At 59.8% G+C, this 55,510-nt stretch carries 59 protein-coding genes (2 of these 59 only partly in view); 31 read left to right on the forward strand and 28 right to left on the reverse strand.

Features of this window, described 5'->3' with window-relative positions; all coding sequences use genetic code 11:
* Both AGR1_RS09605 and AGR1_RS09610 read right to left on the reverse strand, forming a co-directional pair.
* Positions 1-214: the beginning of a GyrI-like domain-containing protein gene (locus tag AGR1_RS09605; protein ID WP_149146783.1), read on the reverse strand. 245 nt of this gene lie to the left of the window's left edge; only the first 214 of its 459 coding nucleotides appear in the window; the start codon lies at positions 212-214; its stop codon lies beyond the left edge, outside the window.
* A gap of 112 nt (positions 215-326) precedes the next feature.
* Positions 327-857, reverse strand: a complete 531-nt coding sequence (locus AGR1_RS09610; protein ID WP_149146784.1) for a DUF721 domain-containing protein — start codon at positions 855-857, stop codon at positions 327-329.
* 98 nt (positions 858-955) lie between these two features.
* On the opposite strand from AGR1_RS09610, the gene mutY reads away from it, so the two are divergent.
* Both mutY and AGR1_RS09620 read left to right on the forward strand, forming a co-directional pair.
* The gene (gene mutY, locus AGR1_RS09615; protein WP_149146785.1) at positions 956-2,059 is read left to right on the forward strand and encodes an A/G-specific adenine glycosylase; all 1,104 of its coding nucleotides are present in this window, start codon (positions 956-958) and stop codon (positions 2,057-2,059) included.
* Positions 2,056-2,667 carry an HAD family phosphatase gene (locus AGR1_RS09620; protein WP_149146786.1) on the forward strand — a complete coding sequence of 204 codons (612 nt, stop codon included), beginning with the start codon at positions 2,056-2,058 and terminating at the stop codon, positions 2,665-2,667. The genes mutY and AGR1_RS09620 overlap by 4 nt, the downstream gene beginning before the upstream one ends.
* 304 nt (positions 2,668-2,971) lie before the next feature.
* Here the strand turns inward: AGR1_RS09620 and AGR1_RS09630 are convergent, their stop codons facing one another.
* Positions 2,972-4,117 (reverse strand): site-specific DNA-methyltransferase, encoded by a 1,146-nt coding sequence (locus AGR1_RS09630; protein WP_077982790.1) that lies wholly within the window; start codon positions 4,115-4,117, stop codon positions 2,972-2,974.
* Between the two features lie 237 nt (positions 4,118-4,354).
* On the opposite strand from AGR1_RS09630, the gene AGR1_RS09640 reads away from it, so the two are divergent.
* Positions 4,355-5,455 (forward strand): hypothetical protein, encoded by a 1,101-nt coding sequence (locus tag AGR1_RS09640; protein WP_149146787.1) that lies wholly within the window; start codon positions 4,355-4,357, stop codon positions 5,453-5,455.
* Between the two features lie 103 nt (positions 5,456-5,558).
* Here the strand turns inward: AGR1_RS09640 and AGR1_RS09645 are convergent, their stop codons facing one another.
* Together AGR1_RS09645 and AGR1_RS09650 are read right to left on the reverse strand one after the other, a co-directional pair.
* Positions 5,559-6,032, reverse strand: coding sequence for a DUF1284 domain-containing protein (locus AGR1_RS09645; RefSeq protein WP_149147323.1), 474 nt, complete (start codon positions 6,030-6,032; stop codon positions 5,559-5,561).
* Between the two features lie 45 nt (positions 6,033-6,077).
* Positions 6,078-6,758, reverse strand: a complete 681-nt coding sequence (locus tag AGR1_RS09650) for a GntR family transcriptional regulator (RefSeq protein ID WP_149146788.1) — start codon at positions 6,756-6,758, stop codon at positions 6,078-6,080.
* Between the two features lie 221 nt (positions 6,759-6,979).
* Here AGR1_RS09650 and AGR1_RS09655 point away from each other — a divergent pair, with 221 nt between their 5' ends.
* Complete coding sequence (locus AGR1_RS09655; protein WP_080791207.1) at positions 6,980-7,669, forward strand: HAD family hydrolase; 690 nt, start codon at positions 6,980-6,982, stop codon at positions 7,667-7,669.
* Between the two features lie 196 nt (positions 7,670-7,865).
* On the opposite strand, the gene AGR1_RS09660 is transcribed toward AGR1_RS09655, so the two are convergent.
* Entirely contained in the window at positions 7,866-8,405 is a 540-nt protein-coding gene (locus tag AGR1_RS09660) for a PilZ domain-containing protein (RefSeq protein WP_187772178.1), read from the reverse strand.
* Between the two features lie 265 nt (positions 8,406-8,670).
* Between AGR1_RS09660 and thrC the strand changes: the two genes are divergently transcribed.
* The 4 genes from thrC (at position 8,671) to AGR1_RS09680 (ending at position 14,993) form a co-directional block, all read left to right on the forward strand.
* Positions 8,671-10,068, forward strand: a complete 1,398-nt coding sequence (thrC, locus tag AGR1_RS09665; RefSeq protein WP_149146790.1) for a threonine synthase — start codon at positions 8,671-8,673, stop codon at positions 10,066-10,068.
* 21 nt (positions 10,069-10,089) lie between these two features.
* The gene (locus AGR1_RS09670) at positions 10,090-11,388 is read left to right on the forward strand and encodes a pitrilysin family protein (RefSeq protein WP_080791210.1); all 1,299 of its coding nucleotides are present in this window, start codon (positions 10,090-10,092) and stop codon (positions 11,386-11,388) included.
* A 93-nt stretch (positions 11,389-11,481) separates the two neighbouring features.
* Positions 11,482-12,081, forward strand: coding sequence for a GNAT family protein (locus AGR1_RS09675; protein ID WP_077982798.1), 600 nt, complete (start codon positions 11,482-11,484; stop codon positions 12,079-12,081).
* On the forward strand, positions 12,078-14,993 hold the full coding sequence (locus tag AGR1_RS09680) for an EAL domain-containing protein (RefSeq protein WP_080791211.1): 2,916 nt from the start codon (positions 12,078-12,080) through the stop codon (positions 14,991-14,993). The genes AGR1_RS09675 and AGR1_RS09680 overlap by 4 nt, the downstream gene beginning before the upstream one ends.
* Before the next feature lie 140 nt (positions 14,994-15,133).
* Here AGR1_RS09680 and AGR1_RS09685 read toward each other — a convergent pair whose 3' ends face one another.
* The 3 genes from AGR1_RS09685 to AGR1_RS09695 form a co-directional block, all read right to left on the reverse strand.
* Positions 15,134-16,228, reverse strand: coding sequence for a putative zinc-binding metallopeptidase (locus AGR1_RS09685; protein WP_149146791.1), 1,095 nt, complete (start codon positions 16,226-16,228; stop codon positions 15,134-15,136).
* Positions 16,229-16,386: 158 nt separating this feature from the next.
* The gene (locus AGR1_RS09690) at positions 16,387-16,578 is read right to left on the reverse strand and encodes a CsbD family protein (protein ID WP_149146792.1); all 192 of its coding nucleotides are present in this window, start codon (positions 16,576-16,578) and stop codon (positions 16,387-16,389) included.
* A gap of 106 nt (positions 16,579-16,684) precedes the next feature.
* Entirely contained in the window at positions 16,685-17,290 is a 606-nt protein-coding gene (locus tag AGR1_RS09695; protein ID WP_080791214.1) for a YqgE/AlgH family protein, read from the reverse strand.
* A gap of 161 nt (positions 17,291-17,451) precedes the next feature.
* Between AGR1_RS09695 and AGR1_RS09700 the strand changes: the two genes are divergently transcribed.
* The gene (locus AGR1_RS09700) at positions 17,452-18,300 is read left to right on the forward strand and encodes a protein-disulfide reductase DsbD domain-containing protein (RefSeq protein WP_149146793.1); all 849 of its coding nucleotides are present in this window, start codon (positions 17,452-17,454) and stop codon (positions 18,298-18,300) included.
* Between the two features lie 99 nt (positions 18,301-18,399).
* Positions 18,400-18,885: a peroxiredoxin gene (locus AGR1_RS09705; RefSeq protein ID WP_149146794.1), complete on the forward strand. Its 486-nt coding sequence runs from the start codon at positions 18,400-18,402 to the stop codon at positions 18,883-18,885.
* A gap of 147 nt (positions 18,886-19,032) precedes the next feature.
* Here the strand turns inward: AGR1_RS09705 and AGR1_RS09710 are convergent, their stop codons facing one another.
* From AGR1_RS09710 to coxB, 12 genes are all read right to left on the reverse strand, one after another.
* The gene (locus tag AGR1_RS09710) at positions 19,033-19,341 is read right to left on the reverse strand and encodes a Dabb family protein (RefSeq protein WP_080791217.1); all 309 of its coding nucleotides are present in this window, start codon (positions 19,339-19,341) and stop codon (positions 19,033-19,035) included.
* Between the two features lie 135 nt (positions 19,342-19,476).
* A complete protein-coding gene (gene rnhA / locus AGR1_RS09715; RefSeq protein ID WP_060723001.1) occupies positions 19,477-19,917 on the reverse strand; it encodes a ribonuclease HI in 441 nt (146 codons plus the stop codon).
* Positions 19,914-20,882 (reverse strand): homoserine kinase, encoded by a 969-nt coding sequence (locus AGR1_RS09720; protein ID WP_149146795.1) that lies wholly within the window; start codon positions 20,880-20,882, stop codon positions 19,914-19,916. Before AGR1_RS09720 ends, rnhA begins: the two co-directional genes overlap by 4 nt.
* Before the next feature lie 92 nt (positions 20,883-20,974).
* Entirely contained in the window at positions 20,975-22,021 is a 1,047-nt protein-coding gene (gene ispH / locus AGR1_RS09725) for a 4-hydroxy-3-methylbut-2-enyl diphosphate reductase (protein WP_149146796.1), read from the reverse strand.
* 89 nt (positions 22,022-22,110) lie between these two features.
* The gene (locus tag AGR1_RS09730; protein WP_080793151.1) at positions 22,111-22,845 is read right to left on the reverse strand and encodes an SURF1 family protein; all 735 of its coding nucleotides are present in this window, start codon (positions 22,843-22,845) and stop codon (positions 22,111-22,113) included.
* A gap of 10 nt (positions 22,846-22,855) precedes the next feature.
* The gene (locus AGR1_RS09735; protein ID WP_077982807.1) at positions 22,856-23,242 is read right to left on the reverse strand and encodes a DUF983 domain-containing protein; all 387 of its coding nucleotides are present in this window, start codon (positions 23,240-23,242) and stop codon (positions 22,856-22,858) included.
* 293 nt (positions 23,243-23,535) lie between these two features.
* Entirely contained in the window at positions 23,536-24,411 is an 876-nt protein-coding gene (locus AGR1_RS09740) for a cytochrome c oxidase subunit 3 (protein ID WP_149146797.1), read from the reverse strand.
* A 61-nt stretch (positions 24,412-24,472) separates the two neighbouring features.
* Positions 24,473-25,090, reverse strand: a complete 618-nt coding sequence (locus AGR1_RS09745; protein ID WP_149146798.1) for a cytochrome c oxidase assembly protein — start codon at positions 25,088-25,090, stop codon at positions 24,473-24,475.
* A 32-nt stretch (positions 25,091-25,122) separates the two neighbouring features.
* A complete protein-coding gene (locus AGR1_RS30100; protein ID WP_077982810.1) occupies positions 25,123-25,254 on the reverse strand; it encodes a hypothetical protein in 132 nt (43 codons plus the stop codon).
* Positions 25,254-26,207, reverse strand: coding sequence for a heme o synthase (gene cyoE / locus AGR1_RS09755; protein ID WP_149146799.1), 954 nt, complete (start codon positions 26,205-26,207; stop codon positions 25,254-25,256). Before cyoE ends, AGR1_RS30100 begins: the two co-directional genes overlap by 1 nt.
* A gap of 498 nt (positions 26,208-26,705) precedes the next feature.
* Complete coding sequence (ctaD, locus tag AGR1_RS09760) at positions 26,706-28,412, reverse strand: cytochrome c oxidase subunit I (protein ID WP_080791222.1); 1,707 nt, start codon at positions 28,410-28,412, stop codon at positions 26,706-26,708.
* 16 nt (positions 28,413-28,428) lie between these two features.
* Positions 28,429-29,325, reverse strand: a complete 897-nt coding sequence (coxB, locus tag AGR1_RS09765; RefSeq protein ID WP_121459726.1) for a cytochrome c oxidase subunit II — start codon at positions 29,323-29,325, stop codon at positions 28,429-28,431.
* Positions 29,326-29,735: 410 nt separating this feature from the next.
* Between coxB and AGR1_RS09770 the strand changes: the two genes are divergently transcribed.
* The 4 genes from AGR1_RS09770 to AGR1_RS09785 all read left to right on the forward strand — a co-directional run bounded on the left by AGR1_RS09770 (position 29,736) and on the right by AGR1_RS09785 (position 33,009).
* Complete coding sequence (locus AGR1_RS09770) at positions 29,736-30,260, forward strand: invasion associated locus B family protein (protein WP_003521101.1); 525 nt, start codon at positions 29,736-29,738, stop codon at positions 30,258-30,260.
* Positions 30,261-30,342: 82 nt separating this feature from the next.
* Positions 30,343-31,758: a metalloprotease TldD gene (tldD, locus tag AGR1_RS09775; protein WP_149146800.1), complete on the forward strand. Its 1,416-nt coding sequence runs from the start codon at positions 30,343-30,345 to the stop codon at positions 31,756-31,758.
* 135 nt (positions 31,759-31,893) lie between these two features.
* A complete protein-coding gene (locus tag AGR1_RS09780; RefSeq protein WP_149146801.1) occupies positions 31,894-32,331 on the forward strand; it encodes a VOC family protein in 438 nt (145 codons plus the stop codon).
* Positions 32,332-32,334: 3 nt separating this feature from the next.
* Complete coding sequence (locus AGR1_RS09785; protein ID WP_149146802.1) at positions 32,335-33,009, forward strand: HAD family phosphatase; 675 nt, start codon at positions 32,335-32,337, stop codon at positions 33,007-33,009.
* On the opposite strand, the gene AGR1_RS09790 is transcribed toward AGR1_RS09785, so the two are convergent.
* On the reverse strand, positions 32,998-33,306 hold the full coding sequence (locus AGR1_RS09790) for a MazG nucleotide pyrophosphohydrolase domain-containing protein (RefSeq protein WP_149146803.1): 309 nt from the start codon (positions 33,304-33,306) through the stop codon (positions 32,998-33,000). The genes AGR1_RS09785 and AGR1_RS09790 overlap by 12 nt on opposite strands.
* Positions 33,307-33,460: 154 nt before the next feature.
* On the opposite strand from AGR1_RS09790, the gene AGR1_RS09795 reads away from it, so the two are divergent.
* Positions 33,461-34,240, forward strand: coding sequence for a sulfite exporter TauE/SafE family protein (locus tag AGR1_RS09795; protein WP_187772103.1), 780 nt, complete (start codon positions 33,461-33,463; stop codon positions 34,238-34,240).
* A gap of 29 nt (positions 34,241-34,269) precedes the next feature.
* Here AGR1_RS09795 and pdxH read toward each other — a convergent pair whose 3' ends face one another.
* Positions 34,270-34,890: a pyridoxamine 5'-phosphate oxidase gene (gene pdxH / locus AGR1_RS09800; RefSeq protein ID WP_149146804.1), complete on the reverse strand. Its 621-nt coding sequence runs from the start codon at positions 34,888-34,890 to the stop codon at positions 34,270-34,272.
* 137 nt (positions 34,891-35,027) lie between these two features.
* On the opposite strand from pdxH, the gene AGR1_RS09805 reads away from it, so the two are divergent.
* The 4 genes from AGR1_RS09805 (at position 35,028) to AGR1_RS09820 (ending at position 38,283) form a co-directional block, all read left to right on the forward strand.
* Positions 35,028-35,396, forward strand: a complete 369-nt coding sequence (locus AGR1_RS09805) for an RT0821/Lpp0805 family surface protein (RefSeq protein ID WP_169538608.1) — start codon at positions 35,028-35,030, stop codon at positions 35,394-35,396.
* Between the two features lie 212 nt (positions 35,397-35,608).
* Positions 35,609-36,709 (forward strand): DnaJ C-terminal domain-containing protein, encoded by a 1,101-nt coding sequence (locus tag AGR1_RS09810; protein ID WP_149146805.1) that lies wholly within the window; start codon positions 35,609-35,611, stop codon positions 36,707-36,709.
* Positions 36,710-36,840: 131 nt separating this feature from the next.
* A complete protein-coding gene (fabI, locus tag AGR1_RS09815) occupies positions 36,841-37,659 on the forward strand; it encodes an enoyl-ACP reductase FabI (protein ID WP_080791231.1) in 819 nt (272 codons plus the stop codon).
* A gap of 30 nt (positions 37,660-37,689) precedes the next feature.
* Complete coding sequence (locus tag AGR1_RS09820) at positions 37,690-38,283, forward strand: histidine phosphatase family protein (RefSeq protein ID WP_149146806.1); 594 nt, start codon at positions 37,690-37,692, stop codon at positions 38,281-38,283.
* A 229-nt stretch (positions 38,284-38,512) separates the two neighbouring features.
* Here AGR1_RS09820 and AGR1_RS09825 read toward each other — a convergent pair whose 3' ends face one another.
* Entirely contained in the window at positions 38,513-38,773 is a 261-nt protein-coding gene (locus AGR1_RS09825; protein ID WP_162520615.1) for a DUF1344 domain-containing protein, read from the reverse strand.
* A gap of 522 nt (positions 38,774-39,295) precedes the next feature.
* Between AGR1_RS09825 and aroC the strand changes: the two genes are divergently transcribed.
* Positions 39,296-40,390 carry a chorismate synthase gene (gene aroC / locus AGR1_RS09830; RefSeq protein ID WP_149146807.1) on the forward strand — a complete coding sequence of 365 codons (1,095 nt, stop codon included), beginning with the start codon at positions 39,296-39,298 and terminating at the stop codon, positions 40,388-40,390.
* Positions 40,391-40,484: 94 nt separating this feature from the next.
* The gene (gene ribB, locus AGR1_RS09835; protein WP_080791234.1) at positions 40,485-41,585 is read left to right on the forward strand and encodes a 3,4-dihydroxy-2-butanone-4-phosphate synthase; all 1,101 of its coding nucleotides are present in this window, start codon (positions 40,485-40,487) and stop codon (positions 41,583-41,585) included.
* Positions 41,586-41,751: 166 nt separating this feature from the next.
* Here the strand turns inward: ribB and AGR1_RS09840 are convergent, their stop codons facing one another.
* A complete protein-coding gene (locus AGR1_RS09840; RefSeq protein ID WP_080791235.1) occupies positions 41,752-42,948 on the reverse strand; it encodes a winged helix-turn-helix domain-containing protein in 1,197 nt (398 codons plus the stop codon).
* Positions 42,949-43,060: 112 nt separating this feature from the next.
* On the opposite strand from AGR1_RS09840, the gene AGR1_RS09845 reads away from it, so the two are divergent.
* The 7 genes from AGR1_RS09845 to dxs all read left to right on the forward strand — a co-directional run bounded on the left by AGR1_RS09845 (position 43,061) and on the right by dxs (position 49,349).
* On the forward strand, positions 43,061-43,741 hold the full coding sequence (locus AGR1_RS09845) for an ABC transporter ATP-binding protein (RefSeq protein WP_080791236.1): 681 nt from the start codon (positions 43,061-43,063) through the stop codon (positions 43,739-43,741).
* On the forward strand, positions 43,738-44,343 hold the full coding sequence (locus tag AGR1_RS09850) for an energy-coupling factor transporter transmembrane protein EcfT (RefSeq protein ID WP_149146808.1): 606 nt from the start codon (positions 43,738-43,740) through the stop codon (positions 44,341-44,343). The genes AGR1_RS09845 and AGR1_RS09850 overlap by 4 nt, the downstream gene beginning before the upstream one ends.
* 31 nt (positions 44,344-44,374) lie before the next feature.
* The gene (locus AGR1_RS09855; RefSeq protein ID WP_080791238.1) at positions 44,375-44,938 is read left to right on the forward strand and encodes a biotin transporter BioY; all 564 of its coding nucleotides are present in this window, start codon (positions 44,375-44,377) and stop codon (positions 44,936-44,938) included.
* A 25-nt stretch (positions 44,939-44,963) separates the two neighbouring features.
* Positions 44,964-45,899 (forward strand): histone deacetylase family protein, encoded by a 936-nt coding sequence (locus AGR1_RS09860; protein WP_149146809.1) that lies wholly within the window; start codon positions 44,964-44,966, stop codon positions 45,897-45,899.
* A 2-nt stretch (positions 45,900-45,901) separates the two neighbouring features.
* Positions 45,902-46,156, forward strand: coding sequence for an exodeoxyribonuclease VII small subunit (locus AGR1_RS09865; protein ID WP_003503059.1), 255 nt, complete (start codon positions 45,902-45,904; stop codon positions 46,154-46,156).
* A 250-nt stretch (positions 46,157-46,406) separates the two neighbouring features.
* Entirely contained in the window at positions 46,407-47,330 is a 924-nt protein-coding gene (locus AGR1_RS09870; protein WP_149146810.1) for a pirin family protein, read from the forward strand.
* A gap of 99 nt (positions 47,331-47,429) precedes the next feature.
* Complete coding sequence (gene dxs, locus AGR1_RS09875) at positions 47,430-49,349, forward strand: 1-deoxy-D-xylulose-5-phosphate synthase (RefSeq protein ID WP_149146811.1); 1,920 nt, start codon at positions 47,430-47,432, stop codon at positions 49,347-49,349.
* 333 nt (positions 49,350-49,682) lie between these two features.
* Here dxs and AGR1_RS09880 read toward each other — a convergent pair whose 3' ends face one another.
* Both AGR1_RS09880 and AGR1_RS09885 read right to left on the reverse strand, forming a co-directional pair.
* Positions 49,683-50,138: a DUF995 domain-containing protein gene (locus tag AGR1_RS09880; RefSeq protein ID WP_149146812.1), complete on the reverse strand. Its 456-nt coding sequence runs from the start codon at positions 50,136-50,138 to the stop codon at positions 49,683-49,685.
* Positions 50,139-50,279: 141 nt separating this feature from the next.
* Complete coding sequence (locus AGR1_RS09885) at positions 50,280-50,741, reverse strand: DUF995 domain-containing protein (protein ID WP_149146813.1); 462 nt, start codon at positions 50,739-50,741, stop codon at positions 50,280-50,282.
* Positions 50,742-50,876: 135 nt separating this feature from the next.
* Here AGR1_RS09885 and AGR1_RS09890 point away from each other — a divergent pair, with 135 nt between their 5' ends.
* Both AGR1_RS09890 and AGR1_RS09895 read left to right on the forward strand, forming a co-directional pair.
* A complete protein-coding gene (locus tag AGR1_RS09890; RefSeq protein WP_149146814.1) occupies positions 50,877-51,989 on the forward strand; it encodes a hypothetical protein in 1,113 nt (370 codons plus the stop codon).
* Positions 51,990-52,085: 96 nt separating this feature from the next.
* The gene (locus tag AGR1_RS09895; protein ID WP_149146815.1) at positions 52,086-52,832 is read left to right on the forward strand and encodes a polysaccharide lyase; all 747 of its coding nucleotides are present in this window, start codon (positions 52,086-52,088) and stop codon (positions 52,830-52,832) included.
* Between the two features lie 66 nt (positions 52,833-52,898).
* Here AGR1_RS09895 and AGR1_RS09900 read toward each other — a convergent pair whose 3' ends face one another.
* The gene (locus tag AGR1_RS09900; RefSeq protein ID WP_149146816.1) at positions 52,899-54,932 is read right to left on the reverse strand and encodes a methyl-accepting chemotaxis protein; all 2,034 of its coding nucleotides are present in this window, start codon (positions 54,930-54,932) and stop codon (positions 52,899-52,901) included.
* A 268-nt stretch (positions 54,933-55,200) separates the two neighbouring features.
* On the opposite strand from AGR1_RS09900, the gene AGR1_RS09905 reads away from it, so the two are divergent.
* A protein-coding gene (locus AGR1_RS09905) for a TlyA family RNA methyltransferase (protein WP_149146817.1) crosses the window boundary here: on the forward strand, positions 55,201-55,510 show its 5' portion. 443 nt of this gene lie beyond the right edge of the window; 310 of the gene's 753 nt are visible here — the first part of the coding sequence; the start codon lies at positions 55,201-55,203; its stop codon lies beyond the right edge, outside the window.

Genomic DNA, 55,510 nt, shown 5'->3' on the forward strand with positions numbered 1-55,510 from the left:
TCGGACGGCATATCTCCCAGTCAAACAGGGATTTGCTGTCTCTTGGCAGGTTGTGGGAGATAAAAATCCAAGGCCCATCGGCTTCCAGGCCATGCTCGATGATCTGCGCGGCTATGAGCGCCGAATATTCGGCAGCAGCCTGTCTGACATCAGGTATCCGCAGGCGTTGACCAAAACGCACAACCCACATTTCCGGTGTTTCCTTGATTTCCATCGGCGCACTCCTTTGAACCATGGAGTAATTCGGAAATCGTCGGTCAACAAATTGAAATCGAGAATGAAATTCTATTTACCGCGCAATCGGAAGTCGCCTGTGAAATTTCTTCCTATTTCAAACTTCGTTGTGGTGGCTTCTTCTGCAAGACCGCCGTGCCCAGCCTTTCCACCGCCTTGCGCAGCGCCTCGCTCTCAATGCCGTCCATCATGTCATCGAGACGTTTTGCCGCGTCGCCGCGCAGGGGCTGCGGTTTGCGCCGGCGGGTAATGGTCTGCGATACCGGCTTCTGCACGATCCTTATCTGACGCACGGCCGGGAAGCCGAAAAAGCCGTTGATGCGAGCAATGAGTTCGCCCTGCGCATGGGTGAGAAACAGCGCGCGCGCTCCTTCGCAGGCGATCGTCAGCACGCCGGGCTGATAACCGCCGCGATCCGGGCCTTCGTCGCGGCGCGGCCAGGTGATCTTTTCCGGGCGCGTGCAATCGGCAAAGTCGTCACCGGCGATCTCGTCCCAGGAGCCGAGCAACGCCGTGTTGATGCCGGCGCGTTTCGACAGCACGGGGTCCATGATGCCATTGGCGACTTCGGCGATCTGGACGACGCCCTTCCTCTGGACAACGCCCTTCTGGGGATAACGCATGTTTCACTCACGATTTGGGAGCCGGCGAATCCGCATGTTCTTGATCGCCTGCTTCTTATGTCCCAACTATAGGCCAAATCGAACAGAAACGGCAAACCATGCTTCAAAAAACCGCCTCGTCGTCCTACGCGCAGATGCTGCTCGCATGGTACGACCGGCATCATCGCGAATTGCCATGGCGTACTTCCCCGGCCATGGCGGCGCGAGGAAAACGTGCCGATCCCTATCACGTCTGGCTCTCCGAAGTAATGCTGCAGCAAACGACGGTGCAGGCGGTCAAGCCCTATTTCCTGAAGTTTCTCGCCGCGTGGCCTGATGTCAACGATCTGGCGGCGGCGCCGGTGGAGGATGTCATGGCCGCATGGGCGGGGCTCGGTTATTATGCCCGCGCCCGCAACCTGAAGAAATGCGCGGAGGCCGTGGCGAATGAGCATGGCGGCGTCTTTCCCGATACGGAAGAGGGTTTGAAGCAACTGCCCGGCATCGGCGATTATACGTCCGCGGCCGTCGCTGCCATCGCGTTCAACCGGCAGGCAGCTGTCATGGACGGCAATGTCGAGCGAGTCATCTCCCGCCTGTTTGCCATCGATGCCCCCCTGCCCGGCTCAAAACCCGCCATGAAAGCGAGGGTGGCGGAGCTTACCCCTTCTGACCGGCCCGGTGATTTCGCTCAGGCGATGATGGACCTCGGCGCGACGATCTGCACGCCGAAACGGCCAGCTTGCGCACTCTGTCCGTTCAACGGCCAGTGTCTTGCGCTTGCCCATGACGAGCCGGAGCGTTTTCCGGTGAAGGCAGCTAAAAAGGCCAAGCCCGTGCGGGTCGGGGCCGCCTTTGTGGCAGTGAATGCGGAAGGCGAAATCCTGCTGCGGCGGCGTATCGACAGCGGGCTTCTGGGGGGCATGACCGAGGTGCCGACAACGGCATGGACCGCCCGCATGGATGGCGGCACGGAGACAAGCCACGCCCCCTTTGCCGCCGAATGGCAGGCGGCGGGCGTCATCGTGCATGTCTTCACCCATTTCGAGCTGCGGCTGACCGTTTATCGCGCGCAGGTGCCGGACGGCCCCCAGACCGGCCCGGATGACGGATGGTGGGAGCCGGTTACAAATCTTGACGCGCAGGCGCTGCCAACGGTGATGAAAAAAGTCATCGCGCAGGCTATTCCATCCGCATTCAGTGAAAGCAGGAAATTTCGATGACCAAGATTGAGCATATCGTATTCGACATCGGCAAGGTGCTGATCCATTACGATCCGCATATTCCCTATAGCCGCCTCATCCCCGATGTCGATGAGCGCCAATGGTTCTTCGAGAATGTCTGCACCCACGACTGGAACCTCGAGCAGGATCGCGGTCGCCGCTGGGAGGACGCTGAGGCGCTGCTGGTGGAGAAATTCCCGGAGCGCGAAGAGCATATCCGCGCCTTCCGCAAGTTCTGGCACGAAATGGTGTCGCATTCCTATGACGACAGCGTCGCGATTATGGTCGGACTGATCGACAGCGGCCATGACGTGACCATGCTGACCAACTTCGCCTCCGACACGTTTCGCGAAGCGCAGAAGATGTTTCCCTTCCTCACCCTGCCGCGCGGCGTCACGGTCTCTGGCGATGTGAAGCTGCTGAAGCCTGACGTGGCGATTTATGATCTGCACGCCAGGGAATTCGGCCTTAACCCCACCGCCAGCATCTTCATTGACGATACGCTCGTGAATGTCGAAGGCGCGAAGGAAGCAGGCTGGCAGGCCGTACATTTTACCGGCGCCGAGAAACTGAAGCAGGATTTGCATGCTTTTGGGGTGGAGGTTTAATCATCTACAGATCAGGAAAAGAAATTGGCGCAGGCGGAAATGGCGGTCTCCGGCCTGCGCCAGTCCTGCCGCAAGCGGCATCGGACGCAATGTTTTTGTGAGCTTTCCGAACCGGATTTTCACAACCATTGCTCTGATTTGAGACAGTATTGTTCGTCTCTTGCGCGAAACTTGCCTGACTAAAATAATATATTCGAAAATACCAACGCCCGACACCGAGGTGCCGGGCGTTGGTCGTTCTCCATCCGGGACTGAAGGTACTAAACCGGACGGAGACGTATGCTGACAAGGGCGGGCGGTGGATCTATTCGGCCTTTGCCATTTCACTGCGGATGATGGCTCTGAGATCGTCGATCGGCTTCAGGTCGTCGCCGTCTTCGAAGTGCCAGAACGTCCATCCGTTGCATGCGTCGAGACCCTGCACCTTCGCGCCGAGGCGGTGGATGGAGCCGGCGGTTCCGGCGGATGCAAGCGTACCATCCGCACGAATAATGGCGCTATAACGGCGCTTTGCATCCGTCAGTACCTGGCCGGGACGGACGAGGCCGCTTTCCAGCAGCGTGTTGAAGGCAACGCGGGGCTCGGCCTTCTTGCCGGTCATAACCGTCAGTTCGGCCTTGCCGAGCGGCTCGACGGCGGCGATGCGGGCGGACGCCGCGTCGATATAATCCTGCTCGCGCTCAATGCCGACGAAGTGACGGCCGAGACGTTTTGCAACAGCACCCGTGGTGCCGGAGCCGAAGAACGGATCGAGCACGACATCGCCCGGCTTGGTGGACGCCATGATGATGCGCGCCAGCAAGGCTTCCGGCTTCTGGGTGGGATGCACCTTCTTGCCGTCCTCGCCCTTCAGCCGCTCATTGCCGCTGCAGATCGGGAACAGCCAGTCTGAACGCATCTGCACATCGTCATTGGAGGCCTTCAGTGCGTCGTAATTGAAGGTATAGCTCTTGGCCTTCGGATCGCGGCTTGCCCAGATCATCGTCTCATGCGCGTTCTGGAAGCGACGACCCTTGAAGTTTGGCATCGGGTTGGTCTTGCGCCAGACGATATCGTTGAGGATCCAGAAATCGAGGTTCTGGAGCATGGCGCCAACGCGGAAGATATTGTGGTAGGAGCCGATGACCCAGATGGTGCCATTGGGCTTCAGCACACGGCGGCAGGCGAGCAGCCAGGCGCGGGTGAAGGCATCATAGGCCTCGAAGGAGGCGAACTGGTCCCACTCGTCATCGACGGCGTCGACCAGCGACTGATCGGGACGGTGCAGCGTGCCGCCAAGCTGGAGATTATAGGGCGGATCGGCGAAAATCGCGTCCACCGACTGGCTTGGGAGGGCATCCAAGGCAGCGACACAATCACCTTTGATGATGCTGTCTTTCCAGGCGTCGCTCTCGCCCGCACGATCAAAACCGGCACGCCGAAAATCGGCCAGCGGAAAAACTGCTGCCATTGGTACTCGCTCCATACGCTTACTCTCTACTGATGCTTATGGTTACCGAAGATGGTTATCAAAGCCTGAACAAGTCACGGAAAATGCGAAATAAATGGCTGTCGCGGCACGCAGGCGAGATTTGCGGCGGCCGGCGGGGGAACCCGAAGTCGGGCAAAAACGTTGTGCACAATGGGTTCTCCTGTCCCCGCATATCGGCGCGGCGGGTAGAGCCATGATGGCAGGGGGTAATCCGCAATGGGGTCCGTGATGAAAATGGCTTCTTTTTCCATGAATTTCGCCTGCGCCGCGCTTTTCGCAACGGCGCTGCCGGTGCCCTCGCAGGCGCAGCAACCGGCCCCGCAATATAACGTCGTCACCGATGCGGTCCTGTTCGATGGCGGCCCTTCGCTCGGCAACAGCGACAGGGTGCGTTGGGATTTCTATAAGGCAGACCGCTCCGGCGTCCGCACCGACGACAATGCCGGCGGTTCCTATGACGCCACCTTCGAGGCGAAACTGCCGGCGGGCAAATATGTCGGGGTCGCGGCGCTCGGCAATGTGACCCGCGAAGTGTCATTCGAGGTGAAGGACGGAAGCGTCGCGAGGCCGAAGGTGAGTTTTGACGCTGCGGAATTGACCGTCGTGCCGAAACGCAGCGCCGGCGGCGATGTGGAAACGCAGGCGAAGACGGAAATCACCAAGGACGATTTCAAGGACAGCGTCTATGGCACGAATACTGTCTTCGTGCCGGCTGGGGACGTCGTCCTCACCGGCAGCATCGGCCCGGCGCGGGCTGAGGAGACGCTTGCCATCAAGGCAGGTGAGAAGATCAGCCACGAGCTGGTCATTCCAAGCGGTGTGGTGATCGCCAAGGCTGTTTATGCGCAAGGCGGCAGGGCGGTCGAAACGGACGATATCCGCTTCGAGGCGATGTCAGCCACGGAAACGCTGGATGGCACGCGTGAGACCATCAACGGCATTTACGGCACCGGCAAGATCATGGAAATGCCCGCCGGCGACTTCGTCATGCGCGCGCGTCTGGGCAAGGTGACGGTGGAACAACCATTCACCGTGACTGCCGGAAAACGAACCGAAATCACCCTCGATCTCGATGCGGGCGTTCTCGCCATAAAGGCGCCCGGTGCGGAACGGATCGACATCGTTGAAACCACCAAAGATCTTCAGGGTACGCAGAAGGAGATTTCCGGCCGTTACGGCACACAGCATCAGGAAACCCTGCATCCCGGCGAGTATTCGGTGAAGGTGAGCTACGACAAGAAATCCGGTCGTGAGCCGAAGGAAATCAAGGCGACGGTCAAGGCGGCGGAGCGGACCGAGACGACGGTGGCGGAGTAATTGCGGCGGGGCGCTTGTTCCCCGCTCCCTCATCCTTACTCCTCATTCCTCCTGCCCCTCCCTCATCCCTGTGCCTGTCACAGGAATGAGGGTGGAGAAAACATCACAATTTCCGGCCGGAAGGCCCATATTTGGGCCTGAGCATCGGATGGCTGGAAAGACGCGCCGCATCCTTCGGCACCACCTGTAACGGCGCGCCGATCTTCACACCCGCAAACCCTGACGCCGCGATACGGTCGCACAGCCTTATCCACTGACAGCCTCGGCAGGCCGACCTGATCTCGCCTGCGGCGAAAGCCAGACGCATCTTCGCGAGAAAATCCGGCGTAGCCTGCAGCTTCTTGCCGGCGGTCAGTGCCTCGCCCAAAAGCGCCGACACCGAAAGGCGGGCCGTCTCGTCCCGCTGCACCACGCCTTCGTTGAAACAGTGGGCGTGGCTTTCGCAGAGCAGACCTTCACAGATGTCGTCCGCCCCTTCCACCAGTTCGATATCCTCGCCCGCATTCAGCCGGGCGGCGACAAGGTCATAATTTTCGACGAAGCCGGACGTATATCCCTTGCCCACATAGGTCAGCATGCACAGAAGATGGTGGGGGCGGAGACGGACGGTCACGGGCCCGCCCTATCCGACGATGGCGAAGGCGTCGCGCACCGAGCCGGACGAGGTGCGGATCGCCTTGCGGCCGATCCATTGCACATGCCCGTCGAGGATACGCACCGCCTCTTCGGCGCGGCCGCCGCGCAGCGCGTCGATGATGGCCCGGTGGTCGGTATCGGTGCGACGCTCCCAGCCGGCGCGCCAGGCGGAAAACAGGAAGCGGGCGCTCGCCGCATGCAACCCATCGATCGCCTCCATCAAACGCGGCATGTTGCAGGGCGCGGTGATGAGGCGGTGGAAACGGCGGTTGGCCTCCTCCCAATGCTGCACATCGACCGCGCTGTCGCCCTCGAGCGTTGCGGCCTCCGCCTGATCGAGAATGGCAGGCGTCATGTTTGGAATGGCGTGGCGCAGCGCCAGAACTTCAAGGGCGGCGCGCATTTCCGCCACCTCGCGCACATCGTCAAGGCCGAAATCCGCCACCCGGACACCCCGGCGCGGGATGCTGGCCGCCAGTCCCTGCGCTTCCAGCCGGCGAAACGCCTCGCGCACCGGCACATGCGAGGCGCCGAATTCGGCGGCGATGTGGTCCTGCCGCAACCTTTCGCCCGGTGACAGCTCACCGCGAACGATACGCTCGGCAAGCGTGCGGCTGATGCGCGCGGCAATGGTGTCTTCAGGCGTATTCTTCACTATCTTGGGCATAACATCCCATAACGCATATGGCGCGGCCGTGTGTAGCGGTTTTTGCGCGAAAGAGGAACGCCAAACCAAATATTCGAGGCGGCACAGTCGCTTACACGGGCGACGGAGCTATGAGCCTGATGGGAACGACCTCTGCGGGCGAGCCGGTTGAGCTTGGTGCGGACATGGTCTAAAAGCCCGGCATCATCTTCTTCCAGCCAAATTCGATACAGGGAGCGCCCATGAGCGGCTTCGACCTCATTATTTTCGACTGCGACGGCGTTCTGGTCGATTCCGAAATCATCGCGGCGCAGGTGGAATCGCGCCTCCTGACCGAAGCCGGATATCCGATCTCCGTCGAGGAAATGGGCGAGCGTTTTGCCGGCATGACCTGGAAGAACATTCTTTTGCAGGTGGAAAGCGAAGCCAGCATTCCGCTGTCGGCATCGCTGCTCGACAAGTCGGAAAAGCTGCTCGACATGCGGCTGGAACGCGACGTGAAGGTCATCGAGGGCGTCAAATTCGCCCTCTCGCGCCTGACGACACCGCGCTGCATCTGCTCGAACTCATCGAGCCATCGCCTCGACATGATGCTGACGAAGGTGGGCCTGAAGCCCTTTTTCGCGCCGCATATCTATTCCGCCAAGGACCTTGGAGCCGACCGCGTCAAGCCGAAGCCCGATATTTTCCTGCATGGCGCGGCGCAATTCGGCGTTTCCCCCGACCGTGTGGTGGTGGTCGAGGATTCCGTGCACGGTATCCATGGCGCAAGAGCCGCCGGCATGCGCGTCATCGGCTTCACCGGCGCATCCCACACCTATCCGAGCCACGCCGACCGGCTGACGGATGCGGGCGCCGAAACGGTGATTTCGCGCATGCAGGACCTGCCCGCCGTGATTGCGGCGATGGCGGAGTGGGAAGGCGCTTTTTAAGTTGTGGCTTAGTCACAAACGCCACTTCGTCATGCTCGGGCCTGTCCCGAGCATCCGCAACAGTTTGACTTTACGATACGTGTTTGAATCCTCGGGACAAGCCCACGGATGACGTCGCGTGTGAGTAATGGTTTGTCCGCGATCTGACCGGAGCCCGCAAAAGCAGCCTCCGGTTTGTTACATTTCGCCCGTCAAATCACCGGCGCTTGGTCTTGGCCTTTGCGCCCTGCTCTGCGAAGCCGATGAAGACGCTGACCGACTTCGGCGCGCCGCCCGGCCGGTTGGGTATGGCGACGTGGTCGTTGTTGAAGATGAACTGGGTACCGGCACCACCCGCCGAGACATCAATGGCGAAATTGGTCGTTTCACCGAAAATTTCGCCGTCGCCATCCTTAACAGTAACGCGGATCGGCACGGTTACGCGGCCCGGCTTGGCCATCGGGCCTGGAACGAGCCGGCCCTGGGCCAGCACGTTTACGGTGAGCGTCGATTCATTGGCGGTGCACGAACGCGTCGTATCCGAAAGCGAAACCTGATAGGCGAGTTTCTGCGGATCGTCCTTGCCGCCACCGGCATAGACGCGGTGCACGGCGTTGGCGTCGAGAACCGTGACGGTCGGGCAGTTGGCCTGCACCACCGGGGTGACGGCATTGGCCTGCGCGGCCGGCGGGTTGACGGCAAGCGAGTCCGACGGGTTGGAGGAATTGCATCCTGCAACAACGGCGAGAAGCGACATCGCGGCGGACAAACGCAAGAAATTCCCTGACACTCTTCTAAATCCCTCTCCATTGTCCCGGAACCGAACCGCAGACGCTGTTTATTGACCTTTCACGCAGGTTGGCGATGGTCTATAGCAGCGACGCCGGAAAAAATCGATTGGCATGTTCGGTTTTGCTTGAATTTTCAGAAAAGCCCTTCATTAGCTCGCCAATCGCCTCATTCCGGTGAGACGCTGCGGACAACGACGCCGATCGCATCGGTAACGGATAAGGGACTATCTCGTGGAATATGTATCGACCAGGGGTGCGGCCCCTTCGCTTGGTTTTTGCGACGCGCTTCTGGCGGGCCTTGGCCGTGACGGCGGGCTTTACGTGCCGCGCGAATGGCCGTCCATGTCGAAAAAGGAAATCCGCAACCTGCGCGGCAAGTCCTATCAGGACGTCGCCTTCGAGGTTCTCTACCGCTTCACCGGCGGCGAAATTCCGGCCGACAAGTTCAAGGCGATGATCGATGACGCCTATGCGACTTTCCGACATCCTGCCGTCGTGCCGCTGACGCAGACCGGTCCCAATACCTTTGTGCTGGAGCTTTTCCACGGCACCACGCTCGCCTTCAAGGATGTGGCGATGCAGCTTCTCGCCCGCCTGATGGACTATACGCTTTCCGAACGCGGCGAGCGCGCCACCATTGTCGGCGCCACGTCTGGCGATACGGGCGGTGCGGCGATCGACGCCTTTGCCGGGCGTGAGCGTACCGATATCTTCATTCTTTTCCCCAATGGCAAGGTCTCTCCGGTGCAGCAGCGCCAGATGACGACGTCGACCGCTTCCAACGTGCATGCGCTGGCGATCAACGGCAATTTCGACGATTGCCAGACGCTGGTGAAGGATATGTTCAACGACGTGAAGTTCCGGGACAGCGTGAAGCTTTCCGGCGTCAATTCCATCAACTGGGCGCGCATCATGGCGCAGGTGGTCTATTATTTCACCGCGTCGCTTTCGCTTGGCGGTCCCGACCGGAAGATTTCCTTCACGGTTCCAACAGGTAATTTCGGCGATATTTTCGCCGGTTACGTCGCCAAGAAAATGGGTCTGCCGATCGACAAGCTTGTCATCGCCACCAATGACAACGACATTCTGGCGCGCACGCTGAAGACCGGCCGTTACGAGATGCGCGGCGTCAAGCCGACCACCTCGCCCTCCATGGACATCCAGATTTCGTCCAACTTTGAGCGCCTGCTGTTTGAAGCCTATGGCCGTGATTCCGCGGCGGTAAAGGCATCGATGGACGGGCTGAAGCAGTCGGGAGCCTTTGAAATTCCGCCGCATGCGCTGAAATTCATCAAGAAGGATTTCCGCGCCGGCCGCGCCACCGAAAAGCAGGTGGCGGCGACAATTCGCGACACGCTCGAGAAAACCGGCTACCTCATCGATCCGCATACGGCGACCGGCGTTTTCGTGGCTGAGAAGCACGAAAAAGCATCCTCCCCGATGGTGGTTCTGTCGACCGCTCACCCGGCTAAATTCCCGGCCGCTGTAAAATCCGCTTGCGCAATCGAGCCTGCGCTTCCAGTATGGCTAGCTGACATTATGAACCGGGAGGAGCGTTTCGACATTCTGGGCGCAGAGCTGAAAGCCGTGGAAACCTTCATCGGCCAACATGCACGCGCCGGCAAATAGAGACGCGGAAAGACGTTGAGTATGAAAGTTAATGTGACCCGGCTTTCGTCCGGGTTGACCGTTGTCACGGAAAGAATGCCGCATCTCGAAAGCGTTGCTCTTGGAGTGTGGATCAAATCCGGCTCCCGCAACGAGACGACTGCCGAACACGGCATCGCCCATCTACTCGAACATATGGCGTTCAAGGGCACCGCGCGCCGCACCGCAAGGCAGATCGCCGAAGAGATCGAAAATGTCGGCGGCGAAGTCAATGCCGCGACATCGACGGAAACAACTTCATACTACGCGCGCGTCCTGAAAGACCACGTTCCGCTGGCCGTCGATATCCTTGCCGACATCCTGACGGAATCGCTGTTCGACGAAGACGAGCTGGAGCGGGAGAAAAACGTCATCCTGCAGGAAATCGGCGCTGCGACCGATACGCCCGACGACGTGATCTTCGACAATTTCTCCGGTATCGCCTATCGCGACCAGACCATCGGCCGCCCGATCCTCGGCACGCCGGACACCGTTCAATCCTTCACCACCGGCCAGATCAGGCACTATCTCGCCCGCAACTACACGACGGACCGCATCTTCGTCGTGGCGGCCGGCGCAGTCGATCACGAAAGCTTCGTGAAGCAGGTCGAAGAACGTTTCGCCTCGCTGCCGCTCGTGCCAGCGGCAACGCCTGTCATGGAAAAGGCGATCTATACCGGCGGCGAAATCCGCGAGACCCGCGACCTCATGGACGCGCAGGTGCTGCTGGGTTTCGAGGGCAAGGCCTATCACGCCCGCGACTTCTATTGTTCGCAAATCCTCGCCAATATTCTCGGCGGCGGCATGTCATCGCGCCTGTTCCAGGAAGTGCGCGAGTCCCGCGGCCTGTGCTATTCGGTCTACGCCTTCCACTGGGGCTTTTCCGACACCGGCATTTTCGGCGTACATGCGGCGACCGGCGGCAACGACCTGCCGGAACTGATGCCCGTCATCGTCGATGAATTGCGCAAGTCTTCGGAGATCATCCATCAGGACGAAATCAACCGCGCCCGTGCGCAGATCCGTGCGCAATTGCTGATGGGACAGGAAAGCCCGGCCGCACGCGCCGGCCAGATCGCCCGGCAGATGATGCTTTACGGTCGGCCCATCCCCAATGAAGAGATGATGACGCGGCTTGAGGACATTACGCGGGAGCGCCTGACCGATCTTGCAGGACGGCTGTTTTTCGAGACAGTTCCGACACTCTCCGCCATTGGCCCGCTCGAACATCTGCCGCCCCTCTCAGACATGACTGCCGCGCTTTCCGCGCAGCAGCCTGCAAGGATCAAGGCGAACGGATAAACCAATATGAGAGCGGGATTTAAAGGCGAAGACCGCTCATCTTTTTCGCCGTATCGTTCGTGGATGGCGATATCTGCCGCACAGGGATCGTGAATGCTGCGTTTTCTTTCCCGACATAGCGACACGCCCGAACTGCGCAGCGCCAATCACCTTCTCAGACTGCCGCGTTATGGCGATTTCAAGCAGTGGCATGTGCTGCGCTCGGAAAGCCGCCACTTTCTGCAGCCATGGGAGCCGACCTGGCGGCCGGACGAGCTGACGGAAAGCGCTTTCCGCACGCGCGTGGTCCGCAACGGCCAGGAATTTTCCTCCGGCACCGCCGTTTCCTTTTTGCTGTTCGAGAAAGAGACGCTGCTGGTCGGCGGCATCACCATCGGTTACATCCGCCGGGGTGCGGCGCAAAGCTGCATGATCGGATACTGGATCGGCGAGCGGCACGCCGCCCAAGGCCATATGTCTGCCGCATTAAAATTGGTAATACCATACATCTTTAACGGACTTCAGTTGCACCGTATCGAGGCAGCCTGTATTCCGGAAAACTTCAAAAGCATCCGGCTTCTCGAAAATGCCGGGTTCCAGCGGGAAGGCCTCCTGCGGGAATATCTGAAAATCAATGGCCAATGGCGGGATCATATGATGTTTTCCCTTCTTGCCGACAAGCAAAGCTCCGGCGGAACGAAGTACGATACATGACCTACAATCACACTGCGCCTCGCCTTGCGAAACGTCTGGCGGCAATCGTGCTGGCTGCGCCGATTTTCCTGCTTTTCCTGCTTTTCTCCTCCTATTCCTACGCCTTCGAGCCGGTGAAGATTTCCCGTGACGACACGGCGCTCGACCTGACGGCCACCACCGATATTTATGCCAACCAGGGCGAAGCCTTTCAGGTCTCGACCGCCCCCGGCCCCGACGGCATTCGCCGCCGTATCGAGGTGCGTGCCAGCTCTACCGACCATCAGGGCGACTGGGCGGTTTTCGCACTTGCCAACGTTTCGGAAGAGCAGTTGGAGCGCGTGATCGTCGCGCCGCACTTTCGTCTCGTCAATTCCAAGCTGTTCTGGCCCGACCTCGGCTCGCAACGCATCATCGCGATTACGCCGAGTGAAGGTTTTGCGCTTGATCGCCAGCCGAGCCCGGATGCCGACGTGTTCCGCATCACGCTCAACCCCGGCTCCGTCATCACCTTCGTCGCCGAGCTTTCGACGCCGCAGCTGCCGCAGCTTTATCTGTGGGAGCCGGAAGCCTACAAGGACACGATCAACGCGTTCACGCTCTATCGTGGCATCGTACTCGGCATTGCCGGCCTGCTGGCTGTGCTCCTCACCATTCTTTTCGTGGTCAAGGGAACTTCCGTTTTGCCGGCCTCGGCCGCGCTGGCATGGGCGGTGCTCGCCTATATATGCGTGGATTTCGGCTTCCTCGAAAAGCTCATCACGGTCACCTCGAGCGATCAACGAATATGGAGGGCGGGCGCGGAAGTGGCGCTCGCCTCCAGCTTCGTGGTCTTCCTCTTCACCTATCTCAACCTCAACCGATGGCATGCGCATCTAGGGTATGCGACCTTTGCCTGGGTGGTGGGTCTGGCGCTGCTGTTCGGCGTCGCGATCTATGATCCCTCGGTCGCGTCAGGCATCGCGCGCATATCCTTCGCGCTCACCGCAACGGCCGGCATCGCGCTTATCGTCTATCTCGGCTTTAACCGTTATGATCGGGCGATTTTGCTTGTTCCCTCCTGGGCGCTCATTCTCGTCTGGCTGTTCGGCAGCTGGCTGACGGTAACGGGGCAATTGGACAATGACATCGTGCAGCCCGCACTCGGCGGCGGGCTGGTCCTGATCGTGCTGCTGATCGGCTTTACCGTCATCCAGCATGCCTTTGCCGGCAGCGCCTATCAGCAGGGTCTTTTCTCGGACCTTGAGCGGCAATCGCTGGCCCTGACGGGCAGCGGCGATACCGTGTGGGACTGGGACGTGACGCGCGACCGCATCGTTACCACACCTGACATTTCCAACCGGCTGGGGCTGGAGCCGGGTACCATGCATGGTGCTGCGCGCAACTGGCTGCCGCGTCTGCACCCTGATGACCGTGACCGGTTCAAGGCAACGCTCGACGTGCTGCTCGACCATCGCAAGGGCCGTCTGAACCACGAATTCCGCATTCGCGCCGAGGACGGGCATTTCCACTGGCTGCAAATTCGTGCGCGTCCGGTTCTAGGCTCCAACGGCGAAATCATCCGCTGCGTCGGCACCATCACCGACATTACCGAGCAGAAGAATTCCGTCGAGCGGCTGTTGCAGGATGCGATGAACGACAATCTGACCGGGCTCCCAAACCGGCAGGTTTTTCTCGACCGTTTGCAATCGATCCTCAATCTCTCGTCCGACAGCGAGGGCGTGCGGCCGACCGTGATGGCGATCGACATTGACCGCTACAAGTTGGTCAACGATACGCTCGGTATTGCCGCTGGCGACAATATCCTGATTGCTTTGACCCGGCGTCTGCGCCGGCTGCTCAAACCGCAGGATACGCTGGCGCGTCTCGGCGGCGATGAGTTCGGCCTGATCCTGACCTCCGAGCGTGACCCGCAGCGTGTCGCGGATTTTGCCGACGCGGTGAACAAGGCGATCATGGTGCCGATCAACTTCGCCAATCGCGAAATCATCCTCACCGCCTCCATCGGCCTCGTCTCGTGGATCGACCAGCAGGAAAGTGCGGCCGGATTGCTCAGCGATGCGGAACTCGCCATGTACCGCGCCAAGCGCGCCGGCGGCAACCGCGTCGAGCCGTTCCGCCCCGCCTTCCGCACCTCGGGCACCGACCGGTTGCAGATGGAAAGCGACCTTCGCCGCGCCATCGAGCGCAAGGAGCTGTCGCTGGCATACCAGCCAATCATCAAGCTCGACGATGGCGAGCTGGCCGGTTTCGAAGCGCTGATGCGGTGGGAGCACCCCAAGCGCGGCAATATTCCGCCAAGCGAGTTCATTCCGATTGCCGAAGCCTCGGGCCTGATCGAGCCGCTCGGCATGTTTGCGCTGGAGCGCGCCGCGACCGACCTGATGGACTGGCAACATGCCATCGACAAGATGCCGATCTTCATTTCCGTCAATATTTCCAGCGCGCAGCTGCTGAACAACGAACTTTATAACGACGTTCGCGGCATGCTGACCCGCACCCGTTGCAATCCGCAGCAGCTGAAGCTGGAGCTGACGGAATCGGTGGTGATGGAGAACCCGGAGCAGGCGCGGCTAGTGCTCTCCAAGCTCAAGGAAACGGGCATCAGCCTCGCCATGGATGATTTCGGCACCGGCTATTCGTCGCTCGCCTATCTCACCCGCTTCCCCTTCGACACGATCAAGCTTGACAAGGCGCTGGTGGCCAATACCAGCGACAAGCGCAACGTTCTGCTGCGCTCCGTCATCGCCATGGCGCGGGCGCTCGACATGCAGGTCGTGGCGGAAGGCATCGAAACGCCTGAGGATGCGGCCGAACTGGCACGCATGAACTGCCATTTCGGCCAGAGCTTCCTGTTCGGCACCCCGGTTACGGGCGATGCGGCGCTGAAGTTGCTGCGGGAGCGGTTCCAGCCGACAAAGCGGGCGTCGTAGGGGGAGTATTGCGTACATGGAAGCGAGGGGGCGAAGTCTCCTCCTCAAATTCCACGTCATCCCCGGGCTTATGTGGATGACGACGGAGAGGGCTAATGGTCCACGGAACGTCTCGGATTTTCAACCTGTACGCCGAATGTTTACTGAACCATCATCACCGGCTGCGCATCCGCCGCCACCCTCCCATGCAGGAGGTCGTGAATGAATTCCATCTTCACCACCACCGGCGGCGTCAGCACGAAGGGATAAAGGTCCGCCTTCCCCATGCTGCGCTGGATAGAATTGATCGCGACGCTGAGCGGAATCCAGGCCTTGACGAGTTGTTCGGCGCTGCGGGCGTTGTAGGGATCGAAAGTCACCTCCGCCGCCATTTCTTCATGCCCATCAGGATCGATCGCCACACCGAAGGCGCGCGCCGTCTCCAGCGTATCGACGATATGCAGATAATGGGCGAAACATTCGGCGAAATCCTCCCAGGGGTGGACAGAGGCATAGGAGCTGATGAAACTTTCCCGCCAGTCGGCACGCGGTCCCTGTTCGTAATTGCGTTGCAGGGCGGCGGCGTAATCCTCGCTGTCGTCGCCGAAGACGGCGCGGCAGGCCTCCAGGCGGTTCTCATCCCGCACCAGCTTGTTCCAGATGAAGTGACCGACCTCGTGACGGAAATGGCCGAGCATGGTGCGGTACGGCTCGTTCATATTGGCGCGGACCTGCTCACGGGTGACATCGTCGGCTTCCGCGGCGCGGATGGCGATGAGGCCCTCATCGTGACCGGTCATGGCGGGAATGACGGAGCCGTCAGGCGCCACCTCGTCCACCAGAAAGTCGAAGACCAGCCCACCGGCGGGATCAGCATCGCGATTGGGATGCGGCAGGCCGAGCCGCAGGATCGAATAAAACAGATGCCGCTGCGCCTGACTGATGCGTCGCCATTGTTCAATTCCCTGCTCCGTCGCGATATCAGGCACCAGGCGATTATGGCTGCAGGCCGGGCAAAAGACGCTTTCGCTTTCCGCCGGCACCGACCAGTTGCAGATATCGTTCACCTCATTGGCGCAAAACCGAACCTGTTTAGGCGGGTCCGCGACGATCTGCCAGTTTGGCTCACCCGCGGGCGCCAGCGCTTCCATGGAAAGCCGTTCCGGCACAAAGGCCAGACGATGACCGCAGGAAACGCAAAAACGATTGTCGAAATGGACCGGCTGGCCGCAGGATGCGCAGGAAAAAAGCTTCATGGATGAAACCCTTGCGATGGGACGGGTGGGCAAACATAAAATGCGGGCATGAAAGCTTAACGACCGGTTGTCACGTCCTCACATGACAAGAGCGCATGTGCGGTAACACATGCGCTCAACGCGCCGCATCGTTAGAGGGCGCAACGCTTCATGCGCAATTACATGCGATCGACGGCGCCCTTGACGGCGTCTTTTGCCTTGCCAACACTGGCCTGAACCTTGCCCTTTGTTTCCTGGGCCGCACCCTTGGCGCGCAATTCATTATTGCCCGTCGCTTCGCCGACGTTCTTCTTTACCTTGCCAGCAACTTCGTTGGCTTTACCGGCGATCTTGTCAGATGTGCTACCCATATTACTGCTCCCTAATTGAGCCGTACTGTCTGTCCGGCTTTCCGGGTAAGTAACGTCAGGGGCCGGGATTTGGTTCCAGCCGAAACGGGCGGGAGCACCGGGAGGTTCAGGCGTGACCGGCGTCCGTGGAGAGCATGCGCGGATCGACGCCCATCAGGGCCAGCGCCCGCTCGTATTTATTGTCCAGCCCGCGGTCGAAGATCAGCTCTTCCGCAGCGGGGCAATTCAGCCAGCCATTGTTGGCGATCTCGTTTTCCAGCTGGCCCGGCCCCCAGCCGGCATAACCGAGCATCATAGTGGCCCTTTGCGGACCGCGACCGTTGGAGATAGCGCGGACGATATCGAGCGTTGCCGTCAGCGAAATATCGTCGCTGACAGGAATGCTGGATTCGCTTAAATAATCATCCGAATGCAGCACGAACCCCCTGCCGGATTCCACCGGGCCGCCACACTGAATCGGAAATTCGCGGGTGCGGTTGGGCAGCATGATGGCGTCGTTGCTGTCCACCAGTTTCAGATGCAACAGAATATCGGTAAAGGTGATCTGCTGCGGCCGGTTGATGATGAAGCCCATGGCGCCGGCATCCGAATGGGCGCAGATATAGATCACCGAACGGGCAAAATTGCCGTCCTCCAGCCCCGGCATCGCAATGAGGAACTGACCATCGAGAAAGCCACGTTCGCGTTTGTCCATCAGGGTTGAAAAGCTCACCGGCGCCTCCAGCAGACCGCATTCCGTCGTTTAATGGAAAACGGCGTTCGCACTTCGACAAGGGACAGGATGCGGCATCGCGCCCGATCAATCAACCGAAAATGATGAACCGCACGAATTCGTAACTGGTCCGCCGGGCGATGTTGGGTTAGACGGAGAGCATGAGCGCCAGAATATTCTTTCGATTTTCACATCTTCGCTTCGCGGCCATATTTGCCGCCTTCCTCGGCGGCGCAGAAGCGGCCCGGGCCGACATTACCGACTGGGCCAGAAGCGAGGGCGGCCAGATGCGCGTGGCAAGCCTTGCCATGGATGCCGACGGCGTGGTGCGTGGGCTGCTCCAGATCGAGCCGAAGGACGGCTGGATTACCTATTGGCGCGAACCGGGCGAAGCGGGCATACCGCCGCAGATCACGCCGGATCCGGCAAGCGGCGTAACACTCACCGCCATGGCCTATCCGGTTCCGAAGCTGATCGAGAACGACGACATCACCGATATCGGCTATGACCACGCCGTCAGCCTCCCGTTTCAGCTGAAGGCCGCCGATCCGACGGCAAAAGGGAAGATCGACATCACCGCTTTCATAGGCGTGTGCCAGAATATCTGCATTCCCTTCGAGGCGAAGTTTTCAATCGAGCGCGGCAATGCCGGTGATGACGACCGCGAGGAACGGCGATTGCTGGAGGAAGCGCGCGAGACGTTGCCCGAGGCGCCGTCCGACGATTTCAAGGTGATCGATTTCCACATCACGCCCGACAAGACCATGCTCGGCGTGCAATTACAGCTTCCGGAAAATGCGCCGAAGGAGACCGAAATCTTCATCGCCGGCCCTTCGGGTTTTGCTTATTACGAGCCGCAGAACCCGGTGCGCGACAAACGCAAGCTCTCCTTCTACATGAACATCAAGGGCCTGCCTAAAAACTATCAGGCACCGGGCAACAGCTGGCCTATTCTGGTCAAGTCAGGCGACCGGGCCATGGAGACCATGCTGAATTTTCCGAAGCCGTAGGTGGTGTTTTTGCTATAGAAATTACCATGAAAACCGCATGACAGATTTCATTTCCGTGCTCTATAGTCGCGCAAACCGAACCGCCACAGGAGCACGGACATGACCATCAAGATCGGCGAAAAACTGCCTTCCGCAACCTTCAAGGAAAAGACGGCCGACGGCCCGGTGGAAACCACCACGGACGCGCTTTTCGGCGGCAAGAAGGTCGTTCTCTTCGCCGTTCCCGGCGCTTTCACCCCCACCTGCTCGCTGAACCACCTGCCGGGTTACCTCGAAAACCGCGACACCATTCTTTCCAAGGGCGTGGATGACATCGCCGTCGTCGCGGTCAATGACTGGCACGTCATGGGCGCCTGGGCGCAATCCTCCGGCGGTCAGGGCAAAATCCACTTCCTCGCCGACTGGGATGCGTCCTTCACCAAGGCGCTCGGCCTCGACGCCGATCTTTCCGCCGGCGGCCTCGGCGTGCGCTCCAAGCGTTATTCGATGCTGGTGGAAGACGGCGTGGTGAAGTCGCTCAACGTGGAAGAAAACCCCGGCCAGGCGACGGTTTCGGCCGCCGCGGCGATGATCGAGCAGCTTTGACGTTAAGAAGACGGCCGCTTGGCCCTAGATAAGACGTCATCCTCGGCCCTGCGCCGAGGATTTAATCACGTCCAATTCAATCGACGCGTTGCAGATGCTCGGGACAAGCACAAGCATGACGGGAGAGAGCGGCGCGAAGCCGCTCTCTCACACATTCATATCGAACACCAGAAGCCCGGCCAGGCCGCCATCGGTGAGCGAGACGAGACGCTCCCCCACTTCCATATGCTTGGGATGGGCGAGATAGCCGTCGCGGGCTTCCGGGCTTTCCAGCGTTACGATGAAACCATCGACAAAACCGCCATTCAGCCCCTCGGGTGAGACATTCTGGCCGTATTTCACATCGATGATGCCGGGTATCACATCCTTCAGGGCGGCAATCGCCTCGAATATCGCCTGTTTTTCAGAAGAGGCCGTTGCAGCCTTGAAGCGTAAAAATACACAATGCAGGATCATCCGGATTTCTCTCCTCCGTTGGGCGCCAACGGAGCGCCCCTTGACGACAAGATAGGTCGGGTTTCGGTTTTCACAACCCCCGATAAAGGGGCCGCCGGCGCGGATTTACCCGGCCCGAAATAGAGCAGGCCTCCATTACCGCCGTTTGAAGGGCTCCATGCCCTTTCGCGCCAACTCGTCGGCGCGCTCGTTTTCCGGGTGGCCGGCATGGCCCTTCACCCAATGCAGGGTGACCTTGTGACGTTCCTGCGCCGCCTCCAGCGCCTGCCATAGTTCAACATTCTTGACCGGCTTGTTATCGGCGGTTTTCCAGCCCTTCTTTTTCCAGCCGAAAATCCACTTGGTGATGCCGTCCTTCACATAGGCGCTGTCGGTATAAAGATCGACCTCGCAGGGGCTTTTCAGCGCATTGAGCGCCGAAATCGCCGCCATCAATTCCATGCGGTTGTTGGTGGTTTCCGCCTCGCCGCCAGAGAGTTCCTTCTCTACCTCGCCGTAGCGCAGCACCGCACCCCAGCCGCCGGGACCGGGATTGCCCGAACAGGCGCCATCGGTGAAAATATCAACATGTTTCATTCGCCCGCCAACCCATATTCGGCGACAGTGGCGATGGAACGGTGGAACCGCAGCTTGCGCAGATATTCCAGCGGGTCTTTCTTGACCACCAGCGCGCCCTCCGGCGTCGTCAGCCAGTCATAAAGGCGGGTGAGGAAGAAACGCAGCGCCGAACCGCGCGCCAGAAGCGGCAGTGCCTCCAGCTCCGCTGCGCTCAGCGGCCGCACCGACTGGTAACCTTCCAGCAGCGCTTTGCCCTTGGTGACGTTGTAAGCGCCATCCTTTTCGAAGCACCAGGCATTGAGGCAGATCGACACATCATAAGCGAGCAGGTCGTTGCAGGCGAAATAGAAGTCGATCAGGCCGGAGAGTTCATCGCCGAGGAAGAACACATTGTCCTGGAACAGATCCGCATGGATGACGCCGGCCGGCAGGTCCTTCGGCCAATGGGCGGCGAGATAATCGATCTCAGGACGGATCTCATCTTTCAGCCCCTTTTCCACCTCGTCGGCGCGGTCTTCGGACTTGTCCCAAAGCACCTTCCAGCCTTCGACGGAAAGCGCGTTCGGCCGCTTGATCTCGAACCCCTCGCCCGCCAGATGCATGGCGGCAAGCGCCTTGCCAACTTCGCGGCAATGTTTCGCTTCCGGCTTTCTCAGCCACATGCCCTCGAGAAAGGAGATGAGCGCCGCCGGCCGGCCCGACAGCTCTCCCAGCAACGCGCCATCCTTGCGCGGCAGCGGCAGGGGGCAGGACAGGCCCTTGGCGGCCAGATGCTGCATGAGGCCAAGGAAGAAGGGCAGATCGTTCTTCTCCACGCGCTTTTCATAAAGCGTGAGAATCAGCGGTTCCCTGGTGGTATGCAGCAGGAAATTGGAGTTTTCGACGCCTTCGGCAATGCCCTTATAAGAGGTGAGGCTGCCGACGTCATATTGCGTGAGGAAATTCCTCAGATCATCTTCGGTGATGTCCGTATAAACTGCCAATTTCAAATCTCTTGATGAAGGATGGAGTGGAAATCTCGAGGTGAGATGACGCAGGTGGGACGGAAACCGCCCGCATTCAGCGCCATCCCGCTTCAGATACCGGCGGCGGTTTTCGGCGGCAGCGCATCATTGGCGTTGCCGTTCACGAATGCCATGTCGTCCGTCGTCAGCTCGATGCTGCGCAGCTCGCGATTGACGAGGAAATGTTCCGTTTCCTCAACCGTCACAGCGAGATCGAGCGTCGTGTCGAAACGCGCCTTGAAGGCTTCGATGATCTCGTCGACAATAACCTCGGGTGCGGAAGCACCAGCCGAAAGGCCGACGGTGCGGATATCGCCGATTTCATTCCAGTCGATTTCCGAGGCCCGCTGCACCAGCACGGAACGCTTGGCACCGGCCCGCAGCGCCACTTCCACAAGCCGCTTGGAATTGGAGGAATTGGGCGCGCCGACGACGATGAACAGGTCACAGCCGGGGGCCGCCTGTTTCACCGCGTCCTGACGGTTGGTGGTTGCGTAACAGATGCTGTCGGCGGCGGGTGCCTGCATGGCCGGGAAACGTTCCCGCAGCCTGGCGATGACGCCGGCCGTGTCATCGACCGAAAGTGTCGTCTGGGTGACGAAGCCGAGATTTTCGCGGTCCAGCGGCTCGTAGCGGTCCGCATCTTCCACCGTCTCGATGAGCGAGACAGCGCCTTCGGGAAGCTGGCCCATGGTGCCGATGACCTCGGGGTGGCCGGCATGGCCGATCAGCACCACATGGCGGCCAAGCCGCTGGTGGCGCATGGCCTGCTTGTGGACCTTTGAGACCAGCGGGCATGTCGCATCGAGATAAAACAGGTTGCGCGCCTGCGCATCTTCCGGCACGGATTTCGGCACGCCATGGGCGGAGAAAACCACCGGCTGCTCGCGATGTTCGGCGGGAATTTCATGCAGTTCCTCGACGAAAACCGCGCCCTTGGCTTCCAGCCCTTCCACCACATAGCGGTTATGCACGATTTCGTGGCGAACATAGACCGGCGCGCCATAGGCCTTCAGGGCCAGCACGACGATCTGGATCGCCCGGTCCACGCCCGCGCAAAAGCCGCGCGGTCCGCACAGCCTTATCGTCAAAGGGGGTTTGGAAACGGCGATGTTCATTCCAGCTCCTTGGCCTGCTCCTTGGCCTGCTCCTTGGGCAGTACTTCATGGCCTTGCCCGACAAGCTGCCTTACCGGGCGGGCTGCACTTTATTCACCCTGCGCCTTGCCGTTCCGGAAATAGGCAAAACCGGCGACGATGACAAGGGCCGCCGCCAACCCATACCACGTTATCGCATATTGCAGGTGATTGTTGGGCAAATCTATCAGCGTCACGCCGCCCTGCGGCCAACCGCCCGGATTAGGCGTGTTGTCAGCATCCACGAAGAGGTTGACCAGCCGCTCGGGCGGGATATCGGCGCTGGAGGCCATGGCCGCCAGATCCTTCCAGTAGAAAATGTTCTTGGCGATATCGTTATCAGGCAGCATCGAGGACGGTTTTGCAACCAGCGGCGCGCGCGCCAGCCCGGTGATCGTCACCTCACCGGCAACCTGCCCGTCGGCCCGTTTTGACGGTTCCTTCATCTCAAAGGGCACGAAGCCGCGATTGACGAAGAGAATGCGGCCATCGGCAAGCGTCAGCGGCGTATAGATGTAATAGCCGGTTCGCCCCTGATGGGTGGCGAAGAAATGCCGTTCGCGGGCATGATCGAAGGCGCCGGAAAGTCTGACCGTGCGGTATTCGATATCGCCGCCGCTTTTCGCGATCGCCTCTATGTCGGAGAGCGGCACCGGGCTCGCGCTCCGCCGCTCCTCGATATCGGCAATCAGCGCCTCTTTCCAATAGAGACGCTTTACCTGCCAGGTGCCGAGCCCGAGAAGGATGGCAAGCGCCAGCAGCACCAGCGGCGCGGCGAACCAGACCCGCCTTTCCGCCGCCTTCATGTGGGAAACGTCATTCACGATCAAGCCTGCCTTCGCTTGCATTGTTACGGTATTGCAGCGCGATCATGATGCCCTTGAGTTTGCGCAGCAGCACCAGAGAGACAATCACCGTAAACGGCAACCACAGCAGGATATGCACCCAAACGGGGGGCGAAAAACGCTGATCGAACCAGAGCGCCAGCCCGACGACCAGAAAACCGACGATCAGCATGACGAAGACGGCCGGTCCATCGCCAGCATCGGCAAAACCGTAATCGAGTCCGCAGGCGCTGCAGGCGGGTTTTAGGGTCAGAAAGCCATCGAACAGCCGGCCGTTTCCGCAACGCGGGCAGCAGCCCTTCAAGCCCACCTTGATGGGGTCAACGGGGGCGAAATTTCCGTTTGATGGTTCAGACATGGAGAGACCTTCCGCGAAGTTGGCCAAAGCCCGAGGGTGACGTCGAGTCTCTTGGAAGCTTGCCTCAAAACCCGGGCACTTGTTTGTTGCTCGACGGCGCTTCGTATTTCTTCTTCCCGCCGGGGAGAAGGCGACCCGAAGGGTCGGATGAGGGGGCTAGCTATCGGTCAATCTCTACCCTTGCCCCCTCATCCCGCTGCTGCGGACTTCTCCCCGGCGGGGAGAAGAAACAAGTGGGACCCGCTCGCTCGACAAGCCATGCCCTGCTTGGGGCAGGGCTCTATCCGATCCAATCAGCCGTGCAGCGGCGCGCCCCAGCCACCCCAGATATAGATGGCGAAGAACAGGAACAGCCAGACGACGTCAACGAAGTGCCAGTACCAGGCAGCCGCTTCGAAGCCGAAATGCTGCTTGGGCGTGAAACCGCCGCCAACGGCGCGGAACAGGCAGACCAGCAGGAAAACCGTTCCGACGAAGACATGGAAACCGTGGAAGCCGGTGGCCATGAAGAAGGTCGCGCCGTAGATCGAGTTCTTGAAGTCGAACGGCGCGTGCATGTATTCGTAAACCTGCACGGTGGAGAACAGGACGCCGAGCGCGACGGTGAGCAGCAGACCGCTGATCAGGCCCTTGCGGTCATCGTTCAGCAGGGCATGGTGCGCCCATGTGACGCAGGTGCCCGACAAAAGCAGGATGACGGTGTTGTAGAGCGGCAGGTGCCAGGGATCGATCACCTCGATGCCCTTTGGCGGCCATTGCCCGCCGGTATATTCGAGGCGCGACGCCTGAATGGCCTCGTGCGGAAAGAGGCTGGCATCGAAATAGGCCCAGAACCACGCCACGAAGAACATCACCTCCGAGGCGATGAACATGATCATGCCGTAACGCAGGTGAAGCGAGACGACGCGGGTGTGGTTGCCCTCGTGGGCTTCCTTGATCGTGTCGGACCACCATGCGTACATGGTGTAAAGCACGATGACGAGGCCGATATAGAACAGCCAGGGATTGGCCAGTTCTGCGCCGAACAGCTTGAAAGAGCCGCCCGACAGGTAACGCATGTAACAGACGCCACCAAAGGTCAGGATGAAGGCGCCGATCGAGGCCAGAAGCGGCCAGGGGCTTGGATCGATAATGTGGTAGTCATGGTTCTTCTGATGCGTATCTGCCATTGCGACAATCCCCGAATGTCTCTTCCCTGATCCGGCCTCGGATAAAAGGCCAGATCTCCTCTCACAATTTACTTTCGCCAGATGAAGTCTTTACCGGCAAGGACGCAACCGGTTTTTCGGTTTTCGCCGGATAAAACGTATAGGACAGCGTTAAAGTATGAATGCTCTTGGTTTCGCGTGCCGTGGCGATGTCAGGATCGACGAAGAACACCACCGGCATCTCCAGCGTTTCACCCGGCTGCAGCGTCGTTTCGGTGAAGCAGAAACACTCCACCTTGTTGAAATAGGCGCCCGCTTCCATCGGCGTGACGTTGAAGACGGCCGTACCCGTGGTCGCCACGGGTGAACGGTTCGTCGCCTTGAACATGACCTGCACCGTTTCACCGATCTTCGGCGAGACCTTCCTGTCGATCGGCTGGAAATCCCAATTGAGGCCGTTCGAGGTGTTGGCGTCGAAGGTCACGTTGATGGTCTTGTCGAGGATGACGTCGGAATATTGCTCGACGCGCTGGGTGGTGCCGTTATAGCCGGTGACACGGCAAAAAAGCGTATAAAGCGGCACGGCGGCATAGGCCATGCCGATCATGGCGCAGAAGAACACGAGACAAAGCACGAGGATGGAGCGATTGCTCACCTTCTGTCTGCCGGTTTCTGCTGTCTGCGCTTCCATATTCGACATGTCCTCCTCCTCCTCTCCCCTCAATCAGCGCGTCAATGCGAGCCGATCTTGATGATGGTGATGATATAGAACAGCACCACCAGACCGGCGAGCAGGACGCCGAGAGCGATGTTGCGCCCGCGTCTCGATTTTTTCTGCGCCGTGCTTAGTTCGACCGTTTCCATCACAGGACTCCCGACATGACGGCCTTCAGGGCCGGCGCGAAATGATCGGCCAGAAGGCCGGAAAAAATCGCAAAAAGGTAAAGCACCGAATAGGCGAACATCTTCTTGGCCGGCACCATCTTCTCGTCGCCTTCAGGCATGCGACGGACATCGAGCGAACAGTAGATGAAGATCGCGCTCAGAACGGCGGCAAAAATGCCGTAGCCGACGCTCGCCAGCCCGGTGAAATAAGGCGCGACGGCCGCAGCCCCGGTCAGCACCGCATAAACGATCATCTGGTTCTTGGTGGAGCGTTCGCCGGCCACGTTCGGCATCATCGGAATGCCGACGGCGCCGTAATCGCGCATCTTGAACAGCGCCAGCGCCCAGAAATGCGCCGGTGTCCACAGGAAGATGATGAGGAACAGGATGATGCTGTCCAGCGAAACGCCGCCGGTGACGCAGGCCCAGCCAAGCATGGGCGGGAAAGCGCCGGCGGCGCCGCCGATGACGATGTTCTGCGGCGTCGAGCGTTTCAGCCACATCGTATAGACGACGGCGTAAAAGAAGATGGTGAAGGCGAGCAGGCCGGCCGAGAACCAGTTGACCGCAAGGCCGAGGATGACCACAGAAAAGGCCGACAGCGTCAGGCCGAAGGCCAGCGCCTCGCGCGGCGCGATGCGGCCGGACGGGATCGGCCGTCTGGCGGTGCGGCTCATCACGGCATCGATATCGGCGTCGTACCACATGTTGAGCGCGCCGGATGCACCGGCGCCAACGGCGATACAGAGAATGGCGATGATGCCGAGGATGGGATTGATTTCACCCGGCGCCAGCACGAGGCCGGCAAAGGCCGTGAAGACGACGAGCGACATGACGCGCGGCTTCAGCAATTCGAAATAATCGCGCGCGCCGGCTTCCGAAAGTTCGGAGCCCTTCACGCCCAGCATGTCGCGATTGTCGATAATGCTCATTTCCTGTCCTGTTTTCCTTCGGGCGCCGCCTGTCGCGACATCCCCTGCACCGGCCCGAAAAACGAATGTGATTTCCGGCATGCGCGATGCGTCAATTCATTGGTCCGAGCGTTCCGGCATGGGCGATATCCGGAAGAACCGATACCATTCATTTGCCCGGCCTGTGACCGCGCCCATCCCGCCATTCGTCTGCGCTGCTCATCCATAAAGGCCAGACTTGGCATTTATCACGTCCGGGGCATGTACCATGTCGGACGATATGCTTCGCTTGGACAAAATGTCACGCGGCAACGGGCATTCCCTGCCTAGAGCTTTTTCGCGTTTCTTCGAAACACGAAAACACTCCAACTCTTTGTTTTGAGGCATTTCCGGACGGAAAACCGGGTTCCACTTTTCCTGGAAATGCTCCAAGGGAAACGGCGCTGGCCAAAGCCGCACCGTTCCTTGCTCTGAGCGTCCGGAATTCGCGAACCCTGCCCGCGCCTTCCGGCCCGCGCATCAGCGAATGCGCGGCAGCTGTTCCCACTGGTGGTAGGGCGGCGGCGAAGACAGCTGCCATTCGAGCGTCGTCGCACCTTCACCCCAGGGGTTGTCGCCGGCGATCCGCTTCTTTGCGAAGGCTTCCCAGACGCAGAAGAGGAAGATCAGCACGCCGACGGCCGAGATGTAGGAACCGTAGGACGATACCATGTTCCAGCCGGCATAGGCATCGGGATAATCGATGTAGCGCCGCGGCATGCCGGCAAGGCCGAGGAAGTGCTGCGGGAAGAACACGAGGTTCACGCCCACGAACATGACCCAGAAGTGCAGCTTGCCGAGGAACTCGCTATACATGTAGCCGGTGATCTTCGGGAACCAGTAATACCAGCCGGCGAAGATCGCAAAGACTGCGCCGAGCGACAGAACGTAGTGGAAATGCGCCACCACGTAATAGGTGTCGTGCAGCGAACGGTCGAGACCGGCATTGGCGAGCTGGACGCCGGTGACGCCGCCGACCGTGAACAGGAAGATGAAGCCGATCGCCCAGACCATCGGTGTCGAGAAGGTCAGCGAACCGCCCCACATGGTCGCGATCCACGAGAAGATCTTGATACCCGTCGGCACCGCGATGACCATGGTGGCGAAAACGAAGTAACGCTGCGCTTCGAGCGACAGGCCGACCGTGTACATGTGGTGGGCCCAGACGATGAAGCCGACCGCGCCGATGGCGACCATGGCGTAGGCCATGCCGAGGTAACCGAAGACAGGCTTCTTGGAGAAGGTGGAGACGATGTGGCTGATGATGCCGAAGCCCGGAAGGATCAGGATGTAGACTTCCGGGTGACCGAAGAACCAGAACAGATGCTGGTAAAGGATCGGGTCACCGCCGCCTTCCGGCGAGAAGAATGCCGTGCCGAAGTTACGGTCGGTCAGAAGCATGGTGATGCCGCCCGCCAGAACCGGCAGCGAAAGCAGCAGCAGGAATGCGGTGACCAGAACCGACCAGGCGAAGAGCGGCATCTTGTGCAGCGTCATGCCCGGCGCGCGCATGTTGAGGATGGTGGTAATGAAGTTAATCGCACCGAGGATCGACGACGCGCCCGAAACGTGGAGCGCGAAGATCGCCAGATCCACCGCCGGTCCCGGCATGCCGCTGGTCGACAGAGGCGGATACATGGTCCAACCGCCGCCGACGCCGTAGGCGCCCGCGGGGCCCTCGACGAAGAGCGAGAGAATGAGAAGGATGAAGGCCGGAACGATCAGCCAGAAGGAGATGTTGTTCAGGCGCGGGAAAGCCATGTCCGGAGCGCCGATCATGATCGGGATCATCCAGTTGGCGAAACCGCCGATGAGCGCCGGCATGACCATGAAGAAGATCATGATCAGCGCATGCGCGGTGGTGAACACATTGAACATATGCTTGCCGCCATCGATGGCGGCGTCACCTTCGAAGCCGTAGACCATGGACGCCAGACCGTGGAAGATCTGGATGCCCGGCTCCTGAAGCTCCATGCGCATGACGACGGAAAGCCCGCCGCCGACGATACCGGCGATGATCGCGAAGATCAGGTAAAGCGTGCCGATGTCCTTGTGGTTGGTCGACAGGAACCAGCGGGCGAAGAAGCCCGGCGTATGGGAATGATGCGCATCATGCGAATGATCGTCATGAGCTTGTGCGGAATGACCATGCGAGTGATGATCGTCGTGTGCGGAAGGTCCAGCCATTGTCCTCACTCCAGAGTCAGTTGGTTTCGTTGGCGGCGACGTCGAGCGTGCGCGGAGCGCCATCGACCGAAGCCATCAACGCCCGGTTCGCACCGTTCAGGTCAGAAGCGGCGGCGGAGAGCCAGGTGTTGTACTGCTGTTCGGAAACCACCCGAATGGCGATAGGCATGAAGGCATGGTCCTTGCCGCAAAGCTCGGAACACTGACCATAATAAAGGCCCTCTTTTTCCGCCTTGAACCAGGTTTCGTTCAGGCGGCCGGGAACGGCGTCGATCTTGACGCCGAAAGCCGGCATGGCGAAGGAATGGATCACATCCGTCGGCGCGGCGGTAACGAGCAGGCGAACGGTCTTGCCGACCGGAACGACCATTTCATTGTCTACCGCCAGAAGTCGCGGATAGCGGGCCTTGTCTTCCTTGCCCGCGGCGGCGCGATCCTCATCCTTCAGCAAGTAGCTGTCGAAGGAAAGGGGTTCCGCACCTTCGGCGGCCGTATATTCATAGCTCCACAGCCATTGCGTGGCGGTCGCCTTCAGCGTCACGTCGGGGTTTTCCGGCTGCGTGAGCTGCGCGTTCAAGAGATTGAACGAGGGGAAAGCAAGGAACAGGAGAATGAGAACCGGCGCCAGCGTCCAGACCACCTCGATCGCCGTGTTATGGCTGGTCTTGGAAGCCACCGGATTTTTCGCGGCGCGGAATTTCAGGGCGACGACGATGAGCAGCGCAAGAACGAAAAGCGTAACCGGAACAATGAACCAGAGCGTATATTGTTCAAACCAGCGTATTTCGTGCATGATCGGCGTGGCGGCCTCCTGCATGCCCATTTGCCAATGCACCGGCTGATCGGCGTGGGCGCCGACAGCCGTGAGCAGACAGGTCATCCCCGCCAGTGCTGCGTAAATCCTATTCGTCACGGTACCCTCTCCCTCACGCGTCTGATCCAGATCAATCACAGACGCAGAATCCATGCTTATGGTACTAACTTCAAACCACAGTTTGTCCTCTGCCGCAATATGCGTCGGGACACGGATACGCCCCAATTTTGCCATTGGTCAATCCACGGCGACTTTCTCTCACCCGGCACCTCACCGGACCGACCGAACGCGGTTTCAAACAGCCCAGATGCGACAAAGCCCCTTCTCACAGCCGGTTTTGCCGCCAGTTTCATCGCCGGATAATGAATGTCGTGCCGGGCAAATCAGACGCCCATACCGGAAGACAGGTCCTATTTCCGCCCAACTCCGCTGGAATTGAAGGCCTGAGGCTTTTTTTTCCGGATTATGGCGTCAAAATAGCCGCACTGATTCGAATCCCAGAGGTATCCATGCGTCTTTCCCCGCTCGCGCGCACTTTTCTTGCCGCCGCCGGTCTTGCCATCATCGCCCCCGCTGCCGCGGCGCTGGCGCAACAGCAGCCGCCCGGCACGCCGAAGTCGACGCATGGCGCATGGTCTGTCATCTGCGACAAGCCGGCGGGTGCATCCGAAGAACAATGCGCGCTGATGCAGAACGTGATCGCCGACGACCGCCCGGAAGTGGGGCTTTCGGTGGTGGTGCTGAAGACGGCCGACCGCAAGTCGCGCATCCTGCGCATCCTCGCGCCGCTCGGCGTGCTTTTGAAGGATGGCATGGAGCTTTATATCGACAATAATAATATCGGCCGCGCCTATTTCACCCGCTGCTTCTCCGAAGGCTGCTATGTGGAAGTGGATATTGACGACGAGCTGCTGAAGGTTCTGCGCGCCGGCAAGAATGCGGTTTTCGCGCTGCGTGAAGCCGTGGATCAGGATCGCGTCGGTATTCCGATCGAGCTTTCCGGCTTTGCCGAGGGCTACGACGCGCTTCCTTAAAGCCCGCCATTGCCGGACAGCCTTGCGTCCGTCCGCTCCAGTGCCTAAATCGGTCACTGAACGATAATGACTGGAGCCTCCCATGACCGACGATCTTGTAAAATTCTTCGATTGCGACGAGACGCAATTGCGCAAGCTCGTCGGCGAGGCGCTCGCCGGCGCTGACGATGGCGAGCTCTTCATCGAACATGCCCAGGCCGAATCGCTGACATTCGACAATGGCCGGCTCAAGGGCGGCTCCTTCAACACCGATCAGGGCTTTGGCCTGCGCGCGGTTGCCGGGGAGACGGTGGGCTATGCCCATGCGGGCGAGCTTTCGCAAAGTGCGCTGAAACGTGCTTCCGATGCGGTGGGCGCGGTGACCAAGGGTTATTCCGGCTCCTATGCCGCAGCACCCCAGCGCACCAACAAGAAGCTTTACGGCGACGAGAACCCGATCGGCAGCCCAAGCTTCGAGGAGAAGGTGAAGCTCCTCACCGATATCGACGCCTACCTGCGCGATAAGGACCCGAATGTCCGGCAGGTGACGGCGACGATTTCCGCGAGCTGGCAGGTAGTGGATATTCTGCGCGCCGACGGCCACCGTGTCAGCGACGTCAGGCCGATGACGCGCATCAACATTTCGGTGGTGGCGGGTGAAGGCGATCGGCAGGAAAGCGGCTCCTACGGGATCGGCGGCCGCGTCGGCTTTGGCGATTTCATCACCACGGAAAACTGGCAGCGCGGCGCGGATGAAGCGCTGCGTCAGGCGCTCGTCAACCTCACCGCCATCGATGCGCCAGCCGGTACCATGGATGTGGTGCTCGGCTCCGGCTGGCCGGGCGTCATGCTGCATGAGGCTGTGGGGCACGGTCTGGAAGGCGATTTCAACCGCAAGAAGACCTCTGCATTCGCTGGTCTGATGGGCGAAATGGTCGCAGCACCCGGTGTCACCGTCGTTGATGACGGCACCATCGACAGCCGGCGTGGGTCGCTGACCATCGACGATGAAGGTACGCCTTCCGGCTATAACGTGCTGATCGAGAACGGCAGGCTGGTCGGTTACATGCAGGACCGGCAGAACGCCCGGCTGATGGGTGCGGCGCCCACAGGCAACGGCCGTCGACAGGGTTACGCCTATGTGCCGATGCCGCGCATGACAAATACCTACATGCTCTCGGGCGATAAAACGCCGGAAGAGATCATCGCCTCCGTCAAAAAGGGCATCTACGCCGTTTCCTTCGGCGGCGGCCAGGTGGATATCACCTCCGGCAAATTCGTGTTCGGCTGCACCGAGGCCTATCTCATCGAAAATGGGAAGATCGGCGCGCCGGTGAAGGGCGCGATGCTGATCGGCAACGGGCCGGATGCGATGAAGCGCGTCTCGATGATCGGCAACGATTCCAAGCTCGATACCGGCATCGGCAATTGCGGCAAGGCCGGGCAATGGGTGCCGGTCGGCGTCGGACAGCCGCATCTGCGCATGGACCAGATCACTGTTGGCGGCACGAAGGCGTAAGGGTTTTGGCCTGCCCGCAGCCGCACACATGGCTGCCATGATGCGGTTTCCTCTGGTGTGCAGCCGCGAAGACGGTAAGATCACCCCTTACCGCAGGCCTTACTCCCACACCGGGCCTGCGTGGCAAAGGAGACCATGACCATCATACGAAATGCCCTCGTTCCTGAACTTGCCGTCAGCGACTGGCAGAAAAGCCGCGCTTTTTATTGCGACCTGATCGGTTTTCATGTGGTCTATGAGCGCCCCGAGGAGGGTTTCACCTATATGGCGCTGGGGGATGCCCAGCTGATGATAGACCAGATCGGTGCGACCCGGACATTCGTGACGGACGATGCCGCACTCGAATTTCCGCTCGGTCGCGGCATGAACCTGCAGCTGGCCGTTCCCTCGCTGGAACCCATTCTTTCCCGGCTGGAGCGATCCTCTATCAACTTCGTCATGCCGCTGGAGGAAAAATGGTACAGGCGCGGCACCGTCGAAGTGGGCAACCGGCAATTCATCGTCGCCGATCCGGACGGTTACCTGATTCGCCCGTTCGAAAGCCTCGGCGAGCGTCCCTTCCGGTTCGGTTGAGCCATGCTGCCTTTTCGTCCGCAGGCCGTGATTTTCGACATGGACGGATTGCTGATCGAAAGCGAGAGGCTCTATCGCGATTCATTTCTGGCTGCCTCGGATGAAGGCGGCCATGGCATGAAGGTCGAGACCTATCAGAAGGTCTGTGGCAGCCCTTGGGATGTCATCACCGGCGCCATCGTCGCCGATTATGGCGCGGATTTTCCCATCGACAGCTTCCGCGACGCCTGGCTCCGGCATCTTGGCCTGATGATGGCGGAGGGTGTGGCGCTGAAGCCGGGCGTCATCGAAATCCTCGATCTTCTTGACCGGCTCGATATCCGCCGCGCCATCGCCACCTCGTCGCGGCACGATTCGGTGACGCGCCATCTCGGGCCCCACGATCTTCTCAGACGTTTCGACACGATCGTCGCACGCGGCGACTATACCGAACCGAAACCCGCGCCCATGCCCTATCTCACGGCCGCACGACGGCTAACGCTCGATCCCCGCCTGTGCCTTGCGCTGGAGGATTCCTATTCCGGTGTGCGCTCAGCCACATCGGCGGGCATGACAACGGTCATGGTGCCCGATGTCGCGCCACCGACCGAGGAAATGCGGGAGAAATGCGTTGCGGTTGCAAGCGACCTTCATGCGGTGGTGGCCATGTTGGAAAAGCTGGAGCCTTCAGGGTTTTGACGGCGTAAAGCGCCACTTACGCTCGATCGATCCTTCAATATCGAGACCGTTATAATAGGCCAGCAACAGCACATGGCCGAGGAGATCGGCGGTTTCGTCGGCCAGATCCCGCTTCATCTCCTCTTTGCTCCTGCCCTTAACGCGTGCCCGTCCCGTCAGCCGGTTCCAGGCCTGCGTCATCTCGCCAACCTCTTCCTGAAGCTTCAGCATGTACCAGTCCGGGTCGCGGAATATTCCGTTTTCAGCGGCATATTTTTGCGAAGCCTCTTCAAACCGACGCATCATGTCAGCAAACATTTGTTCATCCTTTGTTCACGCGCTACAACTCTAATCATGATTCTCTGACCGCGTCGACCCGTCAGTGCGTCATGCAGCCATGAACGGAAATTTCCGAGACATGCGCATGCAAGCGAGATAGAGAAAAGATATTCGAACAAACGTGCCATCGCCCATGTCCCATCTCGACTTCCTGTCGTCACTCGTCACCGCGCACAGCCCGGCGCTGCTCGCCATGTTTGCGGGTGCCGCCTTTCTTGCCGGCCTTGCGCGCGGATTTTCCGGCTTCGGTGCGGCACTCATCTTCGTTCCCCTGGCCAGCGCCATCGTCGGGCCGCGTATCGCTTCGACGGTATTGCTGGTGGTGGACGGCGTGCTGACGCTCGGCATGATACCGCCCGCCTTTCGCATGGCGGACCGGCGCGAGGTCTTCACCATGGCGGCCGGCGCCTTTGTCGGCGTGCCCGTCGGCACAATGCTGCTTTCCAAGGGTGATCCACTGACGCTCCGCTGGCTCATCTCGGGCGTGGTCGTGGTGCTGCTTGTTTTTCTGGTGTCGGGCTGGCGTTACAGCGGCCGGCCAAAGACGCCGCTGACCCTCTTCACCGGGCTGCTGGCCGGGCTGTTTTCAGGGGCGGCACAGCTGGGTGGCCCGCCCGTCGTCGCCTATTGGCTGGGCGGCGCGCTTAAAGGCGCTTTCGTGCGCGCCAATGTCATTCTTTATTTCGCGGTTTCAACGGTGTTTTCCATCGCCAGCTACTTTTTTGGCGGCCTGTTCACCGTCGATGTCTTCGTGTTTTTCCTGCTGGCCCTGCCCTTTTATGGGGGCGGTCTTTATACCGGTGCGCGATTGCATGGGCTTGCCGACGAAGCGGCGTTCCGGCGCATCTGCTACGGCCTGATCGCCATTTCCGCTGTCATCGGCCTGCCGGTGTTTGACCAGCTGCTGAAATAGGCAGGCCGAGATGGCCTGCCCGGATGGCGTTACGGATACATGCGGACCTTGGACCAGGCCCCGTCAGGCGTGTCGCGGCGAAACTCGATGCGATCGTGCAGGCGAAACTTGCGGTCGTGCCAGAATTCGATACTGAGTGGGCGGATGCGGAAACCGGACCAGTGGGACGGGCGCGGGATATCGCCGATCGCATATCTGGCGGTATATTCGGCCACCGCTTTTTCCAGCGCAAAACGGCCTTCCAAAGGCCGCGACTGCTTGGATGCCCAGGCGCCGATGCGGCTGCCGCGCGGACGGGAGGCGTAATAAGCATCCGCCTCCTCATCGCTGACGATCTCCACCTCGCCGCGCAGACGCACCTGCCGGCGCAGGCTTTTCCAGTGGAAACACATGGCCGCTTTTTTCTGGCCGAGGATCTCCTGGCCCTTCTGGCTTTCGAAATTCGTATAGAAAACGAAGCCGCGATCGTCGACGCCTTTCAGCAGCACCATGCGCACATTCGGCAGACCATTTTCGTCCACGGTGGCGAGCGCCACCGCGTTCGGATCGTTGATTTCGGAAGCCGTCGCGTCCTTCAGCCATTCGGCAAAAAGCGTGAACGGTTCATTTTCTTCCGTGAAGTCACTGGATGTTAACCCCGTTTCCGACATATTGAATAAAATGCTCCCGAGCTGATTTGGACGCCAGAGATGATCTCCGGTGAAAGATGGTGACCGTCATAGCAAAGTCGAACAGTCGAACAAAGAGCCTCCTTTCGTCGATAGCGGAAGTTTCCGCCGTCGTGTCAATGCTCGTGGTGCTGAGCGGCTGCGTCAGCCTCGACCTGTTCGGCGGAGACAAGGTCGACCGCTCGCTTTCCACGGCCTCCGTTCCCAACCAGCCGAACAATGCGCCGCAGACGGACGATGCGACGATCCGCAATGCGGTCACATCGGCCGACCTCGCCAAGCTCGCCGACCAGCCTCTGCCCTGGGCCAATGCCGCCACCGGCAGCGCCGGCGTCGTCACCGCCATTCACGAAGACAAGTCCAGCGGCTTCGTCTGCCGCAATTTCAGGACGACACGCCATTCCTTCGAGGGCGTGGCGAGCTATTCGGGACAGGCCTGCCTGTCGGAAACCGGCGAATGGCTGCTGACGCGCTTCGAGCAGAAATAATCTGTTTACCCTTTAATATGGAATAGAGCCCGCCCGGGTGCAGCACGTCTCCTCCGTAAAGGAGTGATTAGCAACTTATTGCAACAGTCGACGTTGATTAAACCGAGGGCGTGCTGGCGAATGATCGCGGGCATCCCTTTTCGGAGGGGTTAGTTTCAGGATTGCGCCATGAGCGGCAGCACGCGCCTGAGCCAACGTAACTGGTGTTTCGCATGCGCGATCCATATTCCATCCTCGGCGTGAAACGTGACGCCCGCCACGAGGACATCAAAGCCGCCTGGCGCACGAAGGCGAAAACCGTCCATCCGGACGCCAATCGCGACGATCCCGACGCCTCGGCGCGCTTTGCCGAGATCGGGCAGGCTTACGATCTTCTCAAAGACCCGAAAAAGCGCGATCTCTACGATCAGGCCCGCAGGGCGGCAGAAAAGAAACAGCGCGGCGAAACCATCATGCAGCAGCGGGAAGCCGCGCGCGAGGCAGCCGAGCGCGCCAAGGCCGCCGAAAAGCTGATGGAGGAACTGGCCCGTGCGGACGCCCGCAACCGGGCGCAGACCGGCCAGAAAGCCGATAGCAAACCGGAAAGCGCCGAAGACATCGTCGAGCGCATTTTTGGCGCCGACGCCCAGAACGATCCCAAGGTGCAGCAGGCAGCGGAAGCCGCAAAGGCGGCCGCGAACGCTGCAAAAGGCGATATACCCGCAGCCACCGCCACCGGCGATGACAAGACGTCACCCGCCTCGCTTGCCGCCAATCTTTTCAGCGCGCTGGTGCGGCGGTTCCGTGCGCCGCAGCCGGCTCCGGAAAAAGCGCCTGACATCACCGCGGAGGCCACCGTCACAGTCGCCGATCTGCTGGAGAAAAAGTGGATTACCGTTTCTCTTGCCGATGAGCGGGAAGTTCGGTTCCAGCTCGAGCCCGGCATGACCGACGGACATGTGGTGCGGCTGAAGGGACAGGGGCTGAAGCTTCCCAACATTGCGCGCGGCGATCTCGCCGTGACATTGCTGACCGCCCGAGAGGACGCTTTTTCCCTTCGTGGCTTCGATATTCATACGACCCTGCCGATATCGCTCAGCGACGCGGTTCTGGGGTGTGAAACGAAAGTCAAGACACCGCTCGGCGAAGAAAACATCACCATTCCGGCCTGGTCCGGCTCAGACCGTGTGCTGAGGCTTGCCGGCCAGGGCCTTGCCGACGGCAAGGGCGGCTCCGGCGATCTCGTCGTCGAATTGCGCATCGTCCTCTTGGAAAAGCCCGATGAAAAGGTGACCGACCTGATGCGGCACATGCGCGAAGGCCTTTATTTGTGAAAGTTTTGCGAATAGCCGGGACAACGCACCCTTTGTTACGCTCCCTAACAGTTGATGATCTTTGGCAATCTTGAACAGGATTGCAGCCTATGCCATAGGCAGGACCGATCATAAGTACTAGGGAGCATAAAATGGCTCAGGCATCCGGCCTCATGGCTGGCAAACGCGGCCTCATCATGGGTGTCGCCAATAATCGTTCCATCGCTTGGGGCATCGCCAAGGCCTGTGCCGACGCGGGCGCGGAAGTTGCGTTGACCTGGCAGGGCGATGCGCTGAAGAAGCGTGTCGAGCCGCTGGCGCAGGAACTGGGCGCGTTCATGGCCGGTCACTGCGATGTGACCGATCTCGAGACGATCGATGCGGTTTTTGCCTCGCTGGAAAAGCATTGGGGCAAGATCGACTTCGTCGTGCACGCCATCGCCTTTTCCGACAAGGATGAGCTGACTGGCCGTTACCTCGATACCAGCCGCGACAACTTCAACCGCACCATGGACATTTCCGTGTTCTCGCTGGCCGCTGTTGCCAAGCGCGCCGAGCCGGTCATGAATGACGGCGGCTCGATCATCACGCTGACCTATTACGGCGCCGAAAAGGTCATGCCGAACTATAACGTCATGGGCGTGGCCAAGGCTGCTCTCGAGGCCAGCGTGCGTTATCTTGCCGTCGACCTCGGCAATCGCGGCATCCGCGTCAACGCCGTTTCCGCCGGCCCGATCAAGACGCTTGCAGCTTCCGGCATCGGCGACTTCCGCTATATTCTGAAGTGGAACGAATACAATGCGCCGCTGAAGCGCACCGTTTCCATCGAGGAAGTCGGCAAGTCGGCTCTTTACCTGCTGTCCGACCTTTCGACGGGCGTGACCGGCGAAATCCACCATGTCGATTCCGGTTACCACACCATCGGCATGAAGGCCGTGGATGCGCCTGACATCTCGGTGGTGAAGGACTAAGCCTTAAAAGTGTAAGAACGGGGTATCGCCTTGCTCGTCTATATGATCCGGCACGGACAAACGGACTGGAATGCGATACGCCGGCTTCAGGGCCAGAAAGACATTCCGCTCAACGATTTCGGCCGCCAGCAGGCGGTCGGGAACGGCAAACTCCTCGCACAGCTGCTGGGAGAACAGACCACGGATTTCGACTATGTGGCGAGCCCGCTCGGGCGCACGCGCGAGACCATGGAACTGATGCGCGGCGCGATGGGCCTCGATCCCAAGGCCTATCGCGCCGACGATCGCCTGATCGAAGTTTCTTTCGGCGACTGGGAGGGACAGACCCTGCCGGAGCTGAAGAAAGAGTTTCCGGACCGGGTGAAGGCGCGCAAGGCCAATAAATGGGATTTCATTCCCCCCGGCCAGGACGCCGAAAGCTATGAAATCCTCTCCTGGCGCATCGGCGCATGGCTTTCCTCCGTCGAGAAACCAACAGTCTGCGTCTGCCACGGCGGCGTCATCCGCTCTATCTTCCGGCTGGTATCCGGCATGGACAAGGACGAGGCATCGAAAACGCAAATCCCGCAGGACCGGATTTTGAAGGTCGAGATGGATCGGAAGAGTGTGGAGTGGATTTCGTGAGGGGCTGTCTGGTTTCCTAAGACTGGCAGGACATCGCGGCTCGTTTCTTCTCCCCGCCGGGGAGAAGGTGGCCCGAAGGGTCGGATGAGGGGGCAAGGTTGCCGGATTTCGGAGAGCTTGCCCCCTCATCCCGCTGCCGCGACCTTCTCCCCGGCGGGGAGAAGAAGCACGTGGCAACCGCTCGTTTCACAACGGAGGTTTGGGATGAGGGCTGAGTAAGGGGCTGGTTTTACTCAACGACCTGAAGGTCGTCGACCACACGTTTTCCATCCACTTCCGTGTAGAAAACCACGACCTTCACGCCCGCTTTCAAACCTTCGAAATTGAACTCTTCCGGCACGCGGTAGGTCTTGCCGTCGTTCAAGGTAATGCTCAGCCCGTTCGCATCGATCTTGCTGATCGTGCCTTCCACGTCAACGCTCTGGGCGTAGCCGTTAATGGGCATCAGGAGGTTGGCGGTGGCCAGAAGGGCGGCAATCATCATACGCATCGATCTAGCTTTCGTGGATTTGCGTGAAAACCTTACATGCATGAAGAATTGCCTTTCGAATGTGGCGGAAATTGCCCGCAACCATGACATTTTCAGCCCAATTGATGAACGGATTTCAAATCCTGTTCAAGCCGTTAGTGGTTTTTACACCGCATTTTCCGGCAATATTGGAAAACTCCGGTTTAAGGTGGAAAACCTTGGCTCTTTTACAATTTCGTCATCTCCAAAACCTCGCTGTCCGGCGCGAATCGCCATCCCCCTCATCCCTGTGCTTGTCACAGGGATCCAGCCAGCCCAAATCCTAGGGCTGAAAGGACTCTCCCCGCCGCGTAGACGCGCGTCGGCTGGATTCCTGTGACTAGCACAGGAATGAAGGCAGAGACCTACCGTAGCGCGCAGCACCGCACTTATCCCGCCCCAGCAAAAGAAAGGCTTTTGCCTTGCCCGGATTTTCCACTAAGACAAATCCGCTTGTTTTAAACGGCGCCGTCCACAGGCGCCCTGTTTCCGGTCTTGAGAACGATGTCGCATAACAGTTTCGGTCACCTTTTTCGCGTTACCACCTGGGGAGAAAGCCACGGGCCGTCGCTCGGCTGTGTGGTGGATGGTTGCCCGCCCGGCATCCGCTTTACCCTTGCCGAGGTGCAGCACTGGATGGACAAACGCAAACCGGGCCAAAGCCGTTTCGTGACGCAGCGCCGCGAGGATGACATCGTGAAAGTTCTCTCCGGCGTCATGCTGGATGAGGACGGCGAGACGATGACGACGACAGGCACGCCGATTTCCATGCTGATCGAAAATACTGACCAGCGCTCCAAGGATTACGGCGAGATCGCCAAACGTTTCCGCCCCGGCCATGCGGATTTCACCTATGACCTGAAATACGGCATTCGCGACTATCGCGGTGGTGGGCGCTCCTCGGCGCGCGAGACGGCGGCGCGTGTCGCCGCCGGTGCGATCGCCCGCAAGGTGGTGCCGAGCCTGAATGTGCGCGGCGCGCTGGTGCAGATCGGCAAGCACAAGATCAACCGCGACAATTGGGATTGGGATCAGGTTGACCAGAACCCGTTCTTCTGCCCGGATGCCGCCATGGTGCCGGTCTGGGAAGAATACCTCGATGGCATCCGCAAGGCCGGCTCCTCCATCGGCGCTGTGGTGGAGGTTGTGGCGGAAGGCGTTCCGGCCGGTATCGGCGCACCGATCTATGCCAAGCTCGACCAGGATATCGCCTCCAGCCTGATGTCGATCAACGCCGTCAAGGGCGTGGAGATCGGCGAAGGTTTCGCCTCTGCCGAGCTTTCCGGCGAGGACAATGCCGATGAAATGCGCATGGGCAATGACGGCAAGCCGATCTTCCTGTCCAACCATGCCGGCGGCATTCTGGGCGGCATCGCGACCGGCGAGCCTGTCATCGCCCGCTTCGCCATCAAGCCCACCTCGTCGATCCTGACGGAGCGGCAATCAATCGATGCCGACGGCAACAATGTGGACGTGCGCACCAAGGGCCGCCATGACCCCTGCGTCGGCATCCGCGCCGTGCCGATCGGCGAAGCGATGATCGCCTGCACCGTTGCCGACCATTATCTGCGAGACCGCGGCCAGACCGGCCGCCGGTAGAGGACCGAAAAGTGCGAAGCGGTTTTCGGAAAATCCGATACCGAAACAAAAGCGGAGAGCAACGCGCCGTTGCTCTCAAATAAGGGGGACCGCCATGGCCTATGACCAGAAACGCGTTGTCGACGCCATTCGCGCTTTCGAAGCAGGCGAAATCGTCGTCGTGACCGATGATGACGACCGCGAGAATGAAGGCGACCTGATCATTTCGGCGGTGCATTGCACGGCGGAAAAAATGGCGTTGATCGTGCGCCACACTTCCGGCATCGTCTGCGCGCCGATGCCGCGCGAGGAGGCCAAGCGGCTGAACCTCAACGCCATGGTGGCGGAAAACGACAGCGCGCATACGACGGCCTTCACCGTCAGCGTCGATTTCAAGCACGGCACCACGACCGGCATTTCCGCCGATGACCGCACGCTGACGGTGCGCAACCTCGCCAATCCCAATGTGGGCGCTTCCGATTTTACCCGGCCGGGCCATATTTTCCCGCTGATTTCCCGCGAGGGCGGCGTCTTGATGCGTTCCGGCCATACGGAAGCGGCCGTCGATCTCTGCCGGCTCGCCGGCCTGCCGCCCATCGGCGTCATCTGCGAGCTGGTGAATGATGACGGCACGGTGATGCGCGGCCCGCAGGTGCTGGATTTCGCCGAAAAACACGGCATGAAGTATGTTTCCGTCGCCGACCTCATCGCCTATCGCCAGCGCAAGGAAACGCTGGTGGAGATGGAAACCTCCTTCACCATCGACACGCCCTTTGGACCCGCCAAGGCGCAGACCTATTCCCTGCCGTGGGATCCGATGCAGCATATGGCGGTGATTTTCGGCGATATCCGCGACGGCGTCGACATTCCCGTGCGCCTGCACCCGGAAAACGTTGCCGATGACGTCTTCGGCGACCGCCAGCCGGTGCGGCATTATATGCAGAAAATCGCTGAGGAAGGCCGCGGCGTTATCGTCTATCTGCGTGAAGGCTCCGTCGGCGTCGGCCAGGTGGCCGGACGGCGCAAGGCGCGTGATCCCGAAGAGGCGCATGCGCAGGCCCGTTCGCGCGAAAACGAATGGCTGGAAATCGGCCTTGGCGCGCAAATCCTGAAAGATCTTGGCATCAGCTCCATCAAGCTGCTGACCACGCGGGAGCGGCATTACGTCGGGCTTGAAGGTTTCGGCATCAAGATTTCGGCGACGGATATCTGCTGATACGAGCACTGGTCTAGCTTCACAGTGCAATTTTTGGGCGAGCCGGTTCCGCTTGTTTCTTCTTCCCGGCAGGGAGAGGAAACACGCTGCAACGCCGCGCTACCTCAGCGGCGAAGATGGCGTCGCGAGGTGGGAGGCATTCCCACAATATCTCGAGCGCAAAACCTCAGTTTTCCTCCCGCCAGCCCTCCAGATAGTTCACACTCTCCACCCCGGTAAACTTCGCCAGCCTGACCAGCTCCGCGTCCAGCTTTTCCAGCCGTCCAGCCGAGGCGCGCACGCCCGGCTCCAGCCACAGGCGGCGCACATCCAGCGTGCTGCGCTTGCGATCCGCCTTCATGTCAATGCGGCCGATAAGCCTGTCACCCTCCAGAAGCGGGAAAACGTAATAGCCATATTGCCGTTTCGGCTCGGGTACAAAGACCTCAATGCGGTAATAGAAGCCGAATAGCCGTTCCGTGCGGTTTCGGTCGCGCAGCAGCGGGTCGAAGGGGCTGAGGACACGGACGCGGGCGGAGGGTTCGGGCACGTCGGTCAGGTCAGCGGTGAAATCGGCAAAGGCAAAAGACGGACGGGCAGTGTCCCCGTCGCTTGCGAGAAGCGAGACCTCGCAGAGTTCATCGCGATGGCTTTTGACCCAGTCCCTCGCCTCATGCGGGGTGACGAGATCGAAAAAGGCGGCGATTTCGCCATGGGTGGCGAAACCCAGCCGCTTCAGCGCTTCGCGGCAGGCCCAGTCGACAAATTCGGCGTGTTCTACCTCGGTTTCGTGATGCTCGCCGGGAATCACCCGTTCAGCCAGATCATAGACCTTCTGAAAATTCACGCGGCCGGCAATCGCCAGCTTACCGGTGTGCCAGAGATACTCGAGCGCGGTCTTGGAGGGATGCCAGTTCCACCAGCCGCCGGACTGGTGCCCCTCCTCCTTCAGCTCCCGCGCCAGCACCGGCCCGGTTGCGGCGATGCGCTCCAGCGTGTCGCCAAAAGCCGCATCGAAGCCCTCGCCGTGCCATTTGCGCCAGCGTTCCTGAATGATCGGCTCACGGCGACGAAAGCGATGTTTCCAATAGGGATAAAATTCCGTCGGCACGATGGAAGCGTCATGCGTCCAGTGCTCGAAAAGCGCCCGGTCCTTTTCCAAGAGCGCGGTCAGATGGCCGCGCTTGTAGGTCTGGTTGCGGGAGAATATAATCTGATGGTGGGCGCGCTCCACCGTGCCAATGCTGTCCACCTGCACAAAACCGATATCGGTGATGAGCTGCAGCAGGTCGCTCTTGGAAAGAGCCTTGCCGGGCGGAGAGGAAAGCCCCTGCCGCGCCAGAAAAATCCGCCTTGCCGCTTCGTTCGAAACCTTGATCACCATGGCGCAGAAGGTATGACGGCTTTTTCAGGATTGCAATGTTCTTTTTTTGTTCCTTGTTTCACTTCTGTTGATGACGGGGTATAGAACCGGAAAAGAGCGCGAGGATAAAAGCTTGGAAATCCGTTTTAACGCCGCCGGCGTCGCTTTCGAGGGGCGGCAGGCCCTGCGACCGCTGTCTGTGACATTGACGGAGCGGCGCATCGGCGTAATCGGCCTCAATGGTTCCGGCAAGACCACCTTTGCCCGGCTGATCAACGGGCTGAACAAACCGAGCGAAGGCACGGTTTCGGTGAACGGTCTCGACACCGTGACGGACGCCAAAGCGGTCTTGCAGACGGTCGGCTTCATCTTCCAGAATCCACAGAACCAGATCATCCTGCCGATCGTGCGCGACGACGTCGCCTTCGGTCTCAAGCGGCTCGGGCTCGGCAAAGCGGAGATCGAAAACCGGGTGAAGGCCGTTCTTGCCCGGCTCGGCATTTCTCATCTCGAAGAACGGCGCGCACATGAGCTTTCCGGCGGCGAATTGCAGCTGGCGGCGCTTGCGGCGCTTCTGGTCACCGAACCGCAAATCCTCATTCTCGACGAGCCGACCAACCAGCTCGATCTCAAAAACCGCACCATCGTGGAAAAGACCATGGCGGCGCTGTCGCAGGCGCTTGTTGTCATCACCCACGATCTGCCGCTGGTTGCGGGTTTCGACCGGGTGCTGGTTTTCCATGAAGGCGCACTGGTTGCCGACGCCGCACCCGAAGAAGCGGTGGCGCGCTATCTGGAGGTGGCATCGCGATGAAATCGCTGCATGTGGAAGGCACCGGCTGGCTCTACCGCGTCTCTCCGCGCCGCAAGCTCGTGACGCTCATGGGTTTCAGCATCGCATTGTTCCTCACCCGCGATCTGCTGGTTCTCGCAGGCGCGACGGTTCTGGCCGCCCTTATTCTGGGCGCTACGCGGCTGCCCTTCCGCGAGATCGCTTTGCGGCTGCGGCCGGTAATGCTGACCATCTTCCTTGTCGCCGCCTTCAGCTATCTCCTGCTTCCGGCACATGACGCCAGCGTCAATCTTCTGCGGCTCACGGCGCTGGCGCTGCTTGCCACGGCCGTTACCATCACCGTCAGCATCTCGCAATTCATGGACCAGATCGCGCTTGCCACCGCCCCGCTGGAACGGCTGGGGCTGGTGAAGGCCGCCGATATCGGGCTTGCGGTCGGGCTCGTCGTGCGTTTCGTGCCTGAAATCGTCAACCGTTACCATGCGGTGCGCGATGCGCACCGGGCGCGCGGCCTGCCCGTGCGGATGGCCACCATCATCGTGCCGCTGGTGATTATGACGTTGAAGGATGCCGATGTCATTGCCGACGCCATTGACGCGCGCGGTTTCAGAGGCCAAAGCTGACGGCCAGATAACCACCCGGAGTTTCCGAGCCATGACGACCCGCGACCTTGTGTTGATCTCGCTGTTTTCCGCCATCATCATCGCACTCGGGCTTCTGCCGCCGATCACGCTCGGTTTCATCCCCGTGCCCATCACCGCGCAATCGCTCGGCGTCATGCTGGCCGGTGTCGTGCTGGGCGCGAAGCGCGGCACGCTGGCGGTTCTGCTGACAATCCTGATTGCCGCCATCGGCCTGCCGGTCCTGTCGGGCGGACGCGGCGGCCTTTCCATCTTCACCACGCCGACGACGGGCTTCCTGATCGGCTGGATCGCAGCTGTCTTCGTCACCGGCACGCTCTCGGAAAAATTCGTTCATCGCGGTCAATCGGCACTGACGCAGGGCATCGGTTTCTTCGTCGCCAGCCTGATCGGCGGTGTGGTCGTGCTTTATGCTTTCGGCATCACCTATCTGGCTGTGGTCGTCGGGCTTGGTTTTGAGAAGGCCTTCATGGGTTCGCTCGCCTTCATTCCCGGCGATGCGCTGAAGGCCGTGCTTGCCGCACTTGCCGGCCGCGCCGTGATGGCCGGTTATCCGCTTCTGCCGCAGCGCGCCTGAACAGACTCTCTTCGGGAGGAAAAGCATGGCGACGCGTTTATACGAACATCCGATCTTCCTGGAGCATATCACGCCATCCGGTCACCCCGAGCGGCCGGACCGCCTGCGGTCGCTGAACATCGCGCTCGAACATCCGAATTTCGAGCGGCTGGAACGGAAGGAAGCGCCGCAGGCCAATGAGGATGCAGTGCTGCTGGCGCATCCGGAAGAGCATCTCCTTGCCGTCATGCGGCAGGTGCCCGAAGAGGATGGCGAGATCAACCGGATCGAGTCCGACACCTATCTTTCCCCCAAAAGCCTTCAGGCGGCGCTGACCGGCATCGGCGCTGCAATGGCGGCAGTAGACGATGTGTTTACCGGCGCCGCCGACAATGTCTTCGTTGCCGCCCGCCCGCCTGGCCACCATGCCGAGACCGCCAAGGCCATGGGCTTCTGTCTTTTCAACAATGTGGCGATTGCCGCCCGCCATGCGCAGAAGGCGCATGGCGCGGAGCGCGTCGCCATCATCGACTGGGACGTGCACCACGGCAACGGCACGCAGGACATTTTCTGGAACGACACATCCGTGTTGTTCTGCTCCACCCACCAGATGCCGCTTTACCCGTGGAGCGGCGATAAAAACGAAACCGGTGTGAAGAACAACATCGTCAACGCCCCGCTTTCTCCCAACACCGGCAGCGAATATTTCCGCGAAGCCTTCAAATCCCGCGTGCTGCCGGCGATTGCCGATTTTTCGCCTGACCTCATCCTCATCTCCGCCGGTTTCGACGCGCATCACCGCGATCCGCTGGCGCAGATCAATCTGGTGGGCGAGGATTTTGACTGGGCCACGGGCCGACTTCTGGAAATGGCCGACAAATACGCCTCGAACCGGGTCGTCAGCCTGCTTGAAGGCGGTTATGATCTGGAAGGGCTGGCGGAATCGGCAGCCATGCATATTTTGAGAATGATGAAGGGTTGAACATGACGGAAAATGCCAACACAGCCGATGTCAGCGGTTATTCGTTCGAAAAAGCCGTCGCCGAGCTGGAAAGCATTGTCGCACGTCTGGAACGCGGCGACGTGGCGCTGGACGAATCCATCGCCATCTATGAGCGCGGCGAAGCCCTGAAGAAGCATTGCGAGACGCTGCTGAACGCTGCGGAAAAGCGAATCGAGAAAATCCGTCTCGATCGTGCGGGCAAGCCGCAGGGTGTGGAGCCGCTCGACGGGGAATGATCGGCCATGGCGGCAGGGTTTGGACGTGATTCCACAGGCTGCTACGTCCCCAATCAGCATACTCGACGTCATCCTCGGGCTTGACCCGAGGATCCATTGATTTCAACGGGTTGTGGATCCTCGGGTCAAGCCCGAGGATGACGGCAGGGGTGTTTCCATAACCGCAGTTAACGCAGCGTTCGATATCCCGACCCTCCCCCTCCCCATCCGTTATGCTAAACTCCGCCACTGACGATACGAGGAGCAAGCGATGTCCTTCTTTCCCGGTAACGATCCCGTCGCGGGTGATGCCTTTGCCTGCGATGCCATCGAGAACCTCATCATTCCCCGCACCAGCGACATTGGCGGCTTTGCGGTGCGGCGTGCGCTGCCGACCCGGCAGCGGCGGCTTGTCGGCCCCTTCATCTTTTTCGACCGCATGGGCCCGGCGATCCTGAAGGCCGGTGAGGCGCTGGATGTGAAGCCGCATCCGCATATCGGGCTTTCCACCGTCACCTATCTTTTCGACGGCGAAATCAAGCACCGCGACAGTCTCGGCACGGAACTCGTCATCCGCCCCGGCGACATCAACCTGATGACGGCCGGGCGCGGCATCGTGCATTCGGAACGCACGCCGGAAAATCTGCGCGGCCATCCGCTGTCCATGTCCGGCCTGCAGACATGGCTTGCCCTGCCAGACCATATGGAAGAAATCGCTCCCGCCTTTGCCCACACGGCGAAGGAAGACATGCCGCTGATCGATATCAAGGGCGCGGCCGGCCGGGTGGTGATCGGTGAATTCGAGGGGCTCACCTCCCCCGTTTCAGCCTTTACCGATACGCTTTATGTCGACCTGACTCTGGAACCGGGTGTAAAGTTTCCCTTTTCCGCCGACCACGAAGAACGGGCGATCTATATTCTCTCCGGCTCGCTGGATGTGGCGGGCGATATCTTCGCCGCGGATCAGTTGCTTGTCTTCCGGCCGGGCGACGACATCACGCTTCAGGCCGGCAGCAATGGCTGTCACATCATGATCTTCGGCGGGGCGGCGCTCAATCAGCGCCGCTACATCTGGTGGAACTTCGTTTCGTCATCAAAAGAACGCATAGAACAGGCCAAACAGGAGTGGAGAACCGGACGCTTCGATATCGTTCCCGGCGACGAAGAAGAGTTTGTCCCTTTGCCGGAAGGTTGAAATTCTATAGAAGTGTACGACATGCAAGGCCCAACCGTTGGCTTTCACCCCGAAAGCCGCTCTGGCGCGCCCTGCTGACGACAAGAAAAGGCCGAACGATTGACCGGAATGCCACAGACACCATTGCTCGACCGGGTGAATTTTCCCTCCGACCTCAAGGGGATCGACGATCGCGACCTGCCGGAACTGGCGCGGGAACTGCGAGACGAGATGATTGACGCGGTGTCGAAAACCGGTGGGCATCTGGGCGCCGGCCTTGGTGTGGTGGAATTGACGATTGCCATCCACAAGGTCTTCAACACACCCGAAGACCGGCTGATCTTCGATGTTGGCCATCAATGTTATCCTCACAAGATTTTGACCGGCCGGCGCGAGCGCATCCGCACGCTGCGGCAGGAAGGCGGCCTTTCCGGCTTCACCCGGCGGGCTGAGAGCGACTATGACGATTTCGGCGCCGGCCATTCCTCCACCTCCATTTCCGCCGGTCTCGGCATGGCGGTGGCGGCGGGTCTAGACGGCAGCGACCGCAAGGTGATCGCCGTCATCGGCGACGGCTCGATGTCGGCGGGCATGGCGTTTGAGGCGCTTAACAACGCCGGTGCACTCGATGCGCGGCTGATCGTCATCCTCAACGATAATGACATGTCGATTGCGCCGCCGACGGGCGCGATGAGCGCCTATCTGGCGCGTCTCGCCTCCGGCCGCACCTATATGGGTTTCCGCGATTTCGGCAAGAAACTGACAGCCTATCTCGGCAAGACTATCGACCGCGCCATTACCCGCGCCGTCACTCATGCGCGCGGTTACGTGACCGGCGGCACGCTGTTCGAGGAACTTGGCTTCTACCATATCGGCCCGATCGACGGTCATTCCTTCGATCACCTGCTTCCCGTGCTGCGCAATGTGCGCGACAACCAGAAAGGCCCCGTCCTCATCCATGTGGTGACGCAGAAGGGCAAGGGTTATGCACCGGCGGAAGCCGCAGCCGACAAATATCACGGCGTCAACAAGTTCGACGTCATTACCGGCGCGCAGGCGAAAGCCAAGCCGAATGCGCCGAGCTATACCAGCGTCTTCGCCGAAGCCCTGATCCAGGAAGCGACGCTCGACGACAAGATCATCGGCGTCACCGCCGCCATGCCGAACGGCACGGGGCTCGACAAGATGGCCGAGCTGTTCCCGGCCCGCACCTTCGATGTCGGCATTGCCGAACAGCATGCCGTCACCTTTGCGGCGGGGCTTGCGGCCGATGGTTACAAGCCGTTCTGTGCGCTTTATTCCACCTTCCTGCAACGCGGTTACGACCAGCTGGTGCATGATGTGGCAATACAGAGCCTGCCCGTGCGTTTCCCCATCGACCGCGCCGGTTTTGTCGGCGCCGATGGGCCGACCCATGCCGGTTCCTTCGATACGACTTTCCTCGCTACCCTGCCCGGCATGGTGGTGATGGCGGCCTCGGATGAGGCGGAGCTGAAACATATGGTGCGCACGGCAGCAGCCTATGATGAAGGGCCGATTTCCTTCCGTTACCCGCGCGGCGAAGGCGTGGGCGTCGAGATGCCCGCGCGCGGTGAGATTCTTGAGATCGGCAAGGGCCGCGTCATCAAGGAAGGCACCAAGGTTGCCCTCCTCTCCTTCGGCACCCGCCTTGCGGAATGCCTTGCGGCCGCCGAGGATCTGGATGCCGCCGGCCTTTCGACGACGGTCGCCGACGCGCGCTTCGCCAAGCCGCTCGATCTCGACCTCATCCGCCAGCTGGCGAGCCATCATGAGGTGCTGGTGACCATTGAGGAAGGCTCTGTCGGCGGTTTTGGCGCACATGTGCTGCATTTCATGGCCAGTGCCGGTTTGCTCGACCACGGCCCCAAGGTTCGCACACTGACCCTGCCCGACCAGTGGGTGGAGCAAGCCAAGCCCGAGACCATGTATGCCAATGCCGGCCTCGACCGGGCCGGCATCGTTTCCACCGTGTTCAATGCGCTCGGCCAGCGTCAGGCCGGCATGGGGTTTGCCGGTTAAGCCCGGTCGAAGGAAATGACGGAGCATTCGGCGTGACTGACGTCACCCGCATACTCCATCACCGGAAAATCGGAAGCCATGGTCTTACGAACGCCGGCACAACGGATTCCCGCAAAAACCTTCGCTGGATGCGGGCCGGAGATGATCTGCAAGGTTCCATCGGCATTGTGACGCGCCCAGGCTCTTCCTGATATCGTGTCGGCGCACATGATTTTGCCGATGACGTCGCTCTTGATCTTGTCGGCGGAAAGCGTTTCCGCATAGGTAGCCGTGGAACTCGCCAGGACGGAAATCAGGACCGCAAAAACATTCGCATTTGCAGGTTCTCCAGATTTAGTTCGACTTCATAAGCTCTTGATATATTGCCGTGACCTGATCGCCTTTCGACAGTTTTCCTAGCTCGTCATCGTAATAACCGCCGCCCTTGTCTTCGTCGCCGTTCCAGAGCGTCCAGTATTTTTTACCCTCTCTGTACCACGCCCAGCAATCCTTGCCTTTTTTGGTTGAACTGCCTTTGAGGTCCATCAGCTCGTAACTTGTGCAAAGTTCATTTTCGCGGACAGACCATGTTCCGCTGGCGACGGATTCGTCGTTTTTCCCCACGAGCAGAAACGTGCCATCGGGCGAGAAGACAGCACGACTTCGGCGCCATTCGATCGTTTTACCAGAATAGATCGCCACAACCTCCTGCGACGTCAGTTTGACCGCCTGCTGAGGAAGATTGTCCGCAGTGGCCATGCCCCCGAAGAGAAAGGTCGCAATAACAAAAATAAAAGGATGTATTTTCATTTTATTCTCCACCTAACTATCTATTTTTAAATATAAATTTTTGAAAAAAGCGGGTTCCCATACATTTGGGCACGCTATCCGTTTGCGGATGACTCTTTATCTTTTGCTCTCCAGCATCCTTCCGCCTGCATAGACTGCGCTTCAATTCGATTTTGCCATGATCTCCTGGTAACGCTTGGTGACCTTGTCCCCGTTCGACAACTTTTTCAGCTCGCCGTCGTAATAGCCGCCGACTTTGTCCTTTTCCCCGCTCCAGAGCGCCCAGTATTTTTTGCCCTGCCTGTACCAGGTCCAGCAATCTTTGCCGGTGTGGATTTTCCCTTCCTTGAGGCTCTTTCCCTGAAATTCGGCGCATACCTCGTTTTCGCGCGCCGACCATTTTCCCTGGCCGGCAAAATTCCCGCTTTTACCGACGATGAAATAGCTTCCATCCGGAGAGAAGTAAGCGTTGCTGCGGCTCCACTCACTGGATTTCCCGGCATAAAGAGCCTGCGCCTCCGCCTGTGTCAGCTTCACGGCATCCTTCGGAAGCCGGTCGGCCAAGGCCGTTGCAGAGAAACAACCGATTGCAGTAAAAATAATAATCGATCTCGGTATAATCATTTCGACTTCCTCCAGATTGCGATGAGGAAGTCTAGCAGTGAAAAAATCAAAGCAGACACTCCCAATCGGGAGCGTTTTTTGAGATATCTAGGTTTATATCATAGCGTCATTCTGCCGATTTCGAGGAACGCAGATATGAACTCGAATAGATTATTAGAAATTTCCGATGAAATATCCTCTTCCATTCAAGCGGCGGCTGTAGGAGCGAGCTCGTGGAAGAATGTGTGTACAAACTTCACGAAAGCTTTTCCCGGCTCTTATTCAGCACTCATAAGTCAAAGTTTCAGAAATTCCGACTTAAACTACGCCGTTTGCTCTGAACTGGAAGAAAGCCACCTGAATTCCTTTCTCAGCCATTATAGCAACATCAATCCCTGGCGTGCGTTTTGGCAGGGCGCGAGAAACGGGTCTATAATTGTCGCTGAAAGAGACGATCCCGCAAGGCAGTACTATGGAAGCAGGTTCTACAATGAGTGGATGAAAGCTGTCGGAGACTTTGACGCAGCGGTAGGACTCCGTCTGCAAGTGGCAGACGACGAGGTTATTTACCTGCCGATTCACTTCTCCGCCAGCCTATCGTCAACCTATGATTGGCAATTGGAAGCGGTGATGCAAAATACGCGCCGCTCGCTGACGAACGCACTGGAAATAGCAACCTATGTCCGGGACACCTCGGGCAGGATCGCCGCGAAATCGGCGCTTGTCAGTCTCGGAAACGTCATCGCTTTTGTCGTTGACGACCGGTTGAAGCTGAGGGAAGCAAATCAGGCTGCGACCGAAGCATTTGTTCGCGATTTTCCTGTTGGATGCCGGCACAACACGATTTCCTTTGCCACACCGTCCGTGACAGCCTCTCTCACGAGATGCCTCAGAAACAGACCCCGTGATTTCGCCACCAAGTTGGTGATGCAAGCGGAAAACGACCGATGGCTGATCGTCGTCAACCAGTTGCCCCAGCTTTCGGGATTTCTATTGGCAAGAGGGCGTGATCAGTTCCTTGTGCAGATGCGAAAGCTGACATCGCAAAATGAGACGCTGGATGGCGATATTCTTGTTCGAACCTATGGCCTGACACGCTCGGAGCTTGGCCTGTGCAAGGCCTTGGCGGCGGGACTGATGCTTGCTGACGCGGCGTCGGCCAATCGGATCAGTTACGAAAACAGTCGCCAGAAACTGAAATCCATATTCAGAAAGACCGGCGTTGGAAGCCAGTCGGATTTGAAAGCGCTGCTGCGGATTTTCGGCTGACAGTTGTCACCACCCCTCCCAGCTGGGACGCGCGCACCGAGCCCCGTCTATGCGATATGCTTGCAATCTGGAAAACCCTACTTCACGGAGACGCCGATGAAGCATTTCATCTTTTTTCTGGCCTTTTCGATCCTCCTACCCTCGTACAACGTCCGTGCTGGAGGGTTCAGCAGTTTTGATCTTCAAACGGCCGGTAAATCTTACGCAAATTCTCAATCGCGGGCGCCGGATGGATCGGTTGCGGAGCGCTTCGAATTGCGTTCCGGCGATTGCCCACAATCGACTGGCGATTGCCGAGCCGACCGGGAGCGTGTCGAAAAATCAGAACAATTGCCCGCATCCAGGGTTGGATCGGAGTTCTGGTACAGCTTTTCAGTGTTCCTACCATCGGATTGGCCATCAACCGGGCGACTCACTACAAAGCTGGGGCAATTTCATCAGAAGGGTGACGGCAAACCTCCGGTGTTGTTTCAACTCGACGACCAGACTTATGAGTTTGAACTCGGCGATCCATCCCGAAGGCAGGGCAACCCTATGAAACCCATTGGGGCCTTCAAGAACATCAGGTTAAAATCGACTGCGGCCATGAAAGGCAAATGGACGGATGTCGTCGTTCACGCCAAATGGTCAAGGAAAAACGACGGCTTTATAAAAGTGTGGGTGGATGGACGGCAAAAGGTCAATCTTACTGGCGCGAATGTCGATCGGGATCAGCCAGTTTACTTCAAGTACGGCATCTATCGGAGCTTTGTGAGTCGCGCGAAAAAGCCGTATCCGACACTTGTAGCATGGTACCGTAATATCAATCGCGGCGTGGCGAGGGCTGAAGTGGAGAGAAAATAGGGCTTGCATAAGATGGGGCGCAGAAGCGCCCCACAGTCTGTTTCTCTTGATAGGTCAAAACCCGTCTCAGAACTCCGTCCAGTCCTGATCCTTGGCGGCCGGCGCTTCGGCCGCACCGCCGAAGGCGCGGGCAAGGCTCTGGCCAAGCGCACGGGCCGGCGATGCTACCGGTCGTGCCGTTGCGGAGGCCGGTTTTACCGGAGCCTTGCGGACCGGTGCGGCCGGCGCAGGCTGAAAGGCGGGCTTTGCCGAAGACTGGCGGGGAGCGGAATAGCCGCCGACACTGTTACCGGCACTGGCAACGGCAGCGCGCGCGCCGCCCATCCTGAACTGGCCGAGCAGGCCGTTCAGCGCTTCCGCCTCGCGCGCCAGCGAATGGCTGGCGGCGGTCTGCTGTTCCACCATGGCGGCGTTCTGCTGCGTGCCCTGATCCATCGTGTTCACAGCCGTGTTGATTTCCTGCAGGCCGGTTGCCTGTTCGCGGGAAGCGACGACGATGGCGCTGACATGGGCGTTGATCTCTTCGACTTCCGCCACGATGAGCTCCAGAGCCTTGCCGGTTTCATCGACCAGATTGACGCCGTTTTCCACCTGCTGGCTGGAGGCACTAATAAGTGTCTTGATTTCCTTGGCGGCGTTCGCGGAACGCTGGGCAAGTTCGCGGACTTCCTGTGCAACCACGGCGAAACCCTTGCCGGCGTCACCGGCGCGGGCGGCTTCCACGCCGGCGTTCAAGGCCAGCAGGTTGGTCTGGAAGGCGATATCGTCGATGACGCCGATGATGTTACCGATTTCGCCCGAGGATTTCTCGATTTCGCGCATGGCGGCAACCGCCTTGCGGACCACGACGCCGGATTTCTCCGCACCGGCGCGGGCGCGCTGGACCAGATTGCCGGCATCTTCCGCGCCGCGGGCGCTGTCGCGCACCGTGGTGGTGACTTCTTCGAGCGCTGCGGCGGTTTCCTCGATGGAGGCCGCCTGCTGTTCGGTGCGGCGCGACAGATCGTCGGCGGCGGAGAGCATTTCCGAAGCGCCGGCATTGATCGCGGCCGCATTCTCACCGACGGTGCGCAGCGCCTGCTGGAGTTTTTCGACGGCGCTGTTGAAATTCACGCGAACCGGATCGATGGCGGGCGCAAAAGGCGTCTCGATGCGATAGGAGAGATCGCCATCCGCGAGAGCGGCAAGGCCCTTGCCAAGCTCGGCGCTGGCGAAAGAGCTGGCGGCTTCGTCCTTGGCCTTTTCTTCCTCGTTGCGGCGGCGTTCAGCCTCTGTCGCAGAGCGCATGCGATCGGTCTCGCCGGCAAGGCGGGACTTTTCAAGACCAGCTTCCTTGAAGACAAGAACTGCCTTCGCCATCTTGCCCACTTCGTCTCCCCGATCCGTGGCGGGTACTTCCGTCGTCAGATCGCCATCGGCAAGCCGGCTCATGGCCGCCGTCATGCCGACGATGGGCGTAACGATGGAACGCGACAGCGCCCAGATAAGGGCGACGGCCAGAAGACCGGCAACCGCGCCGCCGCCCAGAAGCGCATATTTGAGGTGCAGTGCGGCTGCCCGCTGTTCTGCGGCGTAAGCGGCGGACAGGCCGTTCAGCTGCTCCTTGATCTTGGCGGCGGAGGCACGGAAGCCGTCGAGCTGGCCCTTGGCCTGATTGCGGCCGATCTCGATGATGTCGGAAATTGGCGCTTCGGTCGCCTTGCGCGCCGCAATCTGCGGTTCCGCCAGTTCCTTGAAGAAGACGGTCGCCGATTTTTCCATATCGTCAATGGATTTCAGAATTTCGGGCTCACTGGCGGCCAAAATGCGCGCCTCATTCAGCTTCTTCAGCATGATGTCGCGCTGGGCGAAAACATCACTATAGGTGCTATCGCTGCGAAACAACAGGAAGCCGCGCTGGTTAACGGCCTGCTCCAGCATGGCCGCCGTCGCACCATCCACGGCGTGCATGATGTTGTTGGTGCGATTGTTCTCAATCGCGACTCGCTCGCTCCCCAGCGTCTGCCAGAATACGACCGCGGAAGCGAGCAGACACACGCTCATCAAGGCACAGAAGGTGGCTATAAGCTTCAGGTTAATGGGGAGGTTTTTCAGCGACATCGCAAACTCTCTCGGCGACCCGATGCCTCGAAGCAAGCGTCTGCGCTGCAACGGCCGCAATTTTGTGAATGGGAGAAGATGCCATCATGGCGGGTTCCGGTGGCCGCACGGGCCGTGGGCACAAAGTGATATACAAGCCTTTATATTGGATTAATCGAACATTCTGACTTTGCGGTGCAACATCCATGGACGGCGGCGGGCATCGCCGGTCCCTTTTCGCGATAAATCGCTTGCATCGGCGGGGTTTGGCGGTCATTGACACGGGACCATGTCCAAAACATCTGAAAATGAACGGCTTGACCAGCTTCTTGTGTCGCTCGGCCACTTCGCCAGCCGCTCGCGTGCACGCGACGCGGTTGCGCGCGGCACCGTGAGCGTCAACGGCAAGACCATCACCAAACCGAGCCAGACCGTCGCCAGCGATGCCGCGATCGCCATCAGCGACCCGGCACAGGCCTATGTTTCCCGCGCAGCGCTGAAGCTCGTGGCCGCGCTCGATCATTTCCGGCTCGATCCTTCGGGCCATGACTGTCTCGACGTCGGCGCTTCGACGGGTGGTTTTACCGAGGTGCTGCTGG

Origin of the sequence: Agrobacterium sp. B1(2019), assembly GCF_008274755.1 — a bacterium.
GTDB classification, from domain to species: domain Bacteria; phylum Pseudomonadota; class Alphaproteobacteria; order Rhizobiales; family Rhizobiaceae; genus Agrobacterium; species Agrobacterium salinitolerans.

Coding starts and splice junctions, on each gene's coding strand:
- AGR1_RS09610 (WP_149146784.1), bottom strand. CDS start 857: ATGCGTTATCCCCAGAAGGGCGTTGTCCAGAGGAAGGGCGTCGTCCAG.
- mutY (WP_149146785.1), top strand. CDS start 956: ATGCTTCAAAAAACCGCCTCGTCGTCCTACGCGCAGATGCTGCTCGCA.
- AGR1_RS09620 (WP_149146786.1), top strand. CDS start 2,056: ATGACCAAGATTGAGCATATCGTATTCGACATCGGCAAGGTGCTGATC.
- AGR1_RS09630 (WP_077982790.1), bottom strand. CDS start 4,117: ATGGCAGCAGTTTTTCCGCTGGCCGATTTTCGGCGTGCCGGTTTTGAT.
- AGR1_RS09640 (WP_149146787.1), top strand. CDS start 4,355: ATGGGGTCCGTGATGAAAATGGCTTCTTTTTCCATGAATTTCGCCTGC.
- AGR1_RS09645 (WP_149147323.1), bottom strand. CDS start 6,032: ATGCTGACCTATGTGGGCAAGGGATATACGTCCGGCTTCGTCGAAAAT.
- AGR1_RS09650 (WP_149146788.1), bottom strand. CDS start 6,758: ATGCCCAAGATAGTGAAGAATACGCCTGAAGACACCATTGCCGCGCGC.
- AGR1_RS09655 (WP_080791207.1), top strand. CDS start 6,980: ATGAGCGGCTTCGACCTCATTATTTTCGACTGCGACGGCGTTCTGGTC.
- AGR1_RS09660 (WP_187772178.1), bottom strand. CDS start 8,405: ATGTCGCTTCTCGCCGTTGTTGCAGGATGCAATTCCTCCAACCCGTCG.
- AGR1_RS09670 (WP_080791210.1), top strand. CDS start 10,090: ATGAAAGTTAATGTGACCCGGCTTTCGTCCGGGTTGACCGTTGTCACG.
- AGR1_RS09675 (WP_077982798.1), top strand. CDS start 11,482: ATGCTGCGTTTTCTTTCCCGACATAGCGACACGCCCGAACTGCGCAGC.
- AGR1_RS09680 (WP_080791211.1), top strand. CDS start 12,078: ATGACCTACAATCACACTGCGCCTCGCCTTGCGAAACGTCTGGCGGCA.
- AGR1_RS09685 (WP_149146791.1), bottom strand. CDS start 16,228: ATGAAGCTTTTTTCCTGCGCATCCTGCGGCCAGCCGGTCCATTTCGAC.
- AGR1_RS09690 (WP_149146792.1), bottom strand. CDS start 16,578: ATGGGTAGCACATCTGACAAGATCGCCGGTAAAGCCAACGAAGTTGCT.
- AGR1_RS09700 (WP_149146793.1), top strand. CDS start 17,452: ATGAGCGCCAGAATATTCTTTCGATTTTCACATCTTCGCTTCGCGGCC.
- AGR1_RS09705 (WP_149146794.1), top strand. CDS start 18,400: ATGACCATCAAGATCGGCGAAAAACTGCCTTCCGCAACCTTCAAGGAA.
- AGR1_RS09710 (WP_080791217.1), bottom strand. CDS start 19,341: ATGATCCTGCATTGTGTATTTTTACGCTTCAAGGCTGCAACGGCCTCT.
- rnhA (WP_060723001.1), bottom strand. CDS start 19,917: ATGAAACATGTTGATATTTTCACCGATGGCGCCTGTTCGGGCAATCCC.
- ispH (WP_149146796.1), bottom strand. CDS start 22,021: ATGAACATCGCCGTTTCCAAACCCCCTTTGACGATAAGGCTGTGCGGA.
- AGR1_RS09730 (WP_080793151.1), bottom strand. CDS start 22,845: ATGAAGGCGGCGGAAAGGCGGGTCTGGTTCGCCGCGCCGCTGGTGCTG.
- AGR1_RS09735 (WP_077982807.1), bottom strand. CDS start 23,242: ATGTCTGAACCATCAAACGGAAATTTCGCCCCCGTTGACCCCATCAAG.
- AGR1_RS09740 (WP_149146797.1), bottom strand. CDS start 24,411: ATGGCAGATACGCATCAGAAGAACCATGACTACCACATTATCGATCCA.
- AGR1_RS09745 (WP_149146798.1), bottom strand. CDS start 25,090: ATGTCGAATATGGAAGCGCAGACAGCAGAAACCGGCAGACAGAAGGTG.
- AGR1_RS30100 (WP_077982810.1), bottom strand. CDS start 25,254: ATGGAAACGGTCGAACTAAGCACGGCGCAGAAAAAATCGAGACGCGGG.
- cyoE (WP_149146799.1), bottom strand. CDS start 26,207: ATGAGCATTATCGACAATCGCGACATGCTGGGCGTGAAGGGCTCCGAA.
- ctaD (WP_080791222.1), bottom strand. CDS start 28,412: ATGGCTGGACCTTCCGCACACGACGATCATCACTCGCATGGTCATTCC.
- AGR1_RS09770 (WP_003521101.1), top strand. CDS start 29,736: ATGCGTCTTTCCCCGCTCGCGCGCACTTTTCTTGCCGCCGCCGGTCTT.
- tldD (WP_149146800.1), top strand. CDS start 30,343: ATGACCGACGATCTTGTAAAATTCTTCGATTGCGACGAGACGCAATTG.
- AGR1_RS09780 (WP_149146801.1), top strand. CDS start 31,894: ATGACCATCATACGAAATGCCCTCGTTCCTGAACTTGCCGTCAGCGAC.
- AGR1_RS09785 (WP_149146802.1), top strand. CDS start 32,335: ATGCTGCCTTTTCGTCCGCAGGCCGTGATTTTCGACATGGACGGATTG.
- AGR1_RS09790 (WP_149146803.1), bottom strand. CDS start 33,306: ATGTTTGCTGACATGATGCGTCGGTTTGAAGAGGCTTCGCAAAAATAT.
- AGR1_RS09795 (WP_187772103.1), top strand. CDS start 33,461: ATGTCCCATCTCGACTTCCTGTCGTCACTCGTCACCGCGCACAGCCCG.
- pdxH (WP_149146804.1), bottom strand. CDS start 34,890: ATGTCGGAAACGGGGTTAACATCCAGTGACTTCACGGAAGAAAATGAA.
- AGR1_RS09805 (WP_169538608.1), top strand. CDS start 35,028: ATGCTCGTGGTGCTGAGCGGCTGCGTCAGCCTCGACCTGTTCGGCGGA.
- AGR1_RS09810 (WP_149146805.1), top strand. CDS start 35,609: ATGCGCGATCCATATTCCATCCTCGGCGTGAAACGTGACGCCCGCCAC.
- fabI (WP_080791231.1), top strand. CDS start 36,841: ATGGCTCAGGCATCCGGCCTCATGGCTGGCAAACGCGGCCTCATCATG.
- AGR1_RS09825 (WP_162520615.1), bottom strand. CDS start 38,773: ATGCGTATGATGATTGCCGCCCTTCTGGCCACCGCCAACCTCCTGATG.
- aroC (WP_149146807.1), top strand. CDS start 39,296: ATGTCGCATAACAGTTTCGGTCACCTTTTTCGCGTTACCACCTGGGGA.
- ribB (WP_080791234.1), top strand. CDS start 40,485: ATGGCCTATGACCAGAAACGCGTTGTCGACGCCATTCGCGCTTTCGAA.
- AGR1_RS09840 (WP_080791235.1), bottom strand. CDS start 42,948: ATGGTGATCAAGGTTTCGAACGAAGCGGCAAGGCGGATTTTTCTGGCG.
- AGR1_RS09850 (WP_149146808.1), top strand. CDS start 43,738: ATGAAATCGCTGCATGTGGAAGGCACCGGCTGGCTCTACCGCGTCTCT.
- AGR1_RS09855 (WP_080791238.1), top strand. CDS start 44,375: ATGACGACCCGCGACCTTGTGTTGATCTCGCTGTTTTCCGCCATCATC.
- AGR1_RS09860 (WP_149146809.1), top strand. CDS start 44,964: ATGGCGACGCGTTTATACGAACATCCGATCTTCCTGGAGCATATCACG.
- AGR1_RS09865 (WP_003503059.1), top strand. CDS start 45,902: ATGACGGAAAATGCCAACACAGCCGATGTCAGCGGTTATTCGTTCGAA.
- AGR1_RS09870 (WP_149146810.1), top strand. CDS start 46,407: ATGTCCTTCTTTCCCGGTAACGATCCCGTCGCGGGTGATGCCTTTGCC.
- AGR1_RS09880 (WP_149146812.1), bottom strand. CDS start 50,138: ATGAAAATACATCCTTTTATTTTTGTTATTGCGACCTTTCTCTTCGGG.
- AGR1_RS09885 (WP_149146813.1), bottom strand. CDS start 50,741: ATGATTATACCGAGATCGATTATTATTTTTACTGCAATCGGTTGTTTC.
- AGR1_RS09890 (WP_149146814.1), top strand. CDS start 50,877: ATGAACTCGAATAGATTATTAGAAATTTCCGATGAAATATCCTCTTCC.
- AGR1_RS09895 (WP_149146815.1), top strand. CDS start 52,086: ATGAAGCATTTCATCTTTTTTCTGGCCTTTTCGATCCTCCTACCCTCG.
- AGR1_RS09900 (WP_149146816.1), bottom strand. CDS start 54,932: ATGTCGCTGAAAAACCTCCCCATTAACCTGAAGCTTATAGCCACCTTC.